Origin of the sequence: Bartonella sp. A05 (assembly GCF_026930145.1) — a bacterium.
GTDB lineage: Bacteria > Pseudomonadota > Alphaproteobacteria > Rhizobiales > Rhizobiaceae > Bartonella.
The window spans coordinates 115,344-173,014 of the sequence record NZ_JANHOJ010000003.1; the positions used below are offsets into that span (position 1 = coordinate 115,344).

Annotated in this window: 40 protein-coding genes, 1 tRNA gene, 1 other RNA gene and 3 pseudogenes (1 of these 45 only partly in view); 19 read left to right on the forward strand and 26 right to left on the reverse strand. The window is 37.7% G+C overall.

Annotated features, from left to right (window positions below; genetic code table 11):
* The 13 genes and pseudogenes from murG to ettA form a co-directional block, all read right to left on the reverse strand.
* Positions 1 to 851, reverse strand: partial view of an undecaprenyldiphospho-muramoylpentapeptide beta-N-acetylglucosaminyltransferase gene (murG, locus tag NPX98_RS04155; RefSeq protein ID WP_269022831.1) — the 5' portion only. It extends 286 nt beyond the left edge of the window; 851 of the gene's 1,137 nt are visible here — the first part of the coding sequence; it begins with the start codon at positions 849 to 851; its stop codon lies off the left edge, out of view.
* Positions 841 to 1,999 (reverse strand): annotated as a pseudogene (locus NPX98_RS04160) (FtsW/RodA/SpoVE family cell cycle protein). Before NPX98_RS04160 ends, murG begins: the two are co-directional and overlap by 11 nt.
* 115 nt (positions 2,000 to 2,114) lie before the next feature.
* Positions 2,115 to 3,521 (reverse strand): UDP-N-acetylmuramoyl-L-alanine--D-glutamate ligase, encoded by a 1,407-nt coding sequence (murD, locus tag NPX98_RS04165; protein ID WP_269022834.1) that lies wholly within the window; start codon positions 3,519 to 3,521, stop codon positions 2,115 to 2,117.
* A gap of 4 nt (positions 3,522 to 3,525) precedes the next feature.
* Positions 3,526 to 4,596 carry a phospho-N-acetylmuramoyl-pentapeptide-transferase gene (gene mraY / locus NPX98_RS04170; protein WP_269022835.1) on the reverse strand — a complete coding sequence of 357 codons (1,071 nt, stop codon included), beginning with the start codon at positions 4,594 to 4,596 and terminating at the stop codon, positions 3,526 to 3,528.
* Positions 4,597 to 4,616: 20 nt separating this feature from the next.
* Positions 4,617 to 6,038, reverse strand: coding sequence for a UDP-N-acetylmuramoylalanyl-D-glutamyl-2,6-diaminopimelate--D-alanyl-D-alanine ligase (locus tag NPX98_RS04175; protein WP_269022836.1), 1,422 nt, complete (start codon positions 6,036 to 6,038; stop codon positions 4,617 to 4,619).
* On the reverse strand, positions 6,035 to 7,486 hold the full coding sequence (locus NPX98_RS04180) for a UDP-N-acetylmuramoyl-L-alanyl-D-glutamate--2,6-diaminopimelate ligase (protein ID WP_269022837.1): 1,452 nt from the start codon (positions 7,484 to 7,486) through the stop codon (positions 6,035 to 6,037). The genes NPX98_RS04175 and NPX98_RS04180 overlap by 4 nt, the downstream gene beginning before the upstream one ends.
* A gap of 51 nt (positions 7,487 to 7,537) precedes the next feature.
* Positions 7,538 to 9,250 (reverse strand): peptidoglycan D,D-transpeptidase FtsI family protein, encoded by a 1,713-nt coding sequence (locus tag NPX98_RS04185; protein WP_269022838.1) that lies wholly within the window; start codon positions 9,248 to 9,250, stop codon positions 7,538 to 7,540.
* Entirely contained in the window at positions 9,250 to 9,642 is a 393-nt protein-coding gene (gene ftsL / locus NPX98_RS04190; protein ID WP_269022839.1) for a cell division protein FtsL, read from the reverse strand. Before ftsL ends, NPX98_RS04185 begins: the two co-directional genes overlap by 1 nt.
* The gene (gene rsmH, locus NPX98_RS04195; protein ID WP_269022840.1) at positions 9,636 to 10,637 is read right to left on the reverse strand and encodes a 16S rRNA (cytosine(1402)-N(4))-methyltransferase RsmH; all 1,002 of its coding nucleotides are present in this window, start codon (positions 10,635 to 10,637) and stop codon (positions 9,636 to 9,638) included. Before rsmH ends, ftsL begins: the two co-directional genes overlap by 7 nt.
* Before the next feature lie 237 nt (positions 10,638 to 10,874).
* An RNA gene (gene rnpB, locus NPX98_RS04200) (RNase P RNA component class A) lies at positions 10,875 to 11,264 on the reverse strand.
* Positions 11,265 to 11,357: 93 nt separating this feature from the next.
* Complete coding sequence (locus NPX98_RS04205; protein ID WP_269022969.1) at positions 11,358 to 11,870, reverse strand: lytic transglycosylase domain-containing protein; 513 nt, start codon at positions 11,868 to 11,870, stop codon at positions 11,358 to 11,360.
* Between the two features lie 968 nt (positions 11,871 to 12,838).
* Positions 12,839 to 13,219, reverse strand: coding sequence for a hypothetical protein (locus tag NPX98_RS04210; protein ID WP_269022841.1), 381 nt, complete (start codon positions 13,217 to 13,219; stop codon positions 12,839 to 12,841).
* A 1,122-nt stretch (positions 13,220 to 14,341) separates the two neighbouring features.
* Positions 14,342 to 15,991: an energy-dependent translational throttle protein EttA gene (gene ettA, locus NPX98_RS04215; protein WP_269022842.1), complete on the reverse strand. Its 1,650-nt coding sequence runs from the start codon at positions 15,989 to 15,991 to the stop codon at positions 14,342 to 14,344.
* Positions 15,992 to 16,155: 164 nt separating this feature from the next.
* Between ettA and NPX98_RS04220 the strand changes: the two genes are divergently transcribed.
* On the forward strand, positions 16,156 to 16,692 hold the full coding sequence (locus NPX98_RS04220; RefSeq protein WP_269022843.1) for a hypothetical protein: 537 nt from the start codon (positions 16,156 to 16,158) through the stop codon (positions 16,690 to 16,692).
* 40 nt (positions 16,693 to 16,732) lie between these two features.
* Positions 16,733 to 17,341, forward strand: a complete 609-nt coding sequence (pncA, locus tag NPX98_RS04225; protein WP_269022844.1) for a bifunctional nicotinamidase/pyrazinamidase — start codon at positions 16,733 to 16,735, stop codon at positions 17,339 to 17,341.
* Between the two features lie 53 nt (positions 17,342 to 17,394).
* Here pncA and NPX98_RS04230 read toward each other — a convergent pair whose 3' ends face one another.
* Entirely contained in the window at positions 17,395 to 18,456 is a 1,062-nt protein-coding gene (locus tag NPX98_RS04230; protein WP_269022845.1) for a DUF475 domain-containing protein, read from the reverse strand.
* 359 nt (positions 18,457 to 18,815) lie between these two features.
* On the opposite strand from NPX98_RS04230, the gene NPX98_RS04235 reads away from it, so the two are divergent.
* Positions 18,816 to 19,355 carry a helix-turn-helix domain-containing protein gene (locus NPX98_RS04235; protein WP_269022846.1) on the forward strand — a complete coding sequence of 180 codons (540 nt, stop codon included), beginning with the start codon at positions 18,816 to 18,818 and terminating at the stop codon, positions 19,353 to 19,355.
* A 378-nt stretch (positions 19,356 to 19,733) separates the two neighbouring features.
* A complete protein-coding gene (locus NPX98_RS04240; RefSeq protein ID WP_269022971.1) occupies positions 19,734 to 19,913 on the forward strand; it encodes a YegP family protein in 180 nt (59 codons plus the stop codon).
* Between the two features lie 2,228 nt (positions 19,914 to 22,141).
* Here NPX98_RS04240 and NPX98_RS04245 read toward each other — a convergent pair.
* Positions 22,142 to 22,218 (reverse strand) — tRNA-Ile (locus NPX98_RS04245).
* A gap of 170 nt (positions 22,219 to 22,388) precedes the next feature.
* Between NPX98_RS04245 and NPX98_RS04250 the strand changes: the two genes are divergently transcribed.
* Positions 22,389 to 23,120: an SIMPL domain-containing protein gene (locus tag NPX98_RS04250; protein ID WP_269022847.1), complete on the forward strand. Its 732-nt coding sequence runs from the start codon at positions 22,389 to 22,391 to the stop codon at positions 23,118 to 23,120.
* Positions 23,121 to 23,159: 39 nt separating this feature from the next.
* Here the strand turns inward: NPX98_RS04250 and NPX98_RS04255 are convergent, their stop codons facing one another.
* The 3 genes from NPX98_RS04255 to dnaG all read right to left on the reverse strand — a co-directional run bounded on the left by NPX98_RS04255 (position 23,160) and on the right by dnaG (position 28,603).
* Positions 23,160 to 23,621, reverse strand: coding sequence for a YcgN family cysteine cluster protein (locus NPX98_RS04255; RefSeq protein ID WP_269022848.1), 462 nt, complete (start codon positions 23,619 to 23,621; stop codon positions 23,160 to 23,162).
* 701 nt (positions 23,622 to 24,322) lie between these two features.
* A complete protein-coding gene (gene rpoD, locus NPX98_RS04260) occupies positions 24,323 to 26,326 on the reverse strand; it encodes an RNA polymerase sigma factor RpoD (RefSeq protein WP_269022849.1) in 2,004 nt (667 codons plus the stop codon).
* Between the two features lie 348 nt (positions 26,327 to 26,674).
* The gene (gene dnaG, locus NPX98_RS04265; RefSeq protein WP_269022850.1) at positions 26,675 to 28,603 is read right to left on the reverse strand and encodes a DNA primase; all 1,929 of its coding nucleotides are present in this window, start codon (positions 28,601 to 28,603) and stop codon (positions 26,675 to 26,677) included.
* Positions 28,604 to 28,743: 140 nt separating this feature from the next.
* Between dnaG and NPX98_RS04270 the strand changes: the two genes are divergently transcribed.
* The 4 genes from NPX98_RS04270 (at position 28,744) to ubiC (ending at position 33,865) form a co-directional block, all read left to right on the forward strand.
* Entirely contained in the window at positions 28,744 to 29,958 is a 1,215-nt protein-coding gene (locus tag NPX98_RS04270; protein ID WP_442864465.1) for a mechanosensitive ion channel family protein, read from the forward strand.
* A 65-nt stretch (positions 29,959 to 30,023) separates the two neighbouring features.
* The gene (locus NPX98_RS04275) at positions 30,024 to 31,697 is read left to right on the forward strand and encodes a Na/Pi cotransporter family protein (protein WP_269022853.1); all 1,674 of its coding nucleotides are present in this window, start codon (positions 30,024 to 30,026) and stop codon (positions 31,695 to 31,697) included.
* Positions 31,698 to 32,273: 576 nt separating this feature from the next.
* A complete protein-coding gene (locus NPX98_RS04280; RefSeq protein WP_269022854.1) occupies positions 32,274 to 32,525 on the forward strand; it encodes a GlsB/YeaQ/YmgE family stress response membrane protein in 252 nt (83 codons plus the stop codon).
* An 824-nt stretch (positions 32,526 to 33,349) separates the two neighbouring features.
* Positions 33,350 to 33,865, forward strand: coding sequence for a chorismate lyase (gene ubiC / locus NPX98_RS04285; RefSeq protein WP_269022856.1), 516 nt, complete (start codon positions 33,350 to 33,352; stop codon positions 33,863 to 33,865).
* A 162-nt stretch (positions 33,866 to 34,027) separates the two neighbouring features.
* Here the strand turns inward: ubiC and NPX98_RS04290 are convergent.
* A pseudogene (locus NPX98_RS04290) lies at positions 34,028 to 34,443 on the reverse strand (GatB/YqeY domain-containing protein).
* A 275-nt stretch (positions 34,444 to 34,718) separates the two neighbouring features.
* Here NPX98_RS04290 and carA point away from each other — a divergent pair.
* Positions 34,719 to 35,915 (forward strand): glutamine-hydrolyzing carbamoyl-phosphate synthase small subunit, encoded by a 1,197-nt coding sequence (carA, locus tag NPX98_RS04295; protein WP_269022857.1) that lies wholly within the window; start codon positions 34,719 to 34,721, stop codon positions 35,913 to 35,915.
* A 184-nt stretch (positions 35,916 to 36,099) separates the two neighbouring features.
* On the opposite strand, the gene NPX98_RS04300 is transcribed toward carA, so the two are convergent.
* Both NPX98_RS04300 and NPX98_RS04305 read right to left on the reverse strand, forming a co-directional pair.
* Positions 36,100 to 37,335, reverse strand: a complete 1,236-nt coding sequence (locus NPX98_RS04300) for an MFS transporter (RefSeq protein WP_269022858.1) — start codon at positions 37,333 to 37,335, stop codon at positions 36,100 to 36,102.
* Between the two features lie 358 nt (positions 37,336 to 37,693).
* Positions 37,694 to 37,898: pseudogene (locus NPX98_RS04305) on the reverse strand (cbb3-type cytochrome c oxidase subunit I); the annotation flags it as partial.
* Positions 37,899 to 38,571: 673 nt separating this feature from the next.
* Between NPX98_RS04305 and carB the strand changes: the two are divergent.
* From carB to NPX98_RS04320, 3 genes are all read left to right on the forward strand, one after another.
* Entirely contained in the window at positions 38,572 to 42,057 is a 3,486-nt protein-coding gene (gene carB / locus NPX98_RS04310) for a carbamoyl-phosphate synthase large subunit (RefSeq protein WP_269022860.1), read from the forward strand.
* 253 nt (positions 42,058 to 42,310) lie between these two features.
* Positions 42,311 to 42,520: a cold-shock protein gene (locus tag NPX98_RS04315; protein ID WP_269022861.1), complete on the forward strand. Its 210-nt coding sequence runs from the start codon at positions 42,311 to 42,313 to the stop codon at positions 42,518 to 42,520.
* A gap of 539 nt (positions 42,521 to 43,059) precedes the next feature.
* Positions 43,060 to 44,262, forward strand: coding sequence for a pyridoxal phosphate-dependent aminotransferase (locus NPX98_RS04320; RefSeq protein ID WP_269022863.1), 1,203 nt, complete (start codon positions 43,060 to 43,062; stop codon positions 44,260 to 44,262).
* A 916-nt stretch (positions 44,263 to 45,178) separates the two neighbouring features.
* Here NPX98_RS04320 and NPX98_RS04325 read toward each other — a convergent pair.
* Entirely contained in the window at positions 45,179 to 46,084 is a 906-nt protein-coding gene (locus NPX98_RS04325) for a LysR family transcriptional regulator (RefSeq protein WP_269022864.1), read from the reverse strand.
* Between the two features lie 51 nt (positions 46,085 to 46,135).
* Positions 46,136 to 47,089 carry a thioredoxin-disulfide reductase gene (trxB, locus tag NPX98_RS04330; protein WP_269022865.1) on the reverse strand — a complete coding sequence of 318 codons (954 nt, stop codon included), beginning with the start codon at positions 47,087 to 47,089 and terminating at the stop codon, positions 46,136 to 46,138.
* 303 nt (positions 47,090 to 47,392) lie between these two features.
* Here trxB and NPX98_RS04335 point away from each other — a divergent pair, with 303 nt between their 5' ends.
* Positions 47,393 to 48,787, forward strand: coding sequence for a TrkH family potassium uptake protein (locus NPX98_RS04335; RefSeq protein WP_269022973.1), 1,395 nt, complete (start codon positions 47,393 to 47,395; stop codon positions 48,785 to 48,787).
* Between the two features lie 227 nt (positions 48,788 to 49,014).
* On the opposite strand, the gene greA is transcribed toward NPX98_RS04335, so the two are convergent.
* Positions 49,015 to 49,488 carry a transcription elongation factor GreA gene (gene greA, locus NPX98_RS04340; protein ID WP_269022866.1) on the reverse strand — a complete coding sequence of 158 codons (474 nt, stop codon included), beginning with the start codon at positions 49,486 to 49,488 and terminating at the stop codon, positions 49,015 to 49,017.
* An 854-nt stretch (positions 49,489 to 50,342) separates the two neighbouring features.
* On the opposite strand from greA, the gene uvrB reads away from it, so the two are divergent.
* From uvrB to NPX98_RS04355, 3 genes are all read left to right on the forward strand, one after another.
* Positions 50,343 to 52,643, forward strand: a complete 2,301-nt coding sequence (uvrB, locus tag NPX98_RS04345) for an excinuclease ABC subunit UvrB (RefSeq protein WP_269022867.1) — start codon at positions 50,343 to 50,345, stop codon at positions 52,641 to 52,643.
* Between the two features lie 392 nt (positions 52,644 to 53,035).
* Positions 53,036 to 53,251 carry a cold-shock protein gene (locus tag NPX98_RS04350; RefSeq protein ID WP_269022869.1) on the forward strand — a complete coding sequence of 72 codons (216 nt, stop codon included), beginning with the start codon at positions 53,036 to 53,038 and terminating at the stop codon, positions 53,249 to 53,251.
* Positions 53,252 to 53,435: 184 nt separating this feature from the next.
* Positions 53,436 to 54,047 carry a BA14K family protein gene (locus NPX98_RS04355; protein ID WP_269022870.1) on the forward strand — a complete coding sequence of 204 codons (612 nt, stop codon included), beginning with the start codon at positions 53,436 to 53,438 and terminating at the stop codon, positions 54,045 to 54,047.
* A 43-nt stretch (positions 54,048 to 54,090) separates the two neighbouring features.
* Here NPX98_RS04355 and NPX98_RS04360 read toward each other — a convergent pair whose 3' ends face one another.
* Positions 54,091 to 54,735, reverse strand: coding sequence for an MBL fold metallo-hydrolase (locus tag NPX98_RS04360; protein ID WP_269022871.1), 645 nt, complete (start codon positions 54,733 to 54,735; stop codon positions 54,091 to 54,093).
* Between the two features lie 149 nt (positions 54,736 to 54,884).
* Between NPX98_RS04360 and NPX98_RS04365 the strand changes: the two genes are divergently transcribed.
* A complete protein-coding gene (locus NPX98_RS04365; protein ID WP_269022873.1) occupies positions 54,885 to 55,589 on the forward strand; it encodes a response regulator in 705 nt (234 codons plus the stop codon).
* Between the two features lie 4 nt (positions 55,590 to 55,593).
* Entirely contained in the window at positions 55,594 to 56,937 is a 1,344-nt protein-coding gene (locus NPX98_RS04370; RefSeq protein ID WP_442864461.1) for an ATP-binding protein, read from the forward strand.
* Positions 56,938 to 56,993: 56 nt separating this feature from the next.
* Here NPX98_RS04370 and NPX98_RS04375 read toward each other — a convergent pair whose 3' ends face one another.
* Positions 56,994 to 57,494 (reverse strand): YbjN domain-containing protein, encoded by a 501-nt coding sequence (locus NPX98_RS04375; RefSeq protein ID WP_269022976.1) that lies wholly within the window; start codon positions 57,492 to 57,494, stop codon positions 56,994 to 56,996.
* Positions 57,495 to 57,671 lie beyond the last annotated feature (177 nt).

Consider the following 57,671-nt stretch of genomic DNA (forward strand, 5'->3'; position numbering starts at 1 on the left):
GGGACAAGTAAAGCTGGTCGACCTATCACAGCTATTTCACAAACTGTTGAAGCTCCAGCACGTGACATAATCAAGTGAGATCGGGAAATTTGCTCCGCCATATTATCAAAAAAAGGTGCAACCTCTGCTTGTACACCCATATCGCTATAAATTTTCATTAAATCTGTTAATTCACCACGCGTTTGTTGAACAATGCGTAAACGCTTACGTATATTACTATCTAGCAAAGCAATCGCTTCAGGAACAATTTGTGAAAAAAAAGAAGCTCCTTGGCTACCGCCAAAAACCAAAAAATAAAATGGCTTATCATGAGTAGAAGGCGAATAAGGAGTTTCTGCAGCTTTAAGAATAGCTTCACGAACAGGATTACCAGTCAGAAGCGTTTTATAAGCATAAATGTCATTAACCGACAATAAACCACCTGCTATTGCATTCACCCGAGTTGCCAATGCCCTATTAGCACGCCCCATGACAGCATTTTGCTCATGAATAAATGTCACATACCTCATTAACGTGGCAACAAAAACCGGTGGGAACGTAGGATAACCACCAAACCCACCAACAAGCACAGGACGTAATTTACAAAAAAGTACCAATGACTGTCCCATTCCCTTTAACAAATACCAAAATGTTTTTATCAGTGCAAAAGGACATCGCCGCGTAAATGTCGCTGATGAAATAATATGAACATGCTTTTCATCAAAGTACTGCACAAAACGTTTAGCCCTTGCATCCGTTGCTAAATGAACATCATATCCGCGCTGTCTTAATTCAACCGCAAGTGCTTCTGCTGGGAAAAGATGTCCGCCCGTACCACCAGCAACTAAAACAATAACCTTTTTATGTGTCATAAACGATATCCGAAACGGGAGGAAGTTGGAAGTGCAGAAAGCCGTGCTTCTGGCCAGCGTCGTGTTAAACTGAGCAAAATACCCATAGAAATAGCAACCGCCACCATAGATGAACCGCCATAAGAAATAAATGGCAACGTCATACCCTTTGGAGGTATTAAATGAAGATTGACAGCCATATTAATTCCCGATTGCAAACCTATCATCATTGCTATGCCAGCAATACTAAGACATGTAAATGGATCACGCGTATTTAAAGCTATATAAAGTGAACGTATAACGATAAAACCAAAAAGTGCCATAATCAATAAACAAAGGATAATACCATATTCTTCAGCGGCAACAGAAAACACAAAATCTGTATGACCATCAGGAATAATACGTTTAACGATACCTTCACCCGGCCCTCGTCCAAACCATCCCCCATTCAAAATAGCTTCACGTCCTACATCCACCTGAAATGTATCGCCTTCACCTGTTAAAAAACTATTGATACGTTCGTGCACATGATGAACAAAAAAATAAGCTAGAACAAGACCTAAAACACCTAAACCAAGAAATAACACAATCACGATAAGAGGCATACCAGCAACAAAAAACAAACCACCCCAAGCTGCACTAATCAAAATTGCTTGACCAATATCAGGTTGTAAAACAAGAAGCATGCAACATATGACATAAAGAACAATGGCTAACGTATAACCGAGCATACCATTATACCGCATCTGTCCAGAAAAAAACCAAGCCGACATAACCGTAAAAGCTGGCTTCATAAGTTCTGAAGCTTGTACAGAAACGCCAAACACGGGAATCCAACGGCGCGCTCCCTTTACTTCAGTGCCAAATAATAAGGTTGCAACCATAAGGACAAGCGCCATAAGCAGCAAAATAGTGCATAAACGACGAATATTGCGGGGCGAAAAAAAAGAAATAGTAATCATGGCAAGAAATGCAGGAATACTAAAAGTAATATGCCAACGAACAAAATGAAAGCTATCAGCAATTCCAATTTTTTTTGCAACAGCAGGGCTCGCTGCAAAAGACAACATAATGCCAATTCCCATTAAGATTAAACAAGCAGCAAAAATAGAGCGATCAATTGTCCACCACCAATCTGCGATTGGGTCCCGATCTGCACGAGTAACAATCATCTTCCCTTTGCCCTTTTCACCTGAAGTTATATGGTTCCTCTATTTTTTGCGAGTACTTCAAAAACTAAATTATACTTAAAAAGATTCCGGATTATTAACACGCAATAATTTTTTATAACGCGTGCTCATTTAATTGCATAACAAAAGAAACAAAAGCTTCCCCACGCGCTTCGTAATTCTGAAATTGATCATAACTTGCACAGGCTGGTGAAAACAAAATTACAGCTTCTTTCACCTTATCATAGGTTACGTCGATAACCGCCTCACGTACCGCATTTTCTAAAGTCAAGCTCATCGAAACGGGAAAGTCTGAACCAATAGTACGCGCAAATTCTTCTGCCGCAGAACCAATCAAATAAGCTTTACGAATTTTATTAAAAAATCCTCTAAGCGCATCAATTCCACCTTCTTTCTCCTGCCCTCCAACAATCCAAAAAATATTATTAAAAGTAGAAAGTGCGGAAGCTGTTGCATCTGCATTGGTCGCCTTACTGTCATTAATAAACAAAACAGACCCAATTCGACGCACCTGTTGCATACGATGCGCAAGCCCCGTATAACTTGCTAGATGCTTCTCTATATGTGGATTAGTGATTTTTAAAATCTGCAATGTTGCTAAAACCATCAAAGCATTTTGCGCATTATGGCGACCACGTAATGCAGCCATATGAGCAAGATCTGCAAGCGGATGAAAGTGCCCTTGATGAACAGAAAAAAGTTTTGTTCCGTTTGCATAAAAACCATTCTCAATCATGTGTTCTGTAGTAATTGCCTCAACTTGACAACCTTCATGCACAAGCTGTTGATATAAAGCCTGACAAGCTGCATCATCAACGGATATAAGAGAGTGGGAAGCTCGAGAGACCAAACGCTTTTTGACTTGCGTATAACGGGCAAAACTGCCATGACGATCAATGTGATCGGGCGTCAAATTCAATAAAAGACCAATAGTCGGTTGAAGAGATGGTGTTAGATCAATCTGAAATGATGAACATTCAATGACATAAATACGCTTTTTTACAAATGGTTTAAGCGTTAATATTGCAGTTCCAATATTTCCCCCCATTTGCACATCATAGCCCATTTGCTCCAGAACATGAACGAGCAAAGCAGAGCTCGTCGATTTACCATTCGTACCCGTAATAGCAATGAATGGAACATCATAATCGCATAAATCATATTGCTCTAAAAAACAGTTCCGCGCGCGAACAAATAGCTCAATATCACCAACAATTTCTATATTTTCTTGACGTGCTTTATCGACAACCCAATGAGGCTCAGGATGCGTTAAGGGAACGCCAGGCGCTAAAATTAATGCAACAAATTCTGACCAATCCCCATGATGAAGATCTCTTATTGGAATATTTTTTCTACAAGCGGCTTCAACACCAGAAGGATTATCATCCCAAGCAACCACTTCTGCACCACCAGCAATTAGCGCTTGCGCCGCTGCCAATCCAGATTTTCCTAATCCAAATAAAGCAACTTTTTGACCTCTATAGCATTCGACAGAAATCATAATCTTACCTCAACTTAAGTGTTGAAAGCCCAATTAATGCTAAAACAATCGAAATAATCCAAAAACGTATTACGATCTGACTTTCAGTCCAGCCTTTTTTCTCAAAATGATGGTGAATGGGTGCCATAAGAAATACACGCTTTTTTGTTAATTTAAAGTATCCCACTTGAATGATAACCGACAGCGTTTCTAAAACAAAAAGTCCACCAACCACACCCAAAACAATTTCATGCTTAGTAACTACAGAAACAACGCCTAACAACCCTCCAAGAGCCAATGAACCAGTATCACCCATAAAAATAGCCGCCGGCGGTGCATTGAACCATAAAAAACCAAGGCCAGCACCAACAACCGCTCCCAATAATACAGTTAACTCACCGACTCCCGAAACGTAATGGATTTGTAAATAATTAGCAAAATTTATATTGCCAGAAAGATAAGCGATCAGCGCAAAAGATAAGGCAGCAACCATCACAGGAACGATAGCAAGCCCATCGAGACCATCTGTCAAATTAACCGAATTACCAGTTCCTACTATAACACAAGCCGCAAAAGGAACAAAAAACCAACCCAAATCAATAAAATATTCTTTCACAAAAGGCAACGCTAACCCTGGTGAACCAACTTTTAAGATAATGAAAGAAGCAACAGCCGCAATCAAAAACTCTAAACCTAGCCGTGCTTTCCCAGAAAAACCTTTATCTGTTTGCTTTGTTACCTTCAGATAATCATCATAAAAGCCAATTCCCCCAAACAGAAGCATAACAAACAGCGAGATCCAAAAATAAATATTTAATAAATTACCCCACAAAAGTGCCGATACCACAATGCCACTCAAAATCATCAATCCACCCATCGTAGGTGTTCCAGCTTTTTTGAAATGCGTTTGAGGACCATCTGCTCGAATCGGCTGTCCTTTGCCCTGCCGTACTTTAAGAGAAGCAATGATACTAGGACCAAATAAAAAAACAATTAAACCTGACGTTAGCATAGCCGCTACAGTTCGGAAAGTAATATAACGAAAAACATTGACGCCTGGAAACAAATCGCTCAGCAAAGACAAAAACAGCATCATAGTACAAAAACCCTGTGAAATTATAGAGACATCACGTTATAGTGATTGAGCAGTTCTGTCACAATATGTGATGAACAAATGCTATGGGATGATTTAATCATAACCAAATCCCCATTTGAAATTTCATTCAAAATAAGCGGTAGAATTTCCTCAATATTTTTAGCATAATGAACTTTAACATATGCAGAAAGATCCATAGCCAAAAACTTCATTTCCTCACCAACTAAAAAAACCAAATCAGCACCAGAAATACATATGGGCTTTACCAAATCACGATGAAATCTTTCACTATAAGCCCCCAATTCAAGCATATCACCCAAGACTGCAATGCGCCGCCCCCCCATACCTATTGATCCTACAGACAAAAGCTCAAGAGCAGCACGCATGGAAGCGGGATTGGCATTATAACTTTCATCAATCAAATGAAATTCACCACCGTTCGGTAAAGATAACCGATAACGAATACCACGACCTTTTTGAGGAGAAAAATGGTTCAAAGCAAGCGCGACACGCGCTAAATCAGCCCCTACAACATCACAAGTCGCTAGAACAGCTAAACTATTTTGGACAATATGACGACCAGGAGCGCCAATTTCAATCATCATATCTTGACCAGCAATACACACAGTTACATGAGAGCGATCTGCAAAAAGGCAAATTTCCTTTGCTTGATAATCAGCACTATCAGATTCACCAAAACTTAAAATATTTTTCACACCGCATTGTTTTGCTTTTTGAACCAAATAAGAATAAAAATCACTGTCTGCATTTAAAAGAGCCACACCCTTATCAGTCAGTCCTTCAAAAATTTCAGCTTTTGCATTTGCAATCTCTTCAAGATTTTCGAAAAACCCCATATGTCCAGCTGCAATATGCGTGATTAAAACCACATGCGGATGAACCAATTTTACTAAAGGACGAATTTCGTCTTTATGATTCATTCCAATTTCAAATACACCATAATCACTATCCTCAGGCATCCGCGCTAAAGTTAACGGTACACCCCAACAATTGTTGAAGGAAGCAAGATTAGCGTGAACCTTACCAACAGTTGCAAGTGCTTGTTGAAGAGCATCCTTTGTCGTTGTTTTTCCAACGGATCCTGTGATAGCTATAATTTTAGCTTTCGAACGCTTTCGTGCTGCTTGCGCAAGCTTTTCCAATGCTTCCAGAACATTAGGAACAACAATCAATGGAGCATCTAACTTCTCCATCTCTGCCAAACGATTTTGCGCAACGACAAGAACTCCAGCACCTTGTGCATAGGCATGTGCAGCAAAATCATGTCCATCGAGATGATCTCCTTTAATACAGAAAAAAATATCGCCTTTTATAAGAGTTCGACTATCAATAGAAACCCCTGAAAAAGATTCTGGCAAGCATCCAATTGTAAAACCATTCAGTGTAGTAACAAGCGTTTGTCTATCCCATAACCTCCTCATTTATTTCGTTCCTTCAAAGCTGCAATCACTTTCAAATGATCTGAAAAAGGGTATGTTTTCTGCCCTATAGTCTGACCATTCTCATGACCTTTTCCTGCAATGATTAATGTGTCTCCAGTTTTGAGGAGCCCCACCGCATAATAAATTGCTTCACCACGATCTGCTATTTCTATTGCTCCCGGGGCAGTCCGTAAAATATCCTTTCGAATTTCTGCAGGAACTTCTGTACGAGGGTTGTCATCAGTTACAATCACAATATCAGCATTATCATTTGCAATTTTTCCCATCAAAGGTCTTTTCCCTTGATCGCGATCACCGCCACAACCAAAAACAAGAATTAAACGTCCCTGTGTAAAAGGACGAACAGAGAGCAATACCTGCTCCAAAGCTTCTGGCTTATGAGCATAATCTACATAAACAGGCGCATTCTCTTCCGTCTTTCCGACCAACTCTAACCGTCCCGGTGCTCCCTGTAGTTTTTCAAGAGCACAAAAAACCTTATGTGGAGGAACACCTGTTGCAATTGCTAAACCTGCAGCCATAAGCGCATTAGAGACCTGAAAATTTCCAGCTAAAGGCAAATTAAAAGTATAAATGTCATTGTCTATACGACATTCAACACATTGTTTCGAACGCTGATGTTCAATACGATTAATTGTAATAAATTGCCCTTTACGCCCAATTGTTAACACACAACGATGTGCTTGTGTTACGGTATCAATAACCTTCTGTGAATAAACATCATCTGCAAAAATAAGAGCGGGAGCATCTTGTGGCAAAAGCGTATCAAACAATCTCATTTTAGCGCGTAAATAATCCTCTACGCATATGTGATAATCCATATGATCACGCCCTAAATTAGTAAAGGCAGCAGCAGCCAAACGCACCCCATCAAGTCGGCCTTGATCAAGCCCATGCGAAGAAGCTTCAAGTGCTGTATGCGTAACGCCTTCATTAGCAATTTCATATAATAAACGCTGCAATACCACCGGATCAGGTGTTGTGAGAGAACCGTAATCATTCCGTTTAGGAGAAACAACTCCAACCGTTCCTATGCTAGCTGCAGAAAAACCAACATGTTGCCAAATTTGCCGAACAAAAGACACAACTGATGTTTTACCGCTTGTTCCCGTAACAGCCACGACAGTTTCAGGTTGAGCTCCATAAAAACGTGCAGCCGCTACGGCTAAGCTGTGGCGTATATTAGAAATATGCACAACAGGAACGGATAAATTTTCAAGAACACAATCATAATCTGTAATGATCGCCAGGGCACCACGCTTTATAGCATCGTTCACATATTTTCTACCATCTTCCTGATTACCCTGAAGAGCGACAAATATATAGCCCGGCAACACTTGTCGAGAATCTACACTTATGCCTGTAATTTCAATTGAGGAAAGACAATCATCTTCTATACATTCTTTAAACAATGTTCCAAGCAACATGATCCCTCACCTTTATATTCATTTCACCGTTGTTTTAGTAATTTCAAATCACTATTCATACTTATTAGTTGGCTCATATTCTTTCTTAAAATCTGATTTTATTCCAAGAAAACCAGCTGAACGACGAATAATATTAGCAAGTATTGGCCCAGCATTCATCGCTGCTGTTGCCGAACGTTTTCCCTCTTCTGGCTGAGGTTCATCAATAATCGTTAAAGCAACATAAGAGGGATCATCAATAGGAAAAGCAGCAAGAAAGCTATTAAAATTTTTTGTTTTAGAATATCTTCCATTTTCCACTTTTTCCGCAGTTCCTGTCTTACCACCAACACGATAACCCTCTACCTTTGCATTACGTCCAGAACCAATATCGCTATTCAACTTGTAGAGATAACGCATATCTTGACTCGTTTTTGATTTTAGAACCTGTTTAGCATGCTTCAAAGCCTGTTCTTGAGTGCGGATTAAAAATGTGGGTTCGATCAACCAACCACCATTCATTAAAGCAGCTGTTGCTACTGCGGTTTGCAACGGCGTTGTTGCCATACCATGCCCAAAAGAAATCGTCATAGAATGTATATCCCGCCAATGACGTGGCACAATAGGGTGTGCAACCTCGGGCAATTCGGTTGTCATACGATCCAGTAAACCAATCCGTTTCAAAAAATCACGATGTCCATCAACACCTATTGCCAATGCTTCTTTGGCAGAACCAATGTTAGAAGAATAAATAAAAACCTCCTGTAAAGTTAAAGGACGATTTTTTCCGCGGAAATCACGAATAATGCGGTCATGTGCTCTAATTGGTTTTGAAGCATCAATGATGCTGTCTAAATGAAAAATACCTGAATTAAGTGCCATCGCCGTAGTGAAACTTTTGATTATCGATCCCATTTCAAAAGCTCCAGCAGTCATACGATTTAATCGATCATTCTTAAGAGCATCAGAAGGTTTCCCAGGATCAAAATCGGGAACAGATGCCATAGCTAAAACTTCACCAGTATGGATATTTAAAATAACAGCTCCTGCTGCGATTGCTTTATAGCGCTTCATCGCCTTCATAAGTTCGTCATGTACAATTGTCTGGATACGTATATCAATCGAAAGTTGAACCGCTTTCAAGGACGCTTCAGTTACAAGACCAGCAGCACGAAGAACACTTAAACCAGCATCATCGATATATTTTTCCATGCCAGCAATGCCTTGATTATCAATATTAACCATGCCAAGAATATGCGAAGCTACACGTCCACTTGGATAAAAACGACGAACTTCCGTGCGAAAACCAATACCCGGTATACCAAGCGCCATGATTTGCATCTTTTGCGTTGGCGTTAACCCACGCTGAATCCAAGAAAAACCAGTTTTTCTTTTTAATCGCTGGTAAGTTTCCTGCCAATTGAGTGTTGGCAAAACTGTCGAGATTAATTCAATTGTTTCATCCACATCAACAATACGACGCGGTTCAGCAAAAAGCGAGTAAGTGGTGATATCCGTCGCCAATAGACGCCCATTGCGATCAATAATATCAGGCCGTGCAGCTGACTGTAACGCTGCAGGCCCTTTTGCTTCTTCGATTTCACCACCTTCAAAACCGTAAGAAATAAGGCACCACCCCATAACCCCGTAAAGAACAAGAAAACACAATAAAGAAAAAATCAATCGTAAACGGCTAGAATACGTGCAAGAAATAGAAAAATCTTTAGGATTCAATTGACCATTTAAGCGCTGTTTCTTCTGCAAAAACAGGGTTGATAATGCCATCATTGCCGACCTTTTTTAATATGAAAAATGCGATTATCAGCAAGAAACGCTTTCTCCTCTTCAAAGGTATTTTGTTTTATCAATTCTTTAATTGGATCATGCACACGCATTGGAATATCTTTCAATTCAACAACCTGACGGGGCTGTATTATCTCCAATCCAAGCTCTTTTTTATAATGTACTGCAAGTACTTCCATACGTGAAGGCTCTATCATCACAGCCCATTCAGCATGAAACAAATTAACCATATTTTTTTCTGCTGCAATCGCTTGCTCAAGGTTGCGCACTTCACTAATTTGTTTTTGAACATCATATTTGATCTTATAAGTTATGCCTGCCATACCGATCATAACAACCACTAAAACCATATCTAATGTACGAAAAACTACCATTTTTTACTGCCTTCAAAACGAGCAATTTTTGCAAAACTAAACAATTTCATATCTGCAGTAATGATATCTTCATGGGTCCGCACACCGACACGCAACTTTGCAGAACGTGCACGAGGATTTTTCTTTAATTCTTCCTCACTTGCAGTTTTCACACCTTTAAACAAAGGAACAAATGTCGCTGGAACAGATTCTATTTCTGGAAGATAACGTGATCTCTGCTTCCCACCTGAACGAGCAGAGAAAAATCTTTTAACCATACGATCTTCAAGAGAATGGAAACTGACTACTCCCAAACGCCCCCCTGCTTTCAAAACGCGCTCAGCAGCAAATAAGCCGCATGCCAGTTCACCAAGCTCATCATTAACATAAATGCGAAGCGCTTGAAAAACACGCGTTGCAGGGTGAACATAATCGCCAGGTTTACGACCTACTAAAGTTTCAATAGCATTAGCAAGATCACCTGTGCGCCAAAAAGGACGGACATGACGGCGCTTTTCAATCATCCGTGCAATTCGGATAGCATGACGCTCTTCCCCCAATGTTCTAAATATTCGTACCAAATCATCTACCTTAAAATGGTTAACAACATCACCTGCAGTGAAACCAGTTTGTGCCATTCGCATATCTAACGGACCATCTTTTCGAAAAGAAAACCCCCGTTCAGCTTCATCAAGCTGCATTGAAGAAACACCAATATCAAGAATAACCGCATCCACCTTCTCTTCAACCACGCGATCTAGCTGTGAAAACTCCGTTTGTACTAAACGAAGGCGTGGGGAAAATTGATCGACAAGCGTTTTTCCTTCACGGATTGCATAAGGATCACGATCAAGAGCGATAACATCTGCACCTGCATTCAGTAGGGCACGTGTATACCCTCCGGCACCAAAGGTGCCATCAATTACTTTTGCTCCAGCCAATGGTGCAAGCCCAGATAAAACTGACTGCAACAATACTGGAATATGATGCTCAATTTTATTACCCTGCTCTGTCAAAATAACCCATCTTGATTTAATTGTTCTAAGTCAATGCCCCATTAATAAGTCACATCACCAAAACTTTAACTCTCATATCCCCCATAATCAAAGAAAATAGAGTCCAAGCTGATCCACAACACATTGACTCATTATATTTAAAGAAATGTTAGGATTTAAAAAAATATTCTTTTTTGTGCTGATCATTCAAAAAAAACAAATCTCCACGGAGACTTGTATCAAAGATTGATTATACAAAATATCAGTCAGCCTATAAGCCGGGTTCTGTATGGTAAAGCTCACACTTTACATGGCAACCATTCATCTAGGACGGATGTTACCATCCGCCTCGTGCAACCTACCCAAATGACTCACCTGGAAACTGGCTGCAAGTCAAGCTCTGCGCGTCATTTCTATTTGGTCTTGCTCCCGGTGGGGTTTACCTTGCCACACTCATTACTGAGTGTGCGGTGGGCTCTTACCCCACCCTTTCACCCTTACCTACAAAATAGGCGGTTTGCTTTCTGTGGCACTTTCCCTAGGGTCACCCCCGCCGGGTGTTACCCGGCACCGTTTTTCCATGGAGCCCGGACTTTCCTCACCTGCTGCCACCTGGCATCAAACAAGCGCGGTTGCCCAGCCGACTGACTTGCTATTTATAAAACATTTTTTATAAAGTGGAAATACCTATCTCAAGATATTTCACATATCTTATCAAAGAAGCTAATCGCCATTAAAAATTCATTTGAATGAAGCTAGATAATTTTTAACTTTTGAGCAATATTTTGCCGAGATCGCATTCATTTTTTTTGCAGCATGACCTGCGTTATATTTAAGAATTGTGCGACACGTATTACCACCGCTTAATTTATATGCCCTTGCTAAATAACGCATACCATATTCAAGATTAGTTGCAGGATCATAAAGATCTTGCACAGAGCCATTAAAACCCAATCCTCGCGCAGTAGATGGTTTAATTTGCATTAAGCCTATTTCACCAGCAGAACCCTTAGTAAATGCTTTATAACTACTCTCAATACTTATAACAGCATGTGCTAAATTAATGGGAACCTTATACTTAGTTGCAAGTTTTTGTATAAGAGCTTCGTAAGGACGAACAGGCATTTCAGAAGAAATAATGATTGAGTTCTTACTTGAACCCGCAGCATTCAATACTGCATGAGATTCACTTACACTTATGCCAAATACAAAGGATACAGCAAATGCTGTAAAAAGGATTTTTAAAAAGCGCATTCTTTCTCTCTTCATTAAAACACTCTTAAGAACAACCATAATGGCCTTAAAATTGTATCTTATTGGGAAAGAAAGCCAAATAAAGGCATAAAAATGAAAATATTAAGTCTATTTCAAGAAAGTATTTTATATTAGAGCAAAAATATTCCATTCACTGGAAATATTTTCCTTCACTTTATAGAAATCTTAAAACAAAAAATGACAATATATGATAAAGATTTTAACGGACTGAAAAAACGATATAACACATTCATCGGTGATACATCTTACTGTTCCATAAACTCCAAACAAACGAAAATGTCGCAAGAGACTTCTATCGGTAATCATGTATGATTATGATTCTATTGATATTAGACTCCATAACCATAAAATATGCTCAATGGATTGAAAAGCTTTCAACAGATATTCTTTCCATCCATTATCATATCACCTCTCCAATAAATGAATATCTACCCTCCCTTAATGGCTAATACTAAACGCGCGATACTTATGCTCAATAAACTACCTACCAGGATCAGGTTTTCTGTAGAGATAATATCTGAATGCGAAAAACATACCGGCTCGCAATCGTATAACGTTACGTTATACTCGATAACCGCTTCTATCTGCTTTTCTGATTAATTCTGCAAAGGATTAATACAAATAATTTCAACTCTAATCGAATAAATAATCAATATCACCAATGCTCCTCTAAAACTCTTAGCCGTATACCGTGCACGACTGGCTTCATACAGCATTTGCAATCTGTTCTCATTTTTATACACATTTTTACACATATATAACGAACTGATCGCTTGAAACCCTTAGAAAACTGAAACGCTTTAATAGCATGTTCCTTTTAATCCCACAGAATAAAAAACGACATGAATTCCTCTACGCGTTTTTTTAAAGCCAAAGAAGAGCACAGAAAAACACTCTAAAAAACAGCTATAAATATGCTATTTCTCAAGCATTACAAAAATAGATAATTAAAAATAAGAATCACCAACAGAAGGCTGATAAAGTGCTTTTGATACAGCCATAGCAACAGTCTCACCAAATTTTTGCGCCTGTTCATTACTCTGACCACTCGCGGAAGCTGCCGCAATCGCATCTCGACGTGCTTGCTTAATAACCGCCTGTTTCTGCGTATCACTCATCTTAGAGAGATCCATGATTACATCCGGCAAAGAGACTGTCAGCCTTTCTAACAGCATATCCTCTGTTACATCAGCCTGATTAGAAAAAGTTGATTTGCTAAATAAAGATTTATAAGTGGAAGATCCCTGATAAACCAATAAACTAGCCGCAAAAATAAACAAGCCCGATAAAATTAAAATAATAACAAGCCGCAGATTAACTTTTCTCATCTCTCATCCAAAATATAACAGCATATGAAATATAGATTATTTACAAATTGTTCTTAATTTACAACCAAAAACAATTCCTTGTTCACTGAGAATAATACAATACTAACGAATCGTCAAATAATTCTCAATATTTTTTCAATCATTATACGAATACAATTACAAGATCCCCGAGCATTCTTGAGTGAAACACCCACAGATGCTTTATTTAATTAATAAAGCCCGACTGAGGAAACTCTCAGCCGGGCCAGACAATCTGAGGGATCCACGCGGGGGGGGGGGGGAGGTTCCCTGATCGTCTTATTACACCGAATTATTATCACCGATGCAATATCCCTGCTATGAAATAAAATATTTGAAACAACAAGAAATTCTTATCACTTTGTGTAAAAAAAATTCAAAAAAAGCTATAAAACCTGCAAAAATGGATGAATTAGGGCACAAAATGTTTTATATGATCCAATTTGGAGCAAATCTATTTTGAAATACACTAATAAGATTCTTCTGATGATTCTAAGCTTTACTACCCATAGCAATCTTCAACATCTAATGGGATATCCATGCATTCACGTACTAAATTACCGGGATCATACATCATTGTTTGTAGATGAGAAAAATCAGAATAATAAAATATTTGTAGTTATCATTATGTAAGCCACTATTTTATTGCTCATATTATCTATCAATAAATGCAGACGACGAACAAACCAATACGAAACCATTCATTTTTCATGATTTTTAATCTTCAAAAAAACAAAAGCGTCGTTTCAATAGAGCTATTATACATCATTGCCAACATTACTAAAATCAACCCGCACAGTCACTAACATTGCACCATCAATATCGATTTCACTAAACGCGGATCAAACTTTAAAAATAATTTAATACAAAATCTATACCAGCTCCAATACCATGGCACCGCTTTTAATGGTTGATCTTCAACCATTTTCAGAAATGGCACTTAATAATGATAAGATGTAACAACTATAATTTACCACACTGTGCACGATTTCTGAAAAATAGACAAATATGCTTAATCACCTACAAACACAAAATTTTTCCTAAAATTGGTGAAGGCAATACTGACAACATCTTGCGCAATCAATTCACACAAGAAAAACAGTATTAACGTGTGAGAGGCTTATAATTTACACGCTTAAAATTAATAGATTCCGAGCCAAGACGACGAATCTTATCTGCTTCGTATTCAGCAAAATTACCTTCAAACCATTCCACATGACCATTGCCCTCAAAAGCCAAAATATGTGTCGCCAACCGATCAAGAAACATACGATCATGTGATATAATAACCACACAACCAGCAAAATTTTCCAGAGCATCTTCCAATGCACCCAATGTTTCCGTATCCAGATCATTTGTTGGTTCATCAAGAAGCAGAACATTTCCCCCTTCTTTCAAAAGCTTAGCCAAATGCACACGATTGCGCTGTCCTCCCGACAAATTTGCCACTTTTTGCTGCTGGTCAGTCCCTTTAAAATTAAATGCACCGCAATAAGCGCGGCTATTCATCTCATATTTACCTAACTTAATAATGTCATTGCCACCGGAAATCTCTTCCCAAACGGTTTTATCACCCGCCAACGAATCGCGATTCTGGTCGACATAACTCATCTGAACCGTTTCCCCAATGCGTATTTGACCTGAATCTGGCTGCTCCTGCCCTGTAAGCATTTTAAATAAAGTGGTTTTTCCCATACCATTGGCACCAATAACTCCGACAATTCCGCCAGCAGGAAGCTTAAAAGAAAGAGAATCAATTAATACGCGATCACCATATGCTTTGGTCAAATTATTGACGTCAATAACAACCTGCCCCAATCTTTCACCAGTAGAAATCATAATTTGTGCATCCCCAGGACGACGTTCATGCGCAGCTTGAACCAATTCATCATAAGCCTTAATACGCGCTTTGGATTTTGCTTGACGCGCTTTCGGGCTAGAAGCTATCCATTCCTGCTCACGTGATAATGCACGTTGACGAGCTGCTTCTTCGCGACCTTCTTGTGCCATACGCTTAGCTTTAGCACTCAGGTAAGCAGAATAATTGCCCTCATAAGGGATACCTTGACCTCGATCTAACTCTAAAATCCAACCTGTTACGTTATCGAGAAAATAACGGTCATGCGTAATCAAGATCACCGCACCTGAATATTCACGCAAATGCCTTTCAAGCCAAGCAGTAGTTTCGGCATCCAAATGGTTTGTCGGTTCATCTAAAAGCAATAAATCAGGCTTTGACAAGAGCAATTTACAAAGCGCAACACGGCGCTTCTCACCCCCTGAAAGTTTTGTCACATCTTCATGTGCCGGTGGACATCCAAGAGCAGCCATAGCCATCTCTACTTGACTTTCTAGATCCCAAAGATTCTGACTATCAATAATATCCTGAAGTTGAGCACTTTCATCAGCTGTTTCATCACTATAATTCATCATCAATTCATTATAACGATCAAGAATCGCCTGCTTATCCGCAACACCTTCCATTACATTGCCACGCACATCTTTGCTTGTATCAAGAACCGGCTCTTGCGGAAGATAGCCGCAACGTGCCCCCTCAGAAAGCCATGCTTCTCCCGTATATTCCGTATCTAACCCGGCCATAATACGCAAAATTGTCGATTTACCTGCACCATTTGGCCCTAGAATACCGATCTTTGCATCTGGATAAAAAGACAAATGAATATTTTCCAAAATTTTCTTATTGCCATAAACTTTGTTAAGTCCAGCCATATGATAGATAAATTGACGTGCCATAAATTTCTCTTTACATTGTCATGTAGTATTAAAAACTAGAACTTTTAATACTATTTTTATGTCTCTTAAACTTCGCAATAAACGAAACTTATATTATTCTAACAACTTCTTTCTTTAATGTTGATACATTTTTTCTAATCTCACAAGCCCTACAGCGTTTCTTAATGCAAAAAAAAAATTACCCACAAAATAAAAAGAAAATATCCTTAGCTGTGCCTGAAACATGCCATCAAGCATCATCTCTCTTCTCTATACCAGATATAAAGCTCTATTCTTATCGTATCAAACCAACCTATCAATGCAACACAGAGCCAGGAGACAACCCAATTCTTTATGCACCATCCTTCCTTTTCTTATGGGCTTTACATTACGTCGTAAAAAACCCTCATCCCTTTTCATCACTTTTATGTCATAGAAGTCAATGCTATTCGCCTTTAGCCTTTATGTGGCTCAAACTGCGTTTAAAAAATGAACGTCGCCTCATGGGATCTGATGTTTCAAGTCCCATGATCAACAAAAATTTACGACAACATATAGCCATTACGAACTATAGCGCATTATCCATTGGCACTTGGCTACAATTAATGAAAAATCATCACAATTATTATGAAAATTTGTCCATCCCTATTTTTTGGCTTGATAGCCATAAAAACAATATTGACATTCACAAAATTATCTCAAAACTCCAATATGGGACATAATTTTTAAAAACTATTCAGTCTCATCCATAGGAACAAATGCATGGAAAAAAAGGCTTTAATCGTTATTGATGTTCAAAATGACTTTTTACCAGGTGGAGCACTTGCAGTACCACAAGGTGATGTCATTCTACCTGCTGTTAATGATCTTATAGCCCATTTTGACCATGTCATTTTAACACAGGATTGGCACTCAAAAGGCCATTGCAGCTTTGCTTCTTCCTATTCTGAGAAAGCGCCCTACGATACTGTTAATCTTGATTATGGCCTTCAAGTACTTTGGCCAGATCACTGTATACAAGGAACGAAAGGAGCAGAATTCCATATATCTCTCAGAACTGAAAAGGCACAACTGATCCTTCGAAAAGGCTATAATCCGAAAATGGACAGCTATTCTGCTTTTTTTGAGAATGACCAAAAAACGCCAACAGGCTTACAATTCTATCTCAAGGCACATGGATTTACAACGTTAGTCATATGTGGCCTCGCAACCGATTTCTGTGTTGGATTTTCTGCACTTCATGCCGTACAATGCGGCTTTAAAGTTAGCGTTATATTGAACGCGTGTGCGGGTATTGATCTAAATGGATCGCTAGACACAATACTAAAAGCGATGCATGACAATGGAATAGAACTCCTGATGGGTGCATAAAAGCGGGTGCATAAAACAAGCTTTTTCCTGCTATTGTAATAATAAAAGAAGCTTTATATCACCTTATTAGACGCAAAATGTGTATCTTGTTGATTGCGCTTAAAACGAATAGAGGAATAAAGTGCTATGCCAATAATACATATACCAATAAGCCCTGTTAATGCTTCAGAAATCGGCATAATAGTCTGCATATACATAATCACTGCAAGTATCAATATCGCATAAAAGGCACCATGCTCTAGATAGCGATAATGTAATAGTGTTTTTGTTTCAACCAACATAATCGTCATAGCACGTACATAAAATGCACCTATACCAAGACCAATGGCAATAATAAAAAGATTGTGGGAAAAAGCAAAAGCACCAACAACACCATCAAAAGAAAAACTTGCATCCAAAATTTCTAAATAAAGAAATGAACCTGCCCCCCCTTTAGCAACAGCAAACAAAGCAGTTTTTGAAGAATCTAAAAGAGAACCTATGGCTTCAACAACTATGAATGTCAAAAGTCCATAAAGCGAGGCGAATAAAAAAGTGAGCTGACTTTCTGTTCCAATCAGCTCTGAAAAAAATAATATTAGAACCAAAATAATTGCAATATCGATCCCCACCAGTGAACCAAGCTTCTGAACAGGTCTTTCTATGAAAGCAAGCCAATGCACATTCTTTTCAGGATCAAAAAAATATCTTAAGCCAACCATCATAAGGAAAGTTCCCCCAAAAGCTGCAATTCCCATGTGAGCATCCGTTAAGATTGCAGCATATTGATGTGATTCCCATATCGCTAACTTTATTGCCGCAATTGGATTAATCCAAGAAGCAAAAGCAACCACCAGTAACGGAAAAATAATCCGCATACCAAACACTGCCACAAGGATGCCCCACGTCAAAAAACGACGGCGCCACAGCTGATTCATCTCTCCAAGGACACGTGCATTGATAATCGAATTATCAAAAGATAAAGAAATTTCCAAAATTCCTAAAGTACAACAAATGAAAAAATATTTAAAAAAACCAACTACACTGCCTGTTTCTAGCCAACCGACAATTCCACCCAAAAAGACACCAAGAATTGTGAAAAAAAAAGCCCATCTAAAATAGCCTAATAGGGCCATGATCATTCCTCAAAACTTATCTCTTCATGTCAACCGCAAAACCGGCTTTGATCAATCACAAAATAGAATACCCATAGAAGAAATTATATGAAATCTTCCTAAGAAAAAGCAAGAGAAGAATTGATAATTCTATAACCATTTTGATAAAAAAACTACCATTAAATAATAAAATATAAATAATAATAAAATACAAAAAGTTAAAACTTGCATCATATTCATTAAAATGCAAAAAAAAAGAGAAAACTCAAAGTTATAAATATTGACATTGAGTAATGAGACATTAATACTGATATATTAATACATTGTGTGCCTTTATTGGCAAGGCTTATACCATGATGATTTACTGAGGGAGATAATTCGTGGCACGTCCTGAAACTGAAGCAAAAACTGCATTTGGAAAGCGTTTACGTCATGTACGTTTCGCTTTGGGTGATCCATCACGTGAAGTGTGGGCTAAAAATTTTAAAATGACAAAAAACTCTATCGCTTTTTATGAGCGAGGAGAAAGAGAACCTAACCTTAGCGTTTTACAAACATATCGTATGCAGTACGGTGTCAATATTAATTGGCTTTTAACTGGACAAGGGAAAATGTTCGACACTGAACATACTAAAAGCGAATTTGACTGGAACTATTTTATTAAAAAAATTGAGGAACTTGAAGATATTCTTTCCAACACTGGTCATAGTGATAAACTAAGCCAAGAAAAAATCGAAAGCTCTTATGAAAAGTTACAGCAATATTTGCTTACACAAGGCATATCCAATAGTCTTAATCCAAAAGCTGCTACCTCTTTAATCGATATGAAAGCAAAAATGGCGAATTCTTACGCTCTTAGTCTCTTTATCGATTTACTTATTCGAAGCATATCACACAAAGAAGCTATTGCTAATCAATAATTTTTACATAAACTCAACTCAAACCCCATCACTATGGAAAAAAAGAATTACTTTTTCCATAGTGATGGGGTTTGAAGTGTTCTATACATATTGCTTTTGTTGTAAAATAATTCGACATCTCTGTCCTTGCTGTCACAGAAAGAATTTTCCTATCTTAATTTAAATGGGAAAATAACGTGACTAAAATTACAAACTACTCCTCTCTAACATAAAAACGTCCTATTGCTGAAGCATATGATTTCCATAAAAATGATTATTTGAGAAAAAAATAAAGAACACATATTGACTGCTTATTATGGGGGCATACTTAATCTCATATCAAGTGAATTAAGTGCTTGTCCTATGGGACAGCGACTGTTTTATGAGGTAATAAGCATCATGTATTTTGAAGTTTTTCAAGGGGTTCATGATCAATGGTACTGGCGTTTAATGTCAAGAGATGAGCGAAAAATTGCTTTTTCTAGTAAAGGCTATCCTACAAAACAAGACATTTTGATGAATATTAAACAGATCAAAGAGATTACACAAAACACCTCAATCAAAGAGCGAAAATTATAACTCTTACGTTCACAACTGTACTTCAAGTCATATTAAGCTTATATTACACTCTGGGGATTAAGAAGAGTTGGTGTTTTTTCTTATACAAGAGAATATCTATTGTTTTTGCCAATAATCCCTTCAGTCCACTTTCTAGAATGTGCAACTAAAGACATTATCTCATATCCATAGAACAAATACTTACTCATTTTTCCGCTCTCATTTTTAAGATACACAACACATAATGATAATTCCATGTATAATATTTCAAGAAAAAGCAAGATTTATACCTTTTTTATAATTACCACTTATCCCCCTTAATTTACCTTTATATTAATACATTATATTCAATATCATAACCTCATTACGAATGATATAAGAAGATTTTATTGTGAATTACTCTAGACATTTCCTCCAAAAAAGTCATTTTTTACTTGAAAATACTATTATGCAGCGCTATGAGCATGCGTATTATGTTTAGCAATGCAATAAACTAGGTTTTTTGCTTACTAAACCTAATTATTGCATATTGTTCTTTTTAAATAACAAAATGCAAATTATTAAAATTTAATAATTCGATAATAAAGTGCTATATGATATATTAAGAATGAGAAAATGTGGAGGAAGTCAATGGGAATTTTAGTGGGTTTATATTGTTTAGCAATGGCAATTATTTCTATCGCAACAGTTTCTATAAGCATGACGACATTGTGACTTTTGTGATGTCTTAAAGCTTATATAGCTACATGTTTTTGTGCGTAATATTTATGGAAAATATAAAGCAGTTCCAACAAACAAACAAAATATAGTAGTAAAAATGATCCTGTACATTGGGATATTATAATACAGCATGAGAGTTGTATATGTAATGTTGAAAGAACAAAGTAGAGTTAATGCTTTTGTAAGCACTATTGTCTCTCTTCACTTATTTTTCTTTTGCTGTATTATACCAAATATAAGAATTTTGTTGCGTAAAAAATAAGAGAGGCTTTATTATATACTGCCTTAGAATTTTTTCTATAAAAATGGTTGTTTTCCACTTTAGAATATTGTTATAAATATAATAGTACTGATGCTGAAGAAAAGTTAAATTTTTTGCTCGTTGAATTTAGATATCGTGAATTGTACTTTAAGAGCAAAAATGTAAATAATGTAGCCAAATAAATCGATGGATAAGTAGTATCAAATAAACTTACTACAAAGTAAGAGAAGGAATCTGGAAGAAGTAATATTAGAATTAGCATATACTCTATCGATGGTAGTTATTTCTATCATAACAGTTGCTTTGTGTATGTTAACATTGTAGCATGCATCTATGCTCTGTAGTCTTATATGGCTATATACTTTATGAGAGATATTTATAGAAAATACAAAGAACAGCCATAATAAGTATAATATTTTTGTATGGCTAAAGATGAAAAGTTAGTCATAGCTAAAAAACAGTGGTTCTTGCGAAAAAATATATCGAAATTTTCTGTTTTTATTGTCATTCATTGTAGTTGTAAGTTACTCTTCAAATTTGTTTGTCTTTATTAGCAAACAATGTTTCCAATACCCCTATAATCTAATAATGATCACGTTTATTGAAAAATATTTTTTCTCTCCGTTTAAATGGAGTGGATCGTTTTTTTGATTAGCCGCATCTGACTCTATTTTTTGATATTACCCGTTGATTTTTGTTCCCTCACCGATAAGAGATACTTTTTTACTTCTAAATTAACACCATACCTCATGCTAATGAACCATTTCTTGCAGCAATCTTGTTTACAAACATTCTTGTCTATTTTTGAAAAGAAGAAATTTATAAGTTGTAACATAACATCTTGATCAAAAAGATGTTACAAACAACCTGCATTTAAAAACAAAAAAACAATTGGCAATGAAATCTCTATGTGTGAAAAAAATGGAAACAACTTCTTAAGAAAAGAATTTGGCAATTTATTTAAGAAGACTTTGTAATCCTGCAAAATAAAAAATCTGCATATAAGCTAAGCAAAATGACTCCAACGAAAGCAACCGCTCAGATGTAACAGAATTACAACTCAAAGATTTTTTTTAGCCAAATGACAATATAACATTCTCCTTACAAAAGGCACTTTCCCAAAAAAAGTTCACTTTTGAAGTAATAAAATGATAAAAATACAGGATAGAAGAAAAAACTTAATGGAACAGTAACAATGAAAGTTCTTTATTTTATTTACACCACTAAGAATCACATCACAAATAAGAAATTGACCTTATTGCATAAATGGTGGGCCCGGAGGGACTCGAACCCCCAACCAAGCGGTTATGAGCCGCTGGCTCTAACCAATTGAGCTACAGGCCCCACAGACTGCTTTTCTCTAAACCAAAACACCTAATAATACAAGAGCTTGCTTGAATTATAATTCATCTTTTTCTCTTTTTCTTTTGGCTTTTCTCTTAAATTCTTAAAATTATTTACTATAACTCTTTAAAATGAGAAATTAGTCAAATTTAAAAATAAAAGGAGCGGATATGACAAAAGCAATTTTCCACCCATTGAATCGCTATCGGTTTAAAATAACCATATTGGCAGCGCTAGCACTACTAACCACTTCATTCTCTGTACATGCTGAAGAAAGTACAGTACAAAATTCAATTATTACGGTTACTGCAACTGGCGAAAGCCGAGCAACACCTGATATGGCAATTATCAATTTAGCCGTTATCACTCACGACAAAACGGCTCAAGCAGCATTGGCATCCAACAATAAATCGATGAATGATGTTATTAACACTTTAAAAAACAATGGTATTCAGGCGCAGGACTTGCAAACATCAGGCTTATCTATTTATACAATCAGTGCAGATGAGAAAAAGAACAATAAAGATCTCTATCAGGTTTCAAATCATTTAACAGTGCGTATCCGTGATCTTGCCAACGCTGGAAAAATATTTGATCAAGCAATGGCACTTGGCATTAATTCCGTTCATGGCATTACCTTTACTAATGCTGAAACAAAGCCATTTTACATAGAAGCACGAAAACAAGCTATTGCTGAAGCCATTGAAAAAGCAAAAATTCTAGCACAAGCAGCCAATGTAAAATTGGGAAAAATTATTAAAATTACTGAAAATGATGGTAACTCTCGTCCAATAACAAGCTTAATAAGCAGCGCAAGAAGTGTAAACTATGAAAATACAAATTTTGCAGGTGGTGAATTAAATTATGGTGTTAGTGTGACTATAATATTTGCTATCGACTGAATTGTACGACACTATCAAACATTGTGTACACCAATTTTATCACCGGTGTTCATATAGAACACCAGTGATATATTGAAGATAATCTTCCTCAGATGATAATTCATCTTCATAAATCTCAATCTGCTCACGTGCAGAAGATCGTGCTTGATGTACAGTTTGATCATTTCTTGATACCAATGGATGCCACCATTGAAGATCTTTTCCCTCATAAATGAGCCGATAAGCACAATTTTCCGGAAGCCAACGAGCTGTTTTAATCGTTGTAATATCCAACACAACACAGTCTGGAACAATTGATTGCCGATGAGCATAATCGCTACACTGGCAAGTTTCCCCATCCAAAAGACGACACGCAACACCGGTTGTATAGGTATCGCCAGTATCATCATCTTCCACCTTGTGCAAACAACAAAGCCCACAACCATCACAAAGGCTTTCCCATTCAGAAATGGACATTTCTTCTAACTTTTTAACTTTCCAAAAGGGAACATCTTCACCCATAAATTGCTTATATTCTCCCCAAACAAACAAATTCTTTCAAAGAGCAAAATAAATAAAATCTGATGATTGTAATATAAAATATCTTTATTAATCACTCTTGACTAACTTACCTCAAGATAATCTTCCAAAAAACTACTACAATAAAGCTAAAATATACATTGATGAGAAATTTCATATGAACAAAACATACACCATAGCTAACATTAGAATGAGTTAGTGCCTACCCATCAACATTTTCCACCCTAAAAAACGAAAAAATCCAGACGAAATTTTTTACACACCTGCATATTTTCATAAATCGTTTTTCTGAATACTCTTTGTGCAAAAAGTTGCATCCACCCAATCTGATTTATCAATAATATTAAGACACGCTTTGAGTTTAAATCTTCTCAATATATCATACTACTAATAACTCATTAGCATGTGAGCAAACCCACATACGTTCAAAAGCACAGACAACTAAAATAACGCCCTTTACCTATCCCATTCATTTATTTAAAATGCTCCTCAGATTCTCTTCTACTCCTTGCTTTCAAAGAGTTTAGCACGAATATACAAGCTCTGATATTATTCTTACGTTGCAACATTCGCCCTAAAAACTATTCAACGCTTCATTCCTGCAAAAATTTCCGAGATAATGTAACATACCCTCAACACATATTCATCAATAAACAAGACGTTTTAAACATGCATTGTTACATTTAAGAATCAAGAAAACTACGTAATTTTCGTGAACGACTAGGATGCTTCAACTTACGAAGTGCTTTGGCTTCAATCTGACGGATACGTTCCCGTGTAACTGAGAATTGTTGGCCAACTTCCTCCAAAGTATGATCGGTATTCATACCAATACCAAAACGCATTCGCAAAACACGCTCTTCCCGCGGCGTTAGTGAAGCAAGTACGCGTGTCGTTGTATCCCTCAAATTCGCCTGAATAGCCGCATCAATTGGTAATAACGCATTCCTATCCTCAATGAAATCACCCAAATGAGAATCATCCTCATCCCCAACAGGTGTCTCGAGCGAAATAGGCTCTTTTGCAATTTTAAGCACTTTTCGTACTTTTTCCAATGGCATGGAAAGTTTGCTAGACAATTCTTCTGGTGTAGGCTCTCGTCCAATTTCATGTAAAATTTGGCGCGATGTGCGAACAATTTTATTAATTGTTTCAATCATATGAACAGGAATACGAATAGTACGTGCCTGATCTGCAATCGAACGCGTGATTGCTTGACGTATCCACCATGTTGCATACGTTGAAAACTTGTATCCGCGTCGATATTCAAATTTATCAACTGCCTTCATCAAACCGATATTACCTTCTTGAATAAGATCAAGAAACTGCAAACCACGATTTGTGTATTTTTTTGCAATTGAAATCACAAGACGCAAATTAGCTTCCACCATTTCTTTTTTAGCAATTGCTGCTTCGCGCTCACCCTTCTGCACCTGTGTAACAATCCGACGAAATTCTCCAATTGAAATAGCAGTTTCTTTCGCAAGATTTTGTATTTCACCACGTAAATTCTGGATAGCCTTGGTCTCACAAGTTGAAAATTCTTTCCACCCACGCCCTGGCAAAGTCGCAATATATTCAACCCAATCTGTCTCAAATTCACGGCCTTGATATTCTTTTAAAAAATCCTCATGCCCAATCCCATAACTGTTGGCCATTCTCTTTAATTTACCCTCATTATGCATCAACCGCTTATTAATATCATAAAGTTGTTCAACCAATGCCTCAATACGATTTTGGTTTAGAGAAAGAGATTTTACCGCCTGGATCAATTCATCTTTCAATTGAACATATTTTTTCTTCTGAGCTGATGAAAGAATATTCTTTTTGTGATCGACCACATTACTTCCGACTTGCTTATCTTGCAATTTTCGCAATTTCATGTAAGTCTCAGCAATGAAATCTAACGTTTCCATAACCTGAGGGCACAGTTCATTTTCCATCGCTGCAAGCGATAAATTAATCTCATCATCATCTTCTTCATCAACATCTATATCCCCCGCAATACCCTCCATATCACGCGTACTAGAAGATGATTTCTCCTCTTTTAATCTTTCTACTTCACTTTGCTCAATAACAGGAGCTTGCTTAACTTCTGGATCAGCATAAGTCATTTCAAGATCAATGATCTCACGAAGAAGAATACGCTGTTCTTTCAATTCTTCACGCCAGATAATCAAGGCCTGAAATGTCAAAGGACTTTCGCAAAGCCCTGCAATCATTGTTTCACGCCCCGCTTCAATACGCTTAGCAATAGCAATTTCACCTTCACGCGATAACAGCTCAACAGCTCCCATTTCACGCAAATACATGCGCACCGGATCATCAGTCCGATCCGTTGCATCACGCCGAGATGTCATCGCAATTGCACGACTGGTGGTTTCTACTAAACTACCACCTTCTACCGCGATTTCCTCCTCATAAGGTTCAAATTCTACCTCATCCTCATCGTTTACAACATTAATACCCATCTCAGAGAACATCGCTAAGGTATCTTCAATTTGCTCAGACGTAACTTCATCAGAAGGAAGAACTGCGTTCAATTCATCCATGGTCACATAACCATTTTTCTTAGCGAGTTTAATCATTTTTTTGATGGCATCATCAGAAAAGTCAAGAAGGGGACTATCCAAACTTACTTGGCTCACTGCTTCTGTACTGTCTTTCTGTTTAACCTGTGTTGCCATACTGTTAACTCCACTTGATCACTTTGCAGGCTTCGCGTGACCAACTCTTCTATGTCCTCACTATAATGCGTAAACAGCTCTCTCCATGTACATTCTCTTGAAAAAGATCCTTATAAAGGATATGCTTTTGTACATGCTCTTAATTCACACAAAAACACGGGAAAACTCTAGAAGTTTCCCCGATACCCCTCAGCCTTTCTGAGATAATCTCTACACATGCAGTAAGAACCAATTGCCCGCTTTTCCTAAAACTAAATCGCCATTCTTGATAAAAATGCCGATTACACATAGATTTCTTTGTATAAGCTTTAGGTGACTGATTCGTTAAAAAAAAGCGAATCATTTTATTTAACTTGGCTTACTTTCATCTGTTTTTTCATCAAACCAACATCCAAACCCCTCAATTAAAGCTTCCGTCGCTCGCGCCCGCTCCAATTCGATTTTTGTCTCACGAAGTAGATCAAAAATCTCATTGTTCGGATTTTCTATGAGCTGTTCCTCGATATCTTGTAATCTTTTATGTAGGTGGTGTTCTAGAAGATGCAAGTAGAGAGCTTGTTTTAATACGACGCGAGCATCTTCTATAGAAATATCAGAAAATACCGTACGCATATCAGTACTTCGCACAAGGCTTTTTATATGCTCCAAAATATTTTTTTGCCCTTTTTCTTCTAAGAGCATAACCATCATCTCTTTATTATGAATCTGTTGATTTCCAAGAATTTCTAACATGGATTGATGGAAAATCATTAATTGGGTATTTTTCAACTCTAACGCAGAAAGAGTCTCAAAATCTTCATGCCAAAGCTCAGGATAATGGACTAAGATTAGCAAAATGACAGCTTCGCGCAAAGGAATAGAATGTGGCGAATCGCGCACGATATCAGAATTTGCCAACACAGAGGAAGATGGATTTTTAAATGACCTGCCTTTTTCGTTTTTGCCGGATCCTCCGATACCTTTTTTTTGCAAAAAAGGTGGATGAAAAAAATCGAAGAGTCGTTTCTTTATGTCTTGCAAATAATAACGGCGGACATCTTTATCTTTAATCGTAAAAATTTGCTGTTTAAGTTTTTGTTCTAGCGCTGCTCGTGCTTCTGGAGTTTCAAAATTCTTTCCGACGGTAGCACACCGCCATAAAAGCTCAATCAAAGAAATTGATTTTTGTAAAAAAGAAGCAAAAGCTTCTGCACCATCAACACGAATAATTTCATCAGGATCTTTACCTTGTGGCAATAAAACGAAACACACAGACACCCCTACTCTTAAAAGAGGCAGCACACGATCAGCAACACGAAAAGCGGCTTTTACACCAGCGTCATCTCCATCAAAACATAAAATTGGGTGAGGCTCTATTTGCCATAGAAGCCCAATTTGCTCTTCTGTTAATGCTGTCCCTAAAGGAGCAACACCCCCTCCAAAACCAGCCTTAGTCAAAGCAATCACATCCGTATAACCTTCAACGACAATAAGAGAACGTTCTCCCTTCTCCTCTGCAAAACGACTATTCTTGCGAGCATAAGCGGCGTTATAAAGTATACTCCCTTTATGAAAAAGCACCGTTTCAGGACTATTGAGATATTTTGCTGGTGCATTTTTATTGAGCGCACGCCCTCCGAAAGCCACCACACGTCCGCGTAAATCTTCAATAGGAAACATGATACGATTTCTAAAGCGATCATAAGGAACTTGAATATCTTCACCCGATATGAGAAGCCCACAATCTTCCATCTTCTTAATTGAAATACCCCGTGCGCTCAAAGCTTCTTTCAAAGTTGTACGCCCCATTGGAGCAAAACCAATCCGAAAACGCTTTATAAGCTCTGACGTTATACCACGCTCACTAAGATAATAGCGTGCTTGCTCTCCTCCCTTATCGTATAAACTCCGTTGAAAAAAATCCGTAGCGCTCCTCATAACATCATAAAGATCAGCTTTTTGCATTTCGCGTTTATGACTCTTTGGATCAAGGATAGGTAATGTCATCCCTGCTAAACCAGCCAAATGTTCCACAGCTTCTGCAAATCGCAATCCATCAAGCTCACACAAAAAAGTAAAAATATCGCCACTCACACCACAACCAAAACAATAGTAACGTCCTTTACGATCATCACAATGAAAACTTGGGGTCTTTTCTCCATGAAACGGACAACAGCACCAAAAATCTCCTCTAGAAGGCTTGCTTTTTTGGGGATCAAAGGTCACCCTTTGTCCAATAACCGTTGATACGAGCAATTTGGCGCGAATCTCATCAAGAAAATCAGGCGGAAAACGCATTATCTCTCACAAAAATTTATAATTCTTTTTTGCATCTTTAACGACTTTGAAGCATAATTCCAATACTTCATCTTGAAACATTGACAAATTTTCAGAGTTTAAAAACCACAGATGATTTAGAAATGGAGACAGGAAAAGTGATGAATTTTTTTATTCAATACCCATTGTTAAAAACTATGGCTTGGCTCATTGTCCTTATTATTATTGCACTTTCAGTCAATTTTTTAGCACGAAAACTCCTCAGTAATGGAGTAAAACGGCTTTCTTCTTTTCTTCCAAAAGATACAACACTTGATATCGAACACGCTACCCGAAACATAGCGAATATTGCTTCAGCCGTTATTCTTTCAACCGGTGTTCATATTATATCTGCATTACCTGATGCAATCAGCACGATTACCCGCAATGTTGCCAATGCATTTATTATTTTTGCTGTTACCCTGATTATTTCTGCTTTTTTTAATGTGATTAACACCCTTTACGAACAACAACCAGCAGCACGATTGAAACCAATAAAAGGTTATATTCAAATTGCTAAAATAGCACTTTTCACAATTGCTGCTATTTTTATGTTGGCCACCTTGATAGACCGCTCACCTCTTATTCTCTTTTCAGGTCTTGGTGCAATAACCGCGGTTCTTATCTTGGTTTTTCAAGATACTTTGCTTTCTTTCGTTGCAGGAATCCAAATTTCATTTACAGATATGGTACGCGTCGGCGACTGGATTGAAATTCCTAATCTTGGTGCAGACGGTAATGTCACCGAAATTGCACTTCATACCGTTAAAGTTCAAAATTTTGATAAAACGATTACCACGGTTCCTATCCGTAAACTCGTAACCGACCCTTTCAAAAATTGGCGGGGGATGGAAGAATCAGGTGGAAGACGCATCAAACGATCTCTTTTTATTGATCAATCTAGCATACGATTTCATACGGAAGAAGAACAAAAATATCTTGCGCAATTTAATCTATTAGAGAGCTATTTTGCACAAAAACTACCAGAAATTAATGAATGGAATGCAGCATTAGATAAAAATCGTGACATCCCGGCTAATACCCGCCGTTTGACTAATATTGGAACTTTCCGTGCTTATGTTGTTGCCTATTTACGTGAAAATCGAAACATCACAAAAAAAATGACCTTAATGGCACGACAATTACCACCTACTCCAAATGGTTTGCCCTTAGAAATCTACTGCTTTACCAATACAACTATCTGGATAGAGTATGAACAAATTCAAGCTGATATTTTTGACCATTTTTATTCTATCCTCCCTGATTTTGATCTAAAAGTTTTTCAAAATCCAAGCAGTTATAGTTTTATTCATGCCTTCGAATACGATAAACAATAAACCTCAACTGCATTAATTCTTTGAGTTAAACCGTATTCATAACAAATTAAAGAAAGAAAAAGTTAATGAATGGCTCATTGGTACTCCTACATCTTGCAGGAGCTATTTCTTTACTTCTTTGGTCCACACGCATGATACGCACAGGAGTTGAACGTGCCTATGGCAATAAGCTCAAATCCAAATTCCGCCATATCATATCTAATCCACCTTTTGCAGCAGGATTTGGGCTTTTTATGGCAGTAATTTTACAAAGCTCTACAGCGGTTACACTCCTTGTTAGTTCTTTCGTTAATTCTGGTTTTGTTTCTGGCTTAACAGGACTTATGGCCGTGCGCGGAGGAGAATTAGGATCAGCATTGATTGTTAAGATTCTTTCTTATGACCTCACTTCTGTTGTGCCCTTATGTCTTTTGATCGGCACTTTTACTTTTATGACAACTGAAAAACATGATTTGCGCCAAATAGGACGTATTATCTTCGGTATTGGACTTTTAATTCTGTCTCTACAAATGACAAGCGCAGCAACAGAACCATTACGCAATAGCGTAATTCTGCCCGATATCATTCACTATCTTTCAACAGACTCCATTTCTGCTTTTCTGTTAGCAGCAGCTTTAACCTACCTTTTGCATTCATCTATCGCTGGAATTATTCTGCTCATCAATTTTGCTAACTATGATCTTATTCATGCTCAATTATGTGTCGTGATGGTACTTGGCGTCAACTTTGGTTCTTCTTTTATAGCGCCACTTTTAACGCGTCACGCCCCATCCGGCACCCGCATTATTCCATTGGGAAATTTACTCATGCGTGGTGCTGGTTCAATCTTTATTCTTATTCTCTTCCTCTTCTTCCAACCTTCTATTACATGGCTTGGCAAAGATGCCTCCGCTCAAGTCATTAATGCCCACATCATTTTTAATATCCTCATTTTTCTTGCTGGCATACCATTGTCAAAATGGGTTTTAAAACTAACCACTAAAATTGTTCATATGAGTGCAAAAAAACCTCAAGCCGATAAGACTTTTGATTTAATTGATCAAACAGCTCTTGATGATAGCGTTCTCGATCGCCCAACTTTGGCACTTTCTAACGTCATGCGTGAAGTTATCCATATTTGTGATCTCGTCGATATAATGTTAGAAAAAATTATGGAGCTTTATGAAAAACCTGATCGCAACATCATAAATGATCTCAACCAACTGAATGTTATATTGGATAAAAAACATACAGCCATAAAGCTGTATCTCGCACAGCTAGCTGGACAAAAATTATCTGATGAAGAAGCTCTCCAAACACAAGAACTTTTAAGTGCATGTATCAAACTAGATCAAGCAGGAGATATCATTATTCATAATATGCTTATGCTGGTTAAAAAGAAACAAAAAAAAGACCTACAATTCACACCGGATGGCTGGAATGATTTGCTCCATTTCCACGCCATTGTTTTAGCCAATGCACATATTGCATTTAATGTTCTCATTTCACGCGATACACACACTGCGCATTTACTCGTGCAGAAAAAAGACCAACTCCGAGATTTAGAAAAAGAAATGAGCTTAAAGCACTTCAAATATTTACGTAAGGGTGATGTCAAAAATATGGAATCGTCTAGTCTTCATCTGGATACTATGCGCGATCTTAAACAAATCAATTCTCTTCTAACCTCTATGGTTTACCCTATTTTAGAGGCACAAGGATTGCTAAAAAGTTCTCGCCTACGTAACCCCTCTCAATAACAAACAGCTAAGCCTTAACATTCAGCGCACACTAACTGGAAAATAAACCATCTCAACTTAGGTAAAAGAATACACAATAAAAAATAAAAGATTAGCTGAAGTGCAGCACTTATATGAGCACTAAAAAACACATGATACTTTATCAATAATTGAAAGAACATTTTTAAACATTGTCTTAGATATTATTGATTTCACATTGGAGGCAAATTTTTCTTGTTTTTTAAGAATTTGTATTTCACGTTTTATTGGAACCCGCATACTCTTATATGGATCCTCTCAAATAAATACACGTTTCACGCTTCCCACAGCGCTTCAAATGCTTTTTCCTTTTTGTCAAAAAATACTACGAACTTCAAAACATTTCACCATTGCGTATAAAATCACATATATCTGCGATTACTTCAATCCGATTTTGAACTCAGCACATAGCTTACGTTTTCAAGAATTAATAAAATAAAAACTGTAATAATTTCCTAACATCAGACTTACTCTACACAGTCCACAAGTAAACATTGACCTTTATAAGGCATACCCTAAATAAACTATCAGTTTAAATGAGGTAGAGGAGTACATGCAATGGAAGATGCAAATATCGGCTGGATTGCAGCTATTATTATCGGCGGTCTTGCAGGTTGGGCAGCACAATATTTTATGAAAAGCCAAACAGGAATATTTTTAAACATTATCTTAGGAATTATTGGTTCCGCATTGGCAAGTTTCCTTTTTGGGCTTTTAGGTGTCAATTTTGCGGGGTGGATTGGTTACCTCATCGCAGGTTTTATTGGAGCCTGCATCCTCATATGGACAGGTCGGAAAATCCGACCATAAAACACTTAATTATTCTTTAAAGGCGCCTTTTGGTGCCTTTTTAAAACTGCCGACGTAATACTTACCTTATAGCTTGAAAAGCCAACTGTTTCTAAATATATAAAGTCTGCCTGCTTATAAATTTTTTGCATCAACTATTACCATGACGCTCAGCGCACAATCAGTAAACTCCCATAAATTTCTACAGCCTGATATCCTCTAAGTTGAATAGCACATTAACGCAGCAAATGATTTTTACACTCTACTTGTGTATACTGTTCTGAAAAATTTTTAGCGCTATCTTGATATTCTTAATCCTCACAACTCGCTCAAAAATATTTTCATCCGTAATCTAGAACAAAACCAACAATCAAGAATGTAATAAAGAAAGCACAACATCGATGATAAAGCATTAACACAGCTAAGAAAAAATATTTTAGCAATAACAAACCTAAGCATTATCAAAAGTTCTTTCCGCACAGCAGATAACTACAGTTGATCGACACAATAATGACATCCTGTATTCACTAATTATTTTCTATAATTTTTGCCCAATCAGCATTTCTCATACATAGAAAACAGACAACGATGCTACACCCATAATCAACCAATGCATATTCCGACAAAAGCACCGTTATCCAGAAAACTCAACGCTTATGCTGAGAACTTAAATAAAAAGACATTTTTAATATTCGCATTTAATATTCGTAAAAAGTGAAAAATACTTCCCACCTAAAAACTTGCCACTTGTATCTTTCTACATTACAATAGAAAAAACATCTTAGTCATTTGTACGATCTCATTAAGTACAGCGCGGGATGTGTGTTTTTGTGTGAAGTGAGGTCATGTCTGAGACTATAGATTCCATCTTACCACCGGTGAAGTGGTTATCTGATCGAAGTCCTCCAGTACCTGCTAATATCTATGACTGGTTGATGGAGTCAGGCTCTATGACACGTCGTTTAGAACAATATTGCGTTTGTGTGAGTGTTGAACCACAACGTGAATGCTTTGTTATGCGTGATGAGCTGAAAGAAGAAGCTGAACACCTCCCTGATAGTCCACGTTATTGGCTGCGTGAGGTTATTCTGATGGGAGATAATCAGCGTTGGTTACTTGGGCGCACAGTCATTCCGCAAGAGACTTTATCCGATCATAACCAAGCATTAACAAATTTAGGATCAATACCACTGGGACGCTATTTATTCAGCAATAGCAAATTGACTCGCGATTACATTCACATTGGCCGGCAAGATACATTGTGGGCACGACGCTCCCGTCTACGACTGGCAGGCAAACCATTGCTGCTAACTGAACTGTTTTTAGCAGCTTCACCGCTATACACAGAAAATTTTGCATAAATAAAGGATGTTAATATTCTTAGAAGACTCAAATGCTGTATTCATTCATATGTGAAAATATTAGTCCATCTGCAAAGCATTTCTATAGACCAACTCATATCGAATTACTCTTTATACTGCACCATTTGTCAAATTAGCAGTTTCCATATAATAAAAATATCTTCAAATACTTTGGCAGAATAATAGAGCTGATCTCAGTTTTGCACGGAAACGATTGTGCATCTTAGAAAAATCTATCTGCCCTGCATAATGTTCTTTTAACCATGCCACCATTTTGCCCATATCGCACAACCCTTCAGCTTTTGTTCACGAATGACTGATACTTCTACTTACCTTTTTTCTGCCAATTCCAAACGACCAGATTTTTCATAAATACGCGCTGATTCTTCACGCTGTTTAATTATTTTGACTAAAATAGACTGTATCTGGCAATCATCCACTTCTCGTTTTCCGTCACCCTTATGAAGAATATCGCGATCTTTAACTGCAGCATTAATAAGACAAAGTGTAGCAAAAGACATCCTATCCTGCCCCTTCACAGCAACTTTAAATACCATATCAATCTGATCACGCAACATACACTTACTCAATTGTGTTCAAGGGAAAGTACAAATTTGAACCCCTCATTAAACATCTTGCAATGTATAATGGACAATTATAGTCTTAGAAAAAACAAAACAGACCTTTACCTAATTATGGAATATACTTATACTTCCTGATTTAAGCGAAACATTGTAATAATAATAGTAGCGTAAGCAGAACATTGTCTCATAATAGTAGCATTTATTATGGTTGTAGCTTTCGTATAATGTTGATTATTATGCCTTTTAGATACGAAATATGAGTGCACACTATGATACAAAGCACCTCGTCTCCCAATCCTTGGAGCACAAATGAACCTACAGCTCTTCTAATATTAGCTAATGGAATGATCATTGAAGGAAAAGGGGCAGGAGCTACAGGTGTCGCTGAAGCGGAGATATGCTTTAACACTGCTACTACAGGCTATGAAGAAATCTTAACAGATCCATCATATGCTAAACAAATCATTAATTTTACCTTTCCTCATATCGGCAATGTAGGTACAAATAGCGAAGATATTGAAGATCTTACGCCCCTGAATTGCCACGGTGCAGTCGGTGCTATTTTTAAAGCAGATATCACCCATCCTTCTAACTACCGTGCGAATGAACATTTTAATCAGTGGCTCAAAGCACGTCAAATCATTGCGCTTTGTGGCATTGATACACGAGCATTAACTGTTCTTATCCGTGAAAAAGGTGTACTAAATGCTATCATCGCCCACGATCCAAATAGAAACTTTGATATCAATACTCTGAAAAAGCGGGCACAAAAATGGTCTGGTCTCACTAATCTTGATCTTACAAAAGATGTAACATCACAACAAATGATAAATTGGAATGAAAAACCATGGATATGGGATAAAGGTTATAGCACAAATGAAGCACATAATTTTCACATTGTTGCAATTGACTATGGCATTAAGCGCAATATTCTCCGTCTTATGGCGGCACAAGGTGCGCGCATAACGATTGTACCAGCACATACAAGCGCAGAAGAAATTTTGGCCATAAATCCTGATGGTGTTTTTCTTTCCAATGGTCCAGGAGATCCAGCTGCTACAGCTGTATATACCACTCCAATTATTAAAAAATTAATTGATAGTCATATACCGCTTTTTGGCATATGCCTTGGTCACCAGCTTATCGCTCTTGCGGTTGGCGCGAAAACTATCAAAATGCATCAAGGACATCATGGTGCTAACCACCCTGTAAAATGCCTTACCACTGAAAAGGTCGAGATTGTATCAATGAATCACGGCTTTACAGTAGATGCAGCATCTTTACCGCCTCATGTTAAAGAAACACATATCTCTCTCTTTGATGGTTCAAACTGCGGTATTCGAATCATTGGAAAGCCTGTTTTCTCTGTCCAGTATCATCCTGAATCTTCTCCTGGACCACAAGATAGTCACTATCTATTTCAGCATTTCTGTAACATGATTACGGATTATAAGAAAACAGTCTAATCCAAGAGTTTTATCTTTTCAGTTCCTTCTCCCTCTAAAAAAACTGTATTTTTGCGCACTCAAATACACTGTCTTTAGATTTCTGGAAAACAAAAATAGCTTCTCCTCCTTACAAATCCAACAAGCTTTTTTTGCTTTTAAGTTATTTTGGCAAAGTATTCCCACTATGCAATACTTCAAAAGACTAGCGTACTCGTAAAGCAAAGACGATTGTCGTTGCAACAAGTACGCAAAAGCTTCCCATAAAAGGCGCACCAGAAAAATGGAATACAGCATTTTCATGTGTAAATTGTTCAAAAAGGAGTGTATAAAACATAGGTCCAATTATTGAACTCAGTGAATTAACAGATGTCATCGCCCCCTGCAATTCTCCCTGTACATTTGCTGGCACTTGTGCTGAAGCAATAGAATGCATCGGTGCATGAACAAGATATTCGAGCATTGTACACGCAAAAATGGCATAAACCATCCACCCTTGCGTTGCGAACATGTAGCCAAGCATAGCAACCAATGCAAAAAGGAGGCCCAACATCACAATTTGCCAATTACTCCAAGACTTAGAAAGATACGGCAAAATGAGAGCGGCCACGATAATCTGCCCCAGACCAAAGACAGCATAAGACACTCCTATAGAAAATGTGCTCCAATTATAACGTTCTTTAGCAACAAATGCCCAAATGCTTGGCCATACTGAATCTCCAAGACAATAAAGAAAAAAAGCCAATAGCACCCAAGAAACTGTTGGATATTGTCTAAGTTGTAAAAGTGCACCTAAAGGATTTGCACGCTTAATATCAAAACGACGCCTATTATGTATAGAAAGAGTTTCCGGAAGCATGACCCATGCAAAAACAAAATTAATGAATGAAAAACCGGCAGCAAAATAGAATGGAACACGCGGCCCAAAATGACCTAAAATACCGCCGATAAAGGAGCCTAAAATAAATCCAAGCCCAAACGCCAGCCCTATCAAACCAAAATTACGTGTGCGGGTTTTATCATCTGATATATCAGCTAAGTAAGCAGAACATGTCGAGAAACTAGCACCACTTACCCCAGATAAAAGACGTCCGATAAATAACATAGAATAACTCCATGCTATAGCGCATATAAGGTTATCAATAGCAAAGCTGATGATAGAGATAAGCAGGATAGGACGACGGCCATAACGGTCAGAAAGATTGCCTATAAAGGGAGAAAATAAAAATTGCATCACTGAATAGGCTATCAGTAACTTTCCTCCATCCACAGAAGCCTTACTAATGTCTTGCCCCGTCAACTGATTAAAATATTCAGGCAAAATAGGACTGATAATTGCAATACCAATAATATCCAATAATAAAATAATAAAAACTAAAATAAGCCCACGACGAACAGATCTCAGGTCAAGCTTTTGATCTCTCACAGCTATCCCCTGCATCCTCTACATTCCTCCCGCTTCTCAGAGTGTTTACATAGCATGATTGATTTCATAAAGAACTAAAATAATATCATAAAATTCTATTTTGAAACATAATAAAAACACATTTTAATTACTTTTTTACGTTTTACGAATAAATTGTAGACAAATGACTAAAAATCATACAGATTTGCACACATTGGTGTAAAATGTCCTCAAATTAACTGCGTAACATGTTACTTCACGATTACAATTCTAAAAAGATTCTCTTTGCTTGAGTTCAACAAGCTTAAACTCTCCGATAGCAATGCGCTCGCAATCCCATTCATATAAAAACAGCATGAACAATTATACGAGATATATCTGAAGTTTATGGCCTCAAAACATCTGTTAACGCACCACCAACGAGCGTAAAAGATCATCCTAAGACACCAAAGCATTGGAAGTTCAAAACGAATCCAACCTTTATACATAGTAAGCAACCAATTAAAAGACCTTAACACCCGTTGGCACAGCAATGATCATCGTCGCCTTCCCCCAGAAAAGGTATTCATAACTTGACCACCACCCATTGTGAAAAAATGAGTACAATTTTAGAAACAAGAATAGGAATAGGAATGATCAAAATATAAACAAAACCAATTTCCTAACCACCACTCTAGCCCGCTATCTGGTTTAAATACTTCACTAAAATTGAGCTTACGATCATAAAAGCCAAGCTAAATCAACCCTCAAGATTGTAAACTCTACAAATGGAACAAACACTGGACAAAAAAATAAATAGAAATACGCTTTTTATAATGTGTATTATTTTGGCACAAAATTGTATTCTTAGTCTTCTCTAACCACCATCACTGCAATAAATTGACCGCATTCATCATTTAAGCTTAATGGAAATAGTGCTAAAAATACTATGTTTACTATTTCCAATAAAACTATTATATCTAATAAAGTTTCATTTTTCGTAAAGTAACTACTTATATTCTATAAATCGCAGCAATCTTCAACATTCAGACTTTATCAACATTCTTTTCAAGGCTTTATTGTTTTCTTTATTACAAGTCATCTCTTCACGTTTAACATTAAGCTATTCAGCACAAAAAAGATTATTAAGCTTCAATTCTATGAAAAACGCATAAAAAGGCATTTTATAGCTTACTTTCTTCATCTATTAACCTATAAAGCACATTTAACCTTAAAATTTTAATATTCTGCCTGTCGCAATTGCACGCAGGTGTTTGTTATAAGGAAAAAAACATGCCGAAACGCACAGATATAAAATCTATTCTTATCATTGGAGCAGGACCTATTATCATTGGTCAGGCATGTGAATTTGACTATTCCGGCACACAGGCCTGTAAAGCTTTAAAAGAAGAAGGTTACCGCATTATTCTGGTTAATTCTAATCCTGCAACCATTATGACCGATCCGGATTTAGCTGACGCAACTTATATCGAGCCTATTACCCCAGAAGTCGTTGCTAAAATTATCGCCCATGAACAACCCGATGCTCTTTTGCCAACCATGGGAGGACAAACAGCACTCAATACTGCTTTATCATTAAAACGTATGGGAATTTTAGATCGCTATAATGTTGAAATGATCGGGGCTAATGCTGATGCTATTGATAAAGCTGAAGATCGGGCATTGTTTCGCAAAGCGATGGCAAAAATCGGTCTGGAAACACCGCACTCCATGTTAGCTAATGCCACTGAACTCAAAGAAGAAGATCGCCGACAACACGCACAAACACGCAATCGACTTCAATCTGAACTTTCTGGTGATGCACTCGACCAAGCATTAGAAAAACTGGAAAATGAGTGGCGTCAAACAGAAGCGGATCGTAAACAACATTATATAGCACATGCTACCGCTAAAGCGGTTCAAGCGCTTGATACTATTGGTCTTCCAGCGATTATCCGCCCTTCATTTACGCTTGGGGGAACAGGAGGCGGCATTGCTTACAATCGTACCGAATTTTATGAAATCATTGAACGTGGTCTTGAAGCTTCACCCACAACGGAAGTTCTGATTGAAGAAAGTGTCTTGGGATGGAAAGAATATGAAATGGAAGTTGTCCGCGATAAAAAAGACAACTGTATTATCGTCTGTTCCATTGAAAATATCGATCCTATGGGAGTTCATACCGGTGATTCTATCACTGTTGCCCCTGCTCTGACCTTAACCGATAAAGAATATCAAATTATGCGCAACGCTTCAATTGCTGTGCTACGTGAAATTGGTGTTGAAACCGGTGGATCTAATGTACAGTTTGCTGTTAATCCTGAAAATGGCCGCTTAATTGTTATTGAAATGAACCCTCGTGTTTCCCGTTCTTCAGCGCTTGCGTCAAAAGCAACAGGTTTTCCAATTGCTAAAATAGCGGCTAAACTAGCAGTCGGCTACACGCTCGACGAACTCAAAAATGACATTACAGGCGGTGCAACACCAGCATCGTTTGAACCTTCTATTGACTATATTGTGACTAAGATCCCTCGTTTTGCCTTTGAAAAATTTCCCGGTTCCACGCCTGTTTTAACCACTGCGATGAAATCTGTGGGAGAGGTTATGGCGATTGGTCGAACTTTTCAGGAATCTTTGCAAAAAGCGCTCCGGGGCCTTGAAATAGGTCTAACCGGTCTGGATGAAATTGTACTTCCTGAACATGCTGAATGTGATGAGAAAAATTCTATACGTTCAGCCATTGCAATACCAAGCCCTGATCGTCTGCGCTACATAGCCCAAGCAATGCGTATGGGTTTACCCTTAAGTGAAATTCATCAAATTAGCAAAATTGATCCCTGGTTTTTGGAACAAATAGCATCCATCATTGAAATGGAACAACGTATTCGCGTTCATGGTCTTCCTCAAGATGCAAGCAATTTACGCATGTTAAAGGCTATGGGTTTTTCAGATGCACGTTTAGCCAACCTTACCGGGCAAAAGCCAGATGATATTGTCGCTTTGCGTAAATCGCTTAATGTCAAACATATTTACAAACGTATTGACACTTGTGCAGCTGAATTTTCTTCACCTACAGCTTATATGTATTCAACCTATGAAACACCTTTTGCAAACTTAGAACACTCAGAATCTCAAGTGTCGACACGTAAAAAAATTGCTATTTTAGGCGGTGGCCCTAATCGAATCGGTCAAGGCATTGAATTTGACTATTGTTGCTGTCATGCTGCTTTTGCCTTGCGTGATGCAGGCTTTGAAGCCATCATGATTAATTGTAACCCTGAAACTGTTTCAACCGACTATGATACATCCGATCGCCTTTATTTTGAACCCTTAACAATAGAAGATGTTTTAGCAGTCTTAGAAACAGAACAAGAAAAAGGCGAATTGATTGGAGTCATCGTCCAATTTGGTGGACAAACACCGCTAAAATTAGCAAGTGCACTAGAAAAAAACAACATTCCCATTTTAGGCACTTCACCTAGCGCTATCGATCTCGCAGAAGATAGAAATCGCTTTCAGAAATTATTATTCAAGCTTAATTTAACACAACCTAAAAATGGTATTGCCCATTCGATTGAACAGGCACGTCTCATCGCTCATGAACTGGGATTTCCATTAGTCGTCCGTCCCTCTTATGTTTTAGGTGGACGTGCTATGCAAATTATCCGTGATGAGCGTAGCTTGCAGAACTATCTGCTCGAAATCGCCCCCGAGTTAGTACCTGAAGATATCAAAGCTCATTACCCCAACGATAAAACAGCTCAGATCAATACATTGCTCGGTAAAAATCCGCTTTTATTTGATACCTATCTGACAAAAGCTATCGAAGTTGATGTCGACTGTCTGTCTGACGGAAAAGACACACTCGTAGTCGGTATTATGGAACATATTGAAGAAGCGGGAATTCATTCCGGTGATTCGGCTTGTTCTCTACCAGTACACACACTTTCGCATGAGTTAATCGTTGAATTAGAGCGTCAGACTAAAGCTTTAGCACAGGCACTACATGTTTGTGGCTTTATGAATGTACAATATGCTATCAAAAATGGCACTATTTATGTCTTAGAAGTTAACCCACGTGCTTCGCGTACTGTTCCATTCGTTGCAAAAACGATTGGCAGACCAATTGCCAAAATTGCTGCACGTATTATGACTGGAGAAAATCTACATAGTGCATTTCAAGCTTATGGTGGATTACCATCTACACCGCAAAAACCGCATATTGCTGTCAAAGAAGCAGTCTTTCCTTTTGCTCGGTTTCCAGGTGTTGATACGCTACTTGGTCCCGAAATGCGCTCAACCGGTGAGGTAATGGGGCTTGATTACGAGTTTGCACGTGCTTTCGCCAAAGCACAACTTGGAGCCGGTGTCGAGCTTCCTCAGGAAGGGACTTTGTTTGTTTCTGTTAGAGACGAAGATAAAAAACGCGCATTAAAGCCTGTCAAACGCCTAACTGAACTTGGTTTTTCTGTTTTAGCAACAAGTGGAACACAAAAATTCCTCACTGAGCATGGCATTAAAGCCGAAAAAATCAATAAAGTGCTTGAAGGTCATCCTCATATTGAAGATGCCATTTGCAATCGGCAAATTCAATTGATTTTTAATACAACAAACACTGCCAGTACCATTTCAGACTCCAAATCATTGCGCCACGCAGCACTGATGTACAAAGTACCCTATTATACAACAATAGCAGGATCCGAAGCCGCAGCAAAAGCTATTGAAGCACTTAAAACAAGTCAATTTGAAGTGTGCCCATTACAAAGCTACTTTGCCTAAGATTTTTTCACACTACAAAGCGTGGTATTACTCATTATATTTGACCAATTTTTCTCTCCATAAAACAACAATAGTAACTTGCTTTTTATCAAAAAGTTCTTTATAATGATTTTCGTCGAATTTTTGGTTATGCGACTTTCTTTCCTGTGCACTATGCGCTTTCGACGGGACTTCTCCTGCCTAATTTCGATCTATAATGGTGTTGCAGATTTTTCTGCAATAGAGAATTATTACATATATTAAGGAGTTTCCTATGTCTACAGGAACAGTTAAGTGGTTTAACGCAACAAAAGGTTTCGGTTTCATCCAGCCCAATGACGGCAGTGCTGATGTATTCGTACATATTTCTGCTGTTGAGCGTTCAGGTTTGAGCAGTCTTAGCGAAGGGCAAAAAGTTTCTTATGATGTTCTTCAAGATCGTCGGTCAGGAAAATATGCTGCTGAAAACCTTGCTGCTCTTTAAACATTAAAATCTGCGTATTCTACTTTAAAAACCTCGCCTTTTCTGGCGAGTTTTTTGATTCTTTATAAAAGCCATTAGTTTATTTATAAAATTCTGAATGTTTACTTTGGACCATTGTTAAATCAACCTGCTCCGCTGTTAAATCAACCTGCTTTTCCGCCTTGTTTTATCCGCCGACACAATTTAACAACGATCATTGCCCTATTTAACTTCAATAAGCCTATTTCTTTTTTAGCATCCTATTATAATCATTTAAAAAGTTTATCATAATCGGATCGTTTGCAAAGTTTTTGCCATCCTTTAAATGATGAAAGTTTTAAATTAAACATCATACTGTTCATGCAAAAAAAGATGCATTTCTTATTCATGTTTCTTAAATGCCTCTTTCCACAACTTCAAAAAATAAAGTCTTAAAACATGCGTCTAAAGCAAAATTTTCTGAGAATTTCCTTGCAGTTTTTTACTGCGTACAACATAATCTCCCCATGGAGTATCTTTGATTAAAACCGTTTATTTATATCATATAGGGAGTTGATATTATGGCTTTTATTGCTGACAAGCTTTCTCTTATTAAACCTTCAGCAACAATTGCTGTCTCTCAAAAAGCGCGTAACTTGAAAGCTTTAGGTCGCGATGTCATTTCCCTCGGAGCTGGAGAACCAGACTTTGATACACCAGACAACATCAAAAATGCCGCGATTGATGCTATTCAACGTGGAGAAACAAAATACACACCCATATCTGGTATTCCAGAATTGCGTCAAGCAATTTCTGCAAAATTTAAACGAGACAATAATCTTAATTATAAACCAGAACAAATTATTGTTGGCACCGGTGGAAAACAAATTCTCTTTAATGCATTAATGGCGACTTTGAATAAAGGGGATGAAGTCATTATTCCATCCCCGTATTGGGTAAGTTATCCCGAAATGGTTACTATCAACGATGGTACACCTGTTTTTGTAAAAACAAAAGCTGAGTTCTCTTATAAACTCCAACCGCAAGAGCTAGAAGCCGTCATCACTCCCAAAACAAAATGGTTTATTTTTAACTCTCCTTCAAATCCATCAGGTGCTGCTTATTCATATAATGAATTAAAAAAGCTAACGGATGTTTTACTGAAATATCCTCATATTTATATCCTCACAGATGATATGTATGAACATCTAACGTATGGAGATTTTACATTTGTTACTCCAGCTCAAGTTGAGCCAAAACTTTACGATCGTACATTGACAATGAATGGTGTTTCTAAGGCTTATGCCATGACAGGCTGGAGAATTGGATATGCAGGTGGTCCACAAGAACTCATTAAAGCTATGGACACCATTCAAGGGCAACAGACATCTGGTACAAGTTCTATTTCACAATGGGCAGCCGTCGAAGCACTTAATGGTCCGCAAGATTTCATTGTTCAAAATAAAGCTATTTTCCAAGCGCGTCGTGATCTTGTTGTTTCCATGCTCAATCAAATCCCCGGTATTAACTGTTTAACACCTGAAGGTGCATTCTACGTCTTCACTTCCTGTGCAAACTTCATTGGAAAAAAAACACATGAAGGTAAAATTATCGCCAATGATGAAGATTTTGTAATAGCTCTCCTAGAAACAAAATCTGTTGCAGTGGTTCATGGTTCTGCTTTTGGACTAGGACCAGCGTTCCGTATTTCCTATGCAACATCGGAAAAACTACTCGAAGAAGCTTGCTTACGTATCCAGCATTTTTGCAACAGTTTACTCTAAAATCCTAAACTGCTCATCCATTATGATAACTCTATTCTACAGTGCTAATATTCTTAATAGCATTTTCGATAATTGCAGTATGGCATAAATAAATTTTTGACGTAAAAATCGCTGTAAGCAAAATTGCACGAAGACACGCACCATATACCTCCTGTTAGAAAATCTCTCTTAAGCCCCCTTATAAATGGGTAAATACATGAACAATCTTTCCAGATAATATTCGCATAAATACATCTCTATTTATTTCTATGTTAGAGTGTGTACCCTTTGCTGTTTTATCCATATTATAAAAAGATATACTCTTATGCTTTTATTACAGTAACACTCAATGAACACACAAACCAAAGCCTGATAATAAGAGCGTAAATCTATAGTGTTCTTATAAAATCTATACCCTTATTGAGAAACTAACATTGAAAACACTGTTACATGCCTACAGAGCTTACAATTATCAATTATATTTGTGATTTTTCAAAACATCTAATGCTCATAGGACTAATATTGACTATCATTTAATCTTTATTACTCCATAGTGCTCGTTATTCTTCTAACTTTTCGTAAAACCTTGAAACAAAGAAATATGTGTTTTCCACGAAAGGAAAGCTTGGGAAATTATCTCTTTTCGTCGTATTCTAACTTTTATATATCATTTAAAAAGATAAAAAAAACCGGACGAGCGCCCGGTTGAGTTAGAAGATCTTTAGAAAATCTCTAGGAATTAAATCAATCTGTTAGACCTTCGGAAGGGAACACTCAAGAAAACGTAACGAAAGGAACATAATCAAGAGGAGATTTTTATGCCATTTTATAAAAGGAAACACAATAAAAATTTAAGATTGTCTCCTATGCAATAGGCACATAGCTTATTTGAATTTTTATATTTTTACGCTTTCAACAACTTAAAAACCTCACTTCATTAAAATGACCATTTGCGGGCTTTTAGGAAAATATAATCTCGAAAAGCATTCAGCTTTGCAGAATTCTTTAAAGTATCAGAATAACAAAAAAAGGTATCAAAGGAAGGAATATCTGTCATATCAGGGAAAAGACGCACAAGTTGCTCATCATTATTCACGATATAATCAGGAAGCACAGCAATACCAAGATCATTCATAAGCGCTTGCTTAATTGAAATAATATTATTAATTTGTAATACTGAAACACGCAGAGAACCGCCACTTCTCCCAGCTTTTTCCAACCAATTCAAACCAGATAAATAAGATGAAACAGGTTCACCAAATGAAATAATGCGATGATCATCCAGATCAGACAATTTCTCTGGCTTGCCATAATGAGCAATATAATTTTCTGAAGCGTACACATGCATATGAACTGTAAACAATTTTCTTTGGATGAGATCGGGTTGTTGTGGCTGATGTAAGCGAACAGCGCAATCTGCATGCCGCATTGTCAAATCAATCTCTTCATCATCAAGCAACAGTTGAATTTGCATATCAGGATAAAGACTTAGAAATTCAGGCATACGCTCTGCAAGCCATCCCGCTCCCATTCCAAAAGTCGATGTAACACGCAGATGCCCTGTTGGCTTTTCTTTGCTTTCGCTCAATTGAGATCGTGCATTTTCAAGCTTCATCAAAATATCATAAGCCGTACGGTAGAGGATCTCACCTTGTTCTGTTAAAATCAAACCACGTGCATGACGCTGAAACAATGGCACCCCAACATCCTGCTCTAAAGCTGAAACTTGCCGCGAAATTGCTGATTGAGACAAGTGAAGCTTTTGAGCTGCATGCGTAAAAGACCCTGCTTCTGCAGCAGCGTGAAAAACTCTTAATTTGTCCCAATCTAAAGGTGAAACCACAATTTTTCTCTATTTTTTATTTTATTGATAAATAACAATCTTTGTGAATACTTATGTTTGCGAATCAAAAAACCGCTCCACTTCCAACGCTGCCATACATCCCCTTCCAGCTGCAGTCACAGCTTGACGAAACACATCATCCACTACATCTCCTGCAGCAAAAACACCAGAAATACTTGTTGCTGTTGAATCTGGTGCTGTCCATAAATAACCTCCCGGCTTTTGCCTCAATTGCCCTTCAAACAAAGAAACGGCAGGATCATGACCAATAGCGATAAATATTCCATCAACATCCAATTTAACTTCTTGATTTGTTTTAACATTTTTAAGACGCACACCCGTCACAACAGCACCTCGTGGTGGCTGAGCTGGCAAACCAATAATCTCTTCCACAACATGATCCCAAATAACGCGGACATTATCACAGGCTAATAACCTATCTTGCAAAATCTTTTCCGCCCGAAAATGATCTCGCCGGTGCACTACGCTTACACTTTTAGCCAAATGCGACAAATAAAGAGCTTCTTCAACGGCTGTATTGCCACCACCCACAACAATAACATCCTTATTGCGATAAAAGAAACCGTCGCAAGTAGCACAAGCAGAAACACCGCCCCCCATAAAGATCTGTTCGCTTTCTAAACCAAGCCAACGAGCCTGCGCTCCCGTCGCAATAACTAACGCATCACAACAGTATTGCGTTCCAGAATCTCCATATAAGGTGAAAGGGCGCTTCGATAAATCAGCTTTGACAATACTATCATAGACAATTTCCGTACCTACATGTTCAGCTTGCTTTGCCATTTGTTCCATCAACCATGGACCTTGAATTGGATCAGCAAAACCTGGATAATTTTCAACATCAGTCGTAATGGTTAACTGTCCTCCCTGTTGCAATCCAGTAATCAAAACTGGTTTAAGCATTGCCCTCGCGGCATAGATTGCTGCTGTATAACCAGCGGGACCCGAACCAAGAATAAGAACGCGTGTACGCAATTGTGCCATAAGCTCCCTCTTATCTTTCAACCTTTATTTATATCTATTAATTATAATGGAATGCAGCTTTTAAAAAACTTTTTCAACAACTCAGATTATGGTGTATACGCATTTTTTTCAAGGTTGACTAAAAGGTTGATTGCCAATTTATCATAGCATGCTTAGTATGAGAATTAAGCTTTATCCTATAAGCACAAATATATAAAATCTAATGAACACAAAACCATAACAACTGTAAAGAGATAGGAAAAAACCATTTTTCAATTTATTATCAATGTCTGTGCACGTTTTGCATTAATCATGGGTATGGCTATGCTTTTGCCAGCTTTTACGGATTTGCGCGATGGCAATCATAATTGGGCAACTTTTCTCTACTCTTGCGCCATAACAACCATGTTAGCAACACTGATTCTTTTAGCAACTAGAGGTGCTACCTGCCGTTTTTCGGCACGGCTTGGCTTTACACTGACTGTTTGTCTTTGGCTGACCGGAAGTATCGTAGGCGCCCTCCCTCTTTATCTTTCTCCTCTTCCAATCTCCCTAGCGGGAGCGTTTTTTGAATCCATCTCTGGCATTACAACCACAGGCTCCACAGTTATTACTGGTCTTGATAATTTATCACGAAGTATCTTACTATGGCGCTCTATCATATGCTGGATCGGAGGTATCGGCTTTATCGGTTTAGCACTGTTGCTATTGCCTTCTCTCCGTGTTGGAGGAGTACAACTTTTCCATATGGAATCATCAGATAAATCCGAAAAAATATTGCCCCGTATCAATCAAATAGCCAATGGAATTATTATAGCCTATGCTGGATTAACACTTGCTTGCATGCTTTCCTATTTCGCTGCTGGTATGACCTTATTTGATGCTATAAACCATGCAATGAGCACAATAGCAACAGCTGGATTTTCGACCCATGATGCCTCTTTTGGCTATTTTTCTGATAAGCCTGCTATTCTAATTATTGCAACAATCTTTATGCTACTTTCTTCATTACCTTTTATACTTTATGTTAAATTAGTTTTTCCTGGACATTCTAAACGTTACATTGATCCGCAAATTATCGTTTTTCTAAACATTGTTTTCTTTTTCAGCCTTGCCTTAGCGATATGGTTACGGTTTCATGATCATTTAACCTCTCACTGGATTTTTCTTGATGTGATTTTTCACCTCGCGTCTATCATTAGTACTACCGGCTATAATGCTGAAGACTATCAACTTTGGGGGCCTTTTTCGCTTGGTATTTTCTTTATTGTTTCTTTTATAGGTGGGTGTTCTGGTTCTACCTCTGGCGGTATAAAAATCAACCGCTTAATTATTCTTTGGTGCATCGCCAAAACAAGTATGATAAAACTTCTTTCCCCTCATACCATAGTAAAAGTTCGCTATGACCATAACAATGTATCAAGTGATATTGCTAAATCCGTTTTGCTCTTTGTATGTCTTTACATGTTCTGCCTTATGATTGGTACTGCACTTTTACTCACTACCGGACTCGATTTTACTTCTGCCTTTACAGGCGTATTAACAGCGCTTTCAAACGTTGGACCGGGTTTTGGAGATATTATTGGCCCTAATGGAAATTTCTCCACAATTAATGATAATGCCCTATGGATCTTGAGCTTTCTCATGCTGGCTGGACGTCTTGAAATTATAACTATATTCGTGCTTTTTATTCCCACCTTCTGGCACGAACAATTTTAAATAGCATTTACTATGGCTTTCCTGCTGGCATTTTCCGAAGTTCTAAACTATCCTTGAACATAAAGAGCCAACAAATTTGGGGTAATATTGTTCTCAAAGCGAATATAGATATATTCTGTTTTCACTGCAACGAATGCATTCAATAACCATAAATGTCATTCTCAATAAATAGCTTTTAAAGTGGAGAGCTATAACATCCGTTTCTGTCCAAGATACATGCATAATAATCAGATATATTGAATCTGAATAATTTCATAATTATGCGCCCCCCCCGGTGCATTCACTTCAATCACATCGCCTTCTTGCTTACCAATGAGTGCACGTGCAATAGGTGAAGAAATAGAGATTTTACCAGTTTTTACGTCAGCTTCTTGATCGCCCACAATTTGATAGACTTTTTTTTCTTCAGTATCTTCATTCAAAAGCTTGATAGTAGCTCCAAATTTAACTTTATCACCCGAAAGGCGTGAAACATTAATAACTTCTGCCCGCGCAATATAATCCTCAAGTTCGTTTATACGTCCCTCATTATGACTTTGTGCCTCTTTGGCTGCATGATACTCTGCATTTTCGGATAAATCACCATGCGCTCGAGCCTCAGAAATTGCTTCTATAATCCGTGGACGTTCCTGCTGTTGACGCCAACGCAACTCCTCTTTGAGACTTTCAAAACCAGCTGTAGTCATCGGAACTTTTTCCATAATCCGTCCCTTTCTTTCACACGGAGGTCTTATAAAAACCAAAAAACGGCCTCCAAAAACAGTTTTGGAACCCGAAAATTAATCCCCTCAAATTATATAGTATACCAAGTCTCTTTTCCATATAAAAATAAAAAATGATGCAGAGCATCCTCAGTTTTTTTTCAACTCAATTTGTATTTTAGGCTCACAACTTCCAATGAAACCCTATTAACAAGGACACATAAAAATTGTATTTTTTTATGTTTATCGTAGTTCAAATAAAATAAAGGTTACATAAAAACAAAAAAATGAAAAAATTGATTAATTTTTTTGATTTGGCTCCTCCCTATTAGCCATAATAGAAATCAAAGCAGTAAAGCCATCGCAACAAGAAAATCTAATTTAGAGCCAAACCAAGGATACAACATGCATGTTGTAGATTAATTCTTTCAGGACAAACAGATATTCATCTACATTTGCAGAGGTGGCTGGTGCAAAATTAATTATTTTGACATCATCTCTCAATTTTAAAAATGAAAATGATCTTTATCACACATATCCAAACGCTCTCAATCACAGTCCACACCGTATGATCAATGATATAGTAGTTGATATTATGATAATCACTTATCGTACTTACTACCGCTCGTTCTGCGCCTGTCAAACTCATCTTCCTAAGCGTTTAAATGACTTTTTATAAAAACAGTCACACTACCAATGATGCATCATGAATACAAAATAATAACAAGCACGAATAGTCACTTAATACTACTAGACTCAAAACATAAAAAAACCTTTTATAAAAAGGCATAAGATAAAAAACCATTTCATCTTTTTCTTGTCATATCAAAATGACTATATAAAATGCTCCTATCATGTCGCATAAAAAGTCAAAAAAATCTCAGAAACAAAACAATCAAGCATCTTGTAAAACATCAAAAGATAGCACTTTAACTGTTCAGAAACGCTCTGTTTCCCATCTTAACTCCGCTGCAGAACTTGACATTTCAGAGAATGCAACAACGGCAAAGAGTATCACTGCAACAGTTGAAAAGCTTTCTGCACTCATTTCTTCGGAGACCCCCCTTTTTAAAAATGGTGCATTATGGACACCTCATCGCCCCATTCATCCTGAAAAATCTGAAGGTGGTATTCTATTCCAAATAAATACTCCCTTTGAGCCTGCAGGCGATCAACCCGCAGCAATTAAAGCTTTGGTTGAAGGGATTGAAAGGAACGAACACACTCAAATGCTTCTGGGCGTAACCGGCTCAGGCAAGACCTACACAATGGCCAAAGTTATTGAAAAAACACAACGTCCTGCCTTAATTCTAGCACCAAATAAAACTTTGGCTGCACAACTCTATGGAGAATTCAAAAGCTTCTTTCCTTACAATGCTGTCGAATATTTTGTTTCTTACTATGATTATTATCAACCAGAAGCTTATGTCGCACGCTCTGATACCTATATCGAAAAAGAAGCCTCTACTAATGAACAAATTGATCGCATGCGCCATGCTGCAACACGAGCAGTACTGGAACGCGATGATGTTATTATCATCGCCTCTGTGTCCTGTATCTATGGAATTGGTTCAGTAGAAACCTATACCGCTATGACTTTCCAAATACAAAAAGGTGACAAACTCAATCAACGGAAATTATTGGCTGATTTAGTTCTACAACAATATCGCCGACAAGATATTAATTTCACACGTGGCTCATTCCGTGCTCGAGGCGATACCATTGAAATTTTCCCAGCTCACCTTGAAGACCGTGCTTGGCGTATTTCATTATTTGGTGATGAAATTGAAATGATTACTGAATTTGATCCATTAACAGGACAAAAAACAGGAGATCTACAATCCGTCAAAATTTATGCTAATTCGCACTATGTAACACCACGGCCAACATTAACTCAAGCTATCAAATCAATTAAAATGGAATTATCTCAACGCCTTGATGAGCTAAATGCAGCCGGTCGTTTTTTGGAAGCACAACGTTTAGAACAACGCACAACATTTGATTTAGAAATGCTAGAAACCACCGGCTCATGTCATGGAATTGAAAATTATTCGCGCTATCTAACAGGCCGGAAACCTGGTGAACCGCCTCCAACCATGTTTGAATATATTCCAAACAATGCATTGGTTTTTATCGATGAAAGCCATGTAACCATTCCCCAAATCAGAGGCATGTATCGAGGTGATTTTAGACGAAAAGCTACATTAGCAGAATATGGATTTCGTTTACCTTCTTGCATGGACAATCGCCCCCTACGCTTTGAAGAATGGGATGCCATGCGTCCGCAAACAATTGCCGTTTCTGCAACACCAGGACGCTGGGAAATAGAACAATCATGTGGTGTTTTTGTAGAACAGGTCATTCGCCCAACAGGGCTTATTGATCCACCAACAGAAGTACGCCCAGCATGCACACAGGTTGATGATGTTGTGAATGAAATTCGCAAAACATCCCAAAAAGGCTATCGTACATTAGTAACTGTTTTGACCAAACGTATGGCTGAAGATTTGACTGAATATCTTCATGAACAAGGTATTCGTGTACGCTATATGCATTCTGATATTGATACCTTAGAACGTATTGAAATCATTCGCGACCTGCGCCTTGGTACTTTTGATGTTTTAATTGGCATCAACCTGCTTCGAGAAGGTTTAGACATTCCAGAATGCAGTTTTGTTGCCATTCTAGATGCAGATAAAGAGGGCTTTTTACGCTCAGAAACTTCACTTATTCAAACAATCGGACGCGCTGCTCGTAATGTGGATGGCCGTGTTATTCTTTATGCAGATACAATGACTGATTCCATAAAACAAGCCTTGCAAGAGACAGAGCGACGTCGAAAAAAACAAATAACCTACAATGAAAAAAATCACATCACACCGACTAGTATCAAAAAAAATATTGGCGATATTATCCATTCGGTTGACGAAAACGATCATATTCATAAAAATATTTCTAATTTTATCGCGCGAACCAATAAAATGGGTAACAACTTAGCCAACCATATTCAATATCTTGAAAAAGTAATGCGGAAAGCGGCTACAGATCTCAACTTTGAAGAAGCAGCTCGGCTTCGTGATGAAATAAAACAGCTACAAAAAATGGAACTCGCTATTGCCAATAACCCTAACACTCAATCCATCAATGAACCCTAACACAGACCAACTTTTTACTAAATCAAACAGGATGATATCATTGTTGTCCCCATAAAATTATAACCAACGACACTAAACTGCTTTATATCTGACTTGCTATACCCAAATAAGCATACAATGGCTTTTAATCTTATCGGCTTCTTTTTAGCTAAAAAATAACCTGATCGTGCAGACTTTATAAAGAAATGCTTGTCAAATATTATATTTTCAAGCAATCTTTCTCCATCTGAGTGCGTTACAAGCATCGGAAAGCAGTACAGCATTTCACGCGAGAAAAAGTCAATAAAAAGTGTGCTTTCCGGATATCAGACCTAGATATACCATCTCGCGTACAATGGTAACGTGTTTTTTTGATGTATCGTTGCAAAGGTACTAAAATAAGGAAACATTCTATGGTTCAAATGGGAAAAGTAAAATTTTTTAACAAAAACAAGGGGTTTGGTTTTATTAAACCCGATGATGGCAGCACTGATGTATTCGTTCATATTTCTGCTGTTCAGGCTTCAGGCCTTTCTGAATTAGATTACGCACAAAAAGTGTCATTTGATGTAGAATCTGATCACCGTGGTAAAGGTTCTAAAGCTGTAAATATTAGCGTTATAGATTAATTCGAGCATAGAGCACTTTCAAAAATCGGGTTAAAAACCCGATTTATTTGACAGTTTTTTCTTTTTTTATCAACCAAATTGCTTTTTTATTCGTTATATCAAAATAAAATCTAAAACCGTTCAGGCTATATTCAGCTTGCTACGTGTAGAGTGTGAATAATTAATTTTAACAAGGAGTATTGCTATGGAAAAATTAACCAAGCTAGCAGTATTAACAATGATATCAAGTGCAACTATTATAGCCCCAGTCGCTAGGGCGTTTGCTTACGATTCCTACACAGTTAGGAAAGGAATGAGTGCCACTTCCATTCATAGTAATTCACATTATATGCCGAGTTATATACACGATCCTTCATCACATCATCATTCTCATATAACAAGCCAAACACGCCACCATTCTCACGTGCATACAAACACACATCATCATACGAACACGCATCATCATACGAACACACACAGCCATTTCTATCAACATCCTCCGGTGCGAAATAACGCGGGCGATACTTTAGCAGCAGGCGTAGTCGGCTTTGCGGCAGGCACAATTCTGAGCAATGCTTTAAAACAATCTGAGAAACCAAAAGTTGTCTATCAGGTTCCACAACAACAAGTTGTCTATCAAATCCCGCAACAACAAGTGATTTATCAGTCTGATTACCAATCCCAAAGAATTACTCAATCACAAAGAGATTCCTGGCTTAAATATTGCACACAAAAATACCGCTCGTTTAATCCACACACAGGTACTTATCGAGGCTATGATGGTTTAGACCATGTCTGTTATGCCCCAACACAATGAATAAAATAACATAAAACCCGCTTTAAACGGGTTTTATGTATTATTAAATTCCTTGCAGAAAAGGATTATATTGGCGCTCATATCCTATTCGACTTCCTGGACCATGACCACAAATAAAGCCAACATCATCGCCTAGTGGTAAAATTTTCTCCTTAATAGATTTCATCAATTGTTCGTGAGAACATAACGGAAAATCCGTACGTCCAATAGAACCACGAAAAAGTACATCACCCAATAAAGCAAAACGTTTTTTTTCGCTGAAATAAATCACATGACCAGGTGCATGCCCCGGTGTATGAAAAACTTTAAACACATGTCCAGAACACTCAACGCTATCGCCATCTTCCAACCATTGATCAGGAACGCAAACACGCACATCAGGTAGGTTGTAGCTTTTTGCCATTTCATTCACATTGTCCATTATCGGCTTATCATCACGATGTGATCCAAGAATTTTAATATTCAATGCCTCTTTAGCTTGCATTGCTGCGCCCACATGATCAATATGACCATGTGTTATCCAAATGGTTTCAACAGTAATACCTACTTCTTGAATTGCTTTCTGGATCTGAGGCCAGTCCCCACCGGGATCAACTAAAACACCTTTCTTGCTTTCATTATCAAAAAGCAAAGTGCAATTTTGTTGAAAAGGTGTAACCGGAATAATATACGCATTAAGATCGCCCATGACATCCTTTTCAAAAGTTTAATGTCTTTAAACTTATAGATAACAGCTCTTATTCTCTTATTAAAGTAGAAAACTGTCTGCTCGACAGTTTTATGCAACTTATGTAAACTAAGTTTATATAAACTGAATTTTTGTCAAGGGTTTGAATAATGATCGATCACGTTCAGTCTTTATGTGATGATGCACCCCATCTTCTTGTAATTGATGACGATACCCGTATTCGCAACCTCTTATCTCAATTTCTCATTAAAAATGGATTTCGTGTTACAGTCTCTGCCAATGCTAATGAAGCGAAACGACAACTTACAGGCTTGGACTTCGACCTTCTTATTGTTGATGTAATGATGCCCGGTGAAAACGGTATTGATTTCACCTATTCACTCCGCCAAACAAAAGATGTGCCCATTCTCATGCTAACAGCTTTGTCAGAAATAGACAATCGTATCCACGGATTAGAAGCGGGTGCAGATGACTATCTTGCTAAGCCTTTTGATCCGCGTGAACTTTTACTTCGTATCAACGCCATTTTACGACGTCATGTCTCACCTAACCAGCCTAAAATCGAACAGATTGTTTTTGGTCCTTATATATTTTCAATTCCCCGGCGCGAACTTAAAAAAGGAAGAGAAATCATTAAATTGACAGATAAAGAACAGGAAATGATGATTATTTTTGCTGAATATGCAGGCGACATCATTCCGCGCCATAAACTTGCAACAGGTGACAGAAACATCAGTGAACGCGCTATTGATGTACAGATCAATCGCCTACGCCGTAAAATCGAAAAAAATCCAGCATCCCCTATATGGCTCCAAACCGTACGAGGAATCGGTTATAGACTATCACTTGAATAAGCACATGATAATCAAACCTGTACAACAATTTGCCCGATGGCTAACGAGACAAATGCCTAAACGGCTTTATGACCGCTCTTTGATTATTATTATCGCTCCCATGGTATTATTGCAAACGGTAATTGGCTACGTCTTCATGGAACGACATTGGCAAATGGTAACTGAGAGGCTCTCAACTACTGTTGTCCATGATATTGCTGCTATTATTGATATAATTGAAACCTATCCACAACAAAATAATTATGAAGATATCAAGCGTATTGCTCAACAACGCATGGGGTTAAACATTTCTATTCTACCACCTTCCCCCCTTCCTCCTCCAGGACCTAAACCATTTTTTGCAATTCTTGACTATTTTTTGAGTGAAGAAATCACCCGTCAAATTAATCGCCCCTTCTGGATTGATACAGTAGGTGATTCTAACTTAGTAGAAATCCGGATTCGCCTTGATCACAGTATCTTACATGTCTTTGCTATGCGCAGCCAAGCCTATGCCTCCAACACTGGTATTTTTTTAAGCTGGATGGTAGGAACGGCTCTTGTTTTACTTCTGATTGCTATTTACTTCTTACGCAACCAAATCAAACCAATTCAACAATTAGCTGAAGCTGCAGAAAGTTTTGGACGCGGACGCCCTTTACCAGAAGGCTTCCAACCACAAGGAGCTGATGAAGTACGCCGTGCCGGTATTGCTTTTCTACGCATGCGTGAACGTATTGAACGCCAAATCGAACAACGCACCATGATGCTTTCAGGCGTCAGCCATGATTTAAGAACTATTCTCACACGCTTTAAACTTCAACTTGCCTTAGCAAGTACCGACTTTGATATTAACCCGCTTGAACAAGACATCAGAGACATGCAAAACATATTAGAAGGCTATCTTGCTTTTGCACGTGGAGAGGGTAGTGAAAATATTCAAACTTTTGATTTAAATGCTCTGATGCAAAAGTTTTCTGATAGTGCTCATCTTCACCAACGTCAATTCTCCTACACCATTGAAGGCTCCACACAGATACAAGTACGTCCCCATGCTTTTACCCGTTTAGTCAGCAACCTTGTATCAAATGCATTTTATTATGCAAACACAATCAAACTTACGGCCATATTCCAACAAGAATCTTTCGTCATTATCATTGATGATGATGGGCCCGGCATTCATAAAGACATGCGCACAGAAGTCTTTAAGCCATTTTTTAGACTTGACGAAGCACGTAACCAAGATGCCAGTGGAACAGGTCTTGGTCTTTCCATTGCTCAAGACATAGCACGCAGCCACGGAGGCAATATCCAATTAGATGATAGCCCTTTAGGAGGCTTGCGCGCTATCATTGATATTCCCCTATAAGTAGGCCAAAGAGATTCTTTGTAAAAGAGTATCATAAAACAAATTTGTTGAACAATTTAGGCATTTCCCACAGTTTCAAATAAAGCATATTGCAAGGCCTTATAAGCACTTTCACCAGCCCAAGCCACCATTTGAAAAGCAACATAATAGCTTTCACAAATTTTAAGTGCATGTGCCAATAATGCTTCAACTTGTATATGGGACGGATGCACCCCCCCAGCGAGAAGAAGGCCCTGTCGATAAATAACTGAATTGTCCTTATGCCAATAATCAAAATGCCCGAGCAACAATTTCTCATTAATTGCCAACAATAAGCGATGCATTTCAGAAGTTCGATAATTTTCAATAAAAAGCTCGAATGCGCAGGACAAATGAAGAGCTTCCTGTTCTTCCATCCACGAAAAGGCAAGATTATAATTAGCCTGTTTTCCTTTTATGCAAACGCTAATTTCATCTTCTACATTTCTCTCAAAAGCCCAATCGTATTTATAAGCAATCTGTTCGATAAAATCGACCGGATGCTCTTCTCTTTCTATGGTGCCAAAGGCAAGCCTCATCATGAACCCTCAACAACAGATAAGTACATTATCAATACAGTATAAACACACATAATTGTAACACTACCCTGCTACAATCAAAGACTCTACATCAAACAAATACACATTATAACATGAACAAAACGCAACACATGGAAACAAAACAAATCATGCTTCCCCACAATAATCAGCTTGATA

Excerpts from the sequence above, each read along its gene's own strand:
- pncA (WP_269022844.1), top strand. The coding sequence starts at position 16,733 with ATGGAAAAAAAGGCTTTAATCGTTATTGATGTTCAAAATGACTTTTTA.
- trxB (WP_269022865.1), bottom strand. The coding sequence starts at position 47,089 with ATGGCACAATTGCGTACACGCGTTCTTATTCTTGGTTCGGGTCCCGCT.
- ftsL (WP_269022839.1), bottom strand. The coding sequence starts at position 9,642 with ATGGTAGTTTTTCGTACATTAGATATGGTTTTAGTGGTTGTTATGATC.
- NPX98_RS04220 (WP_269022843.1), top strand. The coding sequence starts at position 16,156 with ATGCAAAAAAAAAATTACCCACAAAATAAAAAGAAAATATCCTTAGCT.
- NPX98_RS04300 (WP_269022858.1), bottom strand. The coding sequence starts at position 37,335 with ATGCAGGGGATAGCTGTGAGAGATCAAAAGCTTGACCTGAGATCTGTT.
- NPX98_RS04205 (WP_269022969.1), bottom strand. The coding sequence starts at position 11,870 with ATGCGCTTTTTAAAAATCCTTTTTACAGCATTTGCTGTATCCTTTGTA.
- NPX98_RS04230 (WP_269022845.1), bottom strand. The coding sequence starts at position 18,456 with ATGGCCCTATTAGGCTATTTTAGATGGGCTTTTTTTTTCACAATTCTT.
- carA (WP_269022857.1), top strand. The coding sequence starts at position 34,719 with ATGATACAAAGCACCTCGTCTCCCAATCCTTGGAGCACAAATGAACCT.
- uvrB (WP_269022867.1), top strand. The coding sequence starts at position 50,343 with ATGTCGCATAAAAAGTCAAAAAAATCTCAGAAACAAAACAATCAAGCA.
- ubiC (WP_269022856.1), top strand. The coding sequence starts at position 33,350 with ATGTCTGAGACTATAGATTCCATCTTACCACCGGTGAAGTGGTTATCT.
- NPX98_RS04370 (WP_442864461.1), top strand. The coding sequence starts at position 55,594 with ATGATAATCAAACCTGTACAACAATTTGCCCGATGGCTAACGAGACAA.
- NPX98_RS04270 (WP_442864465.1), top strand. The coding sequence starts at position 28,744 with ATGAATTTTTTTATTCAATACCCATTGTTAAAAACTATGGCTTGGCTC.
- murD (WP_269022834.1), bottom strand. The coding sequence starts at position 3,521 with ATGATTTCTGTCGAATGCTATAGAGGTCAAAAAGTTGCTTTATTTGGA.
- NPX98_RS04255 (WP_269022848.1), bottom strand. The coding sequence starts at position 23,621 with ATGGGTGAAGATGTTCCCTTTTGGAAAGTTAAAAAGTTAGAAGAAATG.
- NPX98_RS04375 (WP_269022976.1), bottom strand. The coding sequence starts at position 57,494 with ATGAGGCTTGCCTTTGGCACCATAGAAAGAGAAGAGCATCCGGTCGAT.
- NPX98_RS04365 (WP_269022873.1), top strand. The coding sequence starts at position 54,885 with ATGATCGATCACGTTCAGTCTTTATGTGATGATGCACCCCATCTTCTT.
- ettA (WP_269022842.1), bottom strand. The coding sequence starts at position 15,991 with ATGGCACGTCAATTTATCTATCATATGGCTGGACTTAACAAAGTTTAT.
- NPX98_RS04275 (WP_269022853.1), top strand. The coding sequence starts at position 30,024 with ATGAATGGCTCATTGGTACTCCTACATCTTGCAGGAGCTATTTCTTTA.
- NPX98_RS04250 (WP_269022847.1), top strand. The coding sequence starts at position 22,389 with ATGACAAAAGCAATTTTCCACCCATTGAATCGCTATCGGTTTAAAATA.
- NPX98_RS04315 (WP_269022861.1), top strand. The coding sequence starts at position 42,311 with ATGTCTACAGGAACAGTTAAGTGGTTTAACGCAACAAAAGGTTTCGGT.
- NPX98_RS04240 (WP_269022971.1), top strand. The coding sequence starts at position 19,734 with ATGTATTTTGAAGTTTTTCAAGGGGTTCATGATCAATGGTACTGGCGT.
- NPX98_RS04185 (WP_269022838.1), bottom strand. The coding sequence starts at position 9,250 with ATGGCATTATCAACCCTGTTTTTGCAGAAGAAACAGCGCTTAAATGGT.
- NPX98_RS04355 (WP_269022870.1), top strand. The coding sequence starts at position 53,436 with ATGGAAAAATTAACCAAGCTAGCAGTATTAACAATGATATCAAGTGCA.
- NPX98_RS04180 (WP_269022837.1), bottom strand. The coding sequence starts at position 7,486 with ATGTTGCTTGGAACATTGTTTAAAGAATGTATAGAAGATGATTGTCTT.
- NPX98_RS04350 (WP_269022869.1), top strand. The coding sequence starts at position 53,036 with ATGGTTCAAATGGGAAAAGTAAAATTTTTTAACAAAAACAAGGGGTTT.
- NPX98_RS04320 (WP_269022863.1), top strand. The coding sequence starts at position 43,060 with ATGGCTTTTATTGCTGACAAGCTTTCTCTTATTAAACCTTCAGCAACA.
- NPX98_RS04360 (WP_269022871.1), bottom strand. The coding sequence starts at position 54,735 with ATGGGCGATCTTAATGCGTATATTATTCCGGTTACACCTTTTCAACAA.
- mraY (WP_269022835.1), bottom strand. The coding sequence starts at position 4,596 with ATGATGCTGTTTTTGTCTTTGCTGAGCGATTTGTTTCCAGGCGTCAAT.
- NPX98_RS04175 (WP_269022836.1), bottom strand. The coding sequence starts at position 6,038 with ATGAGGAGGTTATGGGATAGACAAACGCTTGTTACTACACTGAATGGT.
- NPX98_RS04335 (WP_269022973.1), top strand. The coding sequence starts at position 47,393 with ATGCTTTTGCCAGCTTTTACGGATTTGCGCGATGGCAATCATAATTGG.
- greA (WP_269022866.1), bottom strand. The coding sequence starts at position 49,488 with ATGGAAAAAGTTCCGATGACTACAGCTGGTTTTGAAAGTCTCAAAGAG.
- rpoD (WP_269022849.1), bottom strand. The coding sequence starts at position 26,326 with ATGGCAACACAGGTTAAACAGAAAGACAGTACAGAAGCAGTGAGCCAA.
- NPX98_RS04280 (WP_269022854.1), top strand. The coding sequence starts at position 32,274 with ATGGAAGATGCAAATATCGGCTGGATTGCAGCTATTATTATCGGCGGT.
- dnaG (WP_269022850.1), bottom strand. The coding sequence starts at position 28,603 with ATGCGTTTTCCGCCTGATTTTCTTGATGAGATTCGCGCCAAATTGCTC.
- NPX98_RS04210 (WP_269022841.1), bottom strand. The coding sequence starts at position 13,219 with ATGAGAAAAGTTAATCTGCGGCTTGTTATTATTTTAATTTTATCGGGC.
- carB (WP_269022860.1), top strand. The coding sequence starts at position 38,572 with ATGCCGAAACGCACAGATATAAAATCTATTCTTATCATTGGAGCAGGA.